At 63.1% G+C, this 56404-nt stretch carries 52 protein-coding genes and 1 pseudogene (1 of these 53 cut by a window edge); 31 read left to right on the forward strand and 22 right to left on the reverse strand.

What is annotated here, in order from left to right; all coding sequences use genetic code 11:
* From H6X51_RS20055 to H6X51_RS08555, 4 genes and pseudogenes are all read right to left on the reverse strand, one after another.
* A pseudogene (locus H6X51_RS20055) lies at positions 1–113 on the reverse strand (hypothetical protein); the annotation flags it as partial.
* Between the two features lie 253 nt (positions 114–366).
* Entirely contained in the window at positions 367–1554 is a 1188-nt protein-coding gene (locus tag H6X51_RS08545; RefSeq protein WP_185267128.1) for an osmoprotectant NAGGN system M42 family peptidase, read from the reverse strand.
* 20 nt (positions 1555–1574) lie between these two features.
* Positions 1575–3323, reverse strand: coding sequence for an N-acetylglutaminylglutamine synthetase (ngg, locus tag H6X51_RS08550; RefSeq protein WP_185267129.1), 1749 nt, complete (start codon positions 3321–3323; stop codon positions 1575–1577).
* Between the two features lie 21 nt (positions 3324–3344).
* Positions 3345–5117 (reverse strand): N-acetylglutaminylglutamine amidotransferase, encoded by a 1773-nt coding sequence (locus H6X51_RS08555; RefSeq protein ID WP_185267130.1) that lies wholly within the window; start codon positions 5115–5117, stop codon positions 3345–3347.
* Positions 5118–5338: 221 nt separating this feature from the next.
* Here H6X51_RS08555 and H6X51_RS08560 point away from each other — a divergent pair, with 221 nt between their 5' ends.
* The 3 genes from H6X51_RS08560 to gabT all read left to right on the forward strand — a co-directional run bounded on the left by H6X51_RS08560 (position 5339) and on the right by gabT (position 8855).
* Complete coding sequence (locus tag H6X51_RS08560) at positions 5339–5800, forward strand: MarR family winged helix-turn-helix transcriptional regulator (protein ID WP_185267131.1); 462 nt, start codon at positions 5339–5341, stop codon at positions 5798–5800.
* A gap of 295 nt (positions 5801–6095) precedes the next feature.
* Positions 6096–7556 carry an NADP-dependent succinate-semialdehyde dehydrogenase gene (gene gabD, locus H6X51_RS08565; protein WP_185267132.1) on the forward strand — a complete coding sequence of 487 codons (1461 nt, stop codon included), beginning with the start codon at positions 6096–6098 and terminating at the stop codon, positions 7554–7556.
* A 24-nt stretch (positions 7557–7580) separates the two neighbouring features.
* On the forward strand, positions 7581–8855 hold the full coding sequence (gene gabT / locus H6X51_RS08570) for a 4-aminobutyrate--2-oxoglutarate transaminase (protein WP_185267133.1): 1275 nt from the start codon (positions 7581–7583) through the stop codon (positions 8853–8855).
* Positions 8856–8921: 66 nt separating this feature from the next.
* Here the strand turns inward: gabT and H6X51_RS08575 are convergent, their stop codons facing one another.
* Positions 8922–10382 carry a phospholipase D family protein gene (locus H6X51_RS08575; protein ID WP_185267134.1) on the reverse strand — a complete coding sequence of 487 codons (1461 nt, stop codon included), beginning with the start codon at positions 10380–10382 and terminating at the stop codon, positions 8922–8924.
* Positions 10383–10457: 75 nt separating this feature from the next.
* Here H6X51_RS08575 and H6X51_RS08580 point away from each other — a divergent pair, with 75 nt between their 5' ends.
* Genes H6X51_RS08580 through H6X51_RS08590 form a run of 3 tightly spaced genes read left to right on the forward strand, consistent with a single transcriptional unit; the run spans position 10458 to position 13313 of the window.
* Positions 10458–12755, forward strand: coding sequence for an intermembrane phospholipid transport protein YdbH family protein (locus tag H6X51_RS08580; RefSeq protein WP_185267135.1), 2298 nt, complete (start codon positions 10458–10460; stop codon positions 12753–12755).
* Positions 12756–12767: 12 nt separating this feature from the next.
* A complete protein-coding gene (locus H6X51_RS08585) occupies positions 12768–12956 on the forward strand; it encodes a YnbE family lipoprotein (RefSeq protein WP_185267136.1) in 189 nt (62 codons plus the stop codon).
* Between the two features lie 12 nt (positions 12957–12968).
* Entirely contained in the window at positions 12969–13313 is a 345-nt protein-coding gene (locus H6X51_RS08590) for a YdbL family protein (RefSeq protein ID WP_185267137.1), read from the forward strand.
* A 3-nt stretch (positions 13314–13316) separates the two neighbouring features.
* Here H6X51_RS08590 and H6X51_RS08595 read toward each other — a convergent pair whose 3' ends face one another.
* Positions 13317–14321 carry a lipase secretion chaperone gene (locus H6X51_RS08595; protein ID WP_185267138.1) on the reverse strand — a complete coding sequence of 335 codons (1005 nt, stop codon included), beginning with the start codon at positions 14319–14321 and terminating at the stop codon, positions 13317–13319.
* A gap of 66 nt (positions 14322–14387) precedes the next feature.
* On the reverse strand, positions 14388–15305 hold the full coding sequence (locus H6X51_RS08600; RefSeq protein WP_407925958.1) for a triacylglycerol lipase: 918 nt from the start codon (positions 15303–15305) through the stop codon (positions 14388–14390).
* Positions 15306–15857: 552 nt separating this feature from the next.
* On the opposite strand from H6X51_RS08600, the gene H6X51_RS08605 reads away from it, so the two are divergent.
* From H6X51_RS08605 to H6X51_RS08680, 17 genes are all read left to right on the forward strand, one after another.
* Complete coding sequence (locus H6X51_RS08605) at positions 15858–17159, forward strand: ABC transporter substrate-binding protein (protein ID WP_235991278.1); 1302 nt, start codon at positions 15858–15860, stop codon at positions 17157–17159.
* A 180-nt stretch (positions 17160–17339) separates the two neighbouring features.
* Positions 17340–18116 carry an ABC transporter permease gene (locus tag H6X51_RS08610; RefSeq protein WP_185267248.1) on the forward strand — a complete coding sequence of 259 codons (777 nt, stop codon included), beginning with the start codon at positions 17340–17342 and terminating at the stop codon, positions 18114–18116.
* The gene (locus tag H6X51_RS08615; protein WP_185267141.1) at positions 18113–18991 is read left to right on the forward strand and encodes an ABC transporter ATP-binding protein; all 879 of its coding nucleotides are present in this window, start codon (positions 18113–18115) and stop codon (positions 18989–18991) included. Before H6X51_RS08610 ends, H6X51_RS08615 begins: the two co-directional genes overlap by 4 nt.
* Positions 18992–19060: 69 nt before the next feature.
* Positions 19061–19804 (forward strand): GntR family transcriptional regulator, encoded by a 744-nt coding sequence (locus tag H6X51_RS08620; RefSeq protein WP_185267142.1) that lies wholly within the window; start codon positions 19061–19063, stop codon positions 19802–19804.
* Between the two features lie 10 nt (positions 19805–19814).
* Complete coding sequence (locus H6X51_RS08625; RefSeq protein WP_185267143.1) at positions 19815–21554, forward strand: fumarate reductase/succinate dehydrogenase flavoprotein subunit; 1740 nt, start codon at positions 19815–19817, stop codon at positions 21552–21554.
* A 74-nt stretch (positions 21555–21628) separates the two neighbouring features.
* On the forward strand, positions 21629–21862 hold the full coding sequence (locus H6X51_RS08630; protein ID WP_105646972.1) for a 4Fe-4S dicluster domain-containing protein: 234 nt from the start codon (positions 21629–21631) through the stop codon (positions 21860–21862).
* Between the two features lie 11 nt (positions 21863–21873).
* Positions 21874–22833 carry a HEAT repeat domain-containing protein gene (locus H6X51_RS08635; RefSeq protein WP_185267144.1) on the forward strand — a complete coding sequence of 320 codons (960 nt, stop codon included), beginning with the start codon at positions 21874–21876 and terminating at the stop codon, positions 22831–22833.
* Positions 22834–22914: 81 nt separating this feature from the next.
* On the forward strand, positions 22915–23238 hold the full coding sequence (fdxA, locus tag H6X51_RS08640) for a ferredoxin FdxA (protein ID WP_185267145.1): 324 nt from the start codon (positions 22915–22917) through the stop codon (positions 23236–23238).
* Between the two features lie 30 nt (positions 23239–23268).
* Positions 23269–23409, forward strand: a complete 141-nt coding sequence (locus H6X51_RS08645) for a hypothetical protein (protein WP_185267254.1) — start codon at positions 23269–23271, stop codon at positions 23407–23409.
* A gap of 12 nt (positions 23410–23421) precedes the next feature.
* Positions 23422–23754, forward strand: coding sequence for a DUF971 domain-containing protein (locus H6X51_RS08650; protein WP_185267146.1), 333 nt, complete (start codon positions 23422–23424; stop codon positions 23752–23754).
* Entirely contained in the window at positions 23751–24758 is a 1008-nt protein-coding gene (locus tag H6X51_RS08655; RefSeq protein ID WP_185267147.1) for a YeiH family protein, read from the forward strand. The genes H6X51_RS08650 and H6X51_RS08655 overlap by 4 nt, the downstream gene beginning before the upstream one ends.
* A 28-nt stretch (positions 24759–24786) precedes the next feature.
* Entirely contained in the window at positions 24787–25563 is a 777-nt protein-coding gene (locus tag H6X51_RS08660) for a ferredoxin--NADP reductase (RefSeq protein ID WP_185267148.1), read from the forward strand.
* 39 nt (positions 25564–25602) lie between these two features.
* On the forward strand, positions 25603–26469 hold the full coding sequence (apbC, locus tag H6X51_RS08665; RefSeq protein ID WP_185267149.1) for an iron-sulfur cluster carrier protein ApbC: 867 nt from the start codon (positions 25603–25605) through the stop codon (positions 26467–26469).
* A gap of 124 nt (positions 26470–26593) precedes the next feature.
* On the forward strand, positions 26594–27064 hold the full coding sequence (locus tag H6X51_RS08670) for an NfeD family protein (RefSeq protein WP_185267150.1): 471 nt from the start codon (positions 26594–26596) through the stop codon (positions 27062–27064).
* 36 nt (positions 27065–27100) lie between these two features.
* Positions 27101–28021: an SPFH domain-containing protein gene (locus tag H6X51_RS08675; RefSeq protein WP_105646964.1), complete on the forward strand. Its 921-nt coding sequence runs from the start codon at positions 27101–27103 to the stop codon at positions 28019–28021.
* Positions 28022–28177: 156 nt separating this feature from the next.
* The gene (locus tag H6X51_RS20230; protein ID WP_268898600.1) at positions 28178–28303 is read left to right on the forward strand and encodes a hypothetical protein; all 126 of its coding nucleotides are present in this window, start codon (positions 28178–28180) and stop codon (positions 28301–28303) included.
* Between the two features lie 254 nt (positions 28304–28557).
* A complete protein-coding gene (locus tag H6X51_RS08680) occupies positions 28558–29652 on the forward strand; it encodes a 3-deoxy-7-phosphoheptulonate synthase (protein WP_185267151.1) in 1095 nt (364 codons plus the stop codon).
* A 354-nt stretch (positions 29653–30006) separates the two neighbouring features.
* Here the strand turns inward: H6X51_RS08680 and H6X51_RS08685 are convergent, their stop codons facing one another.
* Together H6X51_RS08685 and H6X51_RS08690 are read right to left on the reverse strand one after the other, a co-directional pair.
* Positions 30007–31863, reverse strand: coding sequence for an Lnb N-terminal periplasmic domain-containing protein (locus H6X51_RS08685; protein WP_185267152.1), 1857 nt, complete (start codon positions 31861–31863; stop codon positions 30007–30009).
* 91 nt (positions 31864–31954) lie between these two features.
* Entirely contained in the window at positions 31955–32443 is a 489-nt protein-coding gene (locus H6X51_RS08690) for a DUF3015 domain-containing protein (RefSeq protein WP_105647267.1), read from the reverse strand.
* A 284-nt stretch (positions 32444–32727) separates the two neighbouring features.
* Between H6X51_RS08690 and H6X51_RS08695 the strand changes: the two genes are divergently transcribed.
* Together H6X51_RS08695 and H6X51_RS08700 are read left to right on the forward strand one after the other, a co-directional pair.
* A complete protein-coding gene (locus H6X51_RS08695) occupies positions 32728–34413 on the forward strand; it encodes a long-chain-fatty-acid--CoA ligase (RefSeq protein WP_185267153.1) in 1686 nt (561 codons plus the stop codon).
* Positions 34414–34508: 95 nt separating this feature from the next.
* The gene (locus tag H6X51_RS08700) at positions 34509–35291 is read left to right on the forward strand and encodes a fumarylacetoacetate hydrolase family protein (protein ID WP_185267154.1); all 783 of its coding nucleotides are present in this window, start codon (positions 34509–34511) and stop codon (positions 35289–35291) included.
* 31 nt (positions 35292–35322) lie between these two features.
* Here H6X51_RS08700 and H6X51_RS08705 read toward each other — a convergent pair whose 3' ends face one another.
* Positions 35323–36939, reverse strand: a complete 1617-nt coding sequence (locus H6X51_RS08705) for a methyl-accepting chemotaxis protein (protein WP_185267155.1) — start codon at positions 36937–36939, stop codon at positions 35323–35325.
* A 187-nt stretch (positions 36940–37126) separates the two neighbouring features.
* Here H6X51_RS08705 and H6X51_RS08710 point away from each other — a divergent pair, with 187 nt between their 5' ends.
* The 5 genes from H6X51_RS08710 (at position 37127) to H6X51_RS08730 (ending at position 43308) form a co-directional block, all read left to right on the forward strand.
* A complete protein-coding gene (locus H6X51_RS08710; RefSeq protein ID WP_185267156.1) occupies positions 37127–37837 on the forward strand; it encodes a VC0807 family protein in 711 nt (236 codons plus the stop codon).
* Positions 37838–38158: 321 nt separating this feature from the next.
* Positions 38159–40258: a type VI secretion system Vgr family protein gene (locus H6X51_RS08715; RefSeq protein WP_185267157.1), complete on the forward strand. Its 2100-nt coding sequence runs from the start codon at positions 38159–38161 to the stop codon at positions 40256–40258.
* 2 nt (positions 40259–40260) lie between these two features.
* On the forward strand, positions 40261–41070 hold the full coding sequence (locus tag H6X51_RS08720; RefSeq protein ID WP_185267158.1) for a DUF4123 domain-containing protein: 810 nt from the start codon (positions 40261–40263) through the stop codon (positions 41068–41070).
* A complete protein-coding gene (locus H6X51_RS08725; protein WP_235991280.1) occupies positions 41063–41527 on the forward strand; it encodes a DUF3304 domain-containing protein in 465 nt (154 codons plus the stop codon). The genes H6X51_RS08720 and H6X51_RS08725 overlap by 8 nt, the downstream gene beginning before the upstream one ends.
* Positions 41524–43308 (forward strand): DUF2235 domain-containing protein, encoded by a 1785-nt coding sequence (locus H6X51_RS08730; protein ID WP_185267159.1) that lies wholly within the window; start codon positions 41524–41526, stop codon positions 43306–43308. The genes H6X51_RS08725 and H6X51_RS08730 overlap by 4 nt, the downstream gene beginning before the upstream one ends.
* Before the next feature lie 20 nt (positions 43309–43328).
* Here H6X51_RS08730 and H6X51_RS08735 read toward each other — a convergent pair whose 3' ends face one another.
* The 11 genes from H6X51_RS08735 to H6X51_RS08785 form a co-directional block, all read right to left on the reverse strand.
* Positions 43329–44453, reverse strand: a complete 1125-nt coding sequence (locus H6X51_RS08735) for an aminotransferase class V-fold PLP-dependent enzyme (RefSeq protein WP_185267160.1) — start codon at positions 44451–44453, stop codon at positions 43329–43331.
* 89 nt (positions 44454–44542) lie between these two features.
* A complete protein-coding gene (locus H6X51_RS08740; protein WP_185267161.1) occupies positions 44543–45043 on the reverse strand; it encodes a DUF4334 domain-containing protein in 501 nt (166 codons plus the stop codon).
* Positions 45044–45085: 42 nt separating this feature from the next.
* A complete protein-coding gene (locus H6X51_RS08745) occupies positions 45086–45712 on the reverse strand; it encodes a TetR/AcrR family transcriptional regulator (RefSeq protein ID WP_185267162.1) in 627 nt (208 codons plus the stop codon).
* Positions 45713–45750: 38 nt separating this feature from the next.
* Positions 45751–46524 (reverse strand): hypothetical protein, encoded by a 774-nt coding sequence (locus H6X51_RS08750; protein ID WP_185267163.1) that lies wholly within the window; start codon positions 46522–46524, stop codon positions 45751–45753.
* 140 nt (positions 46525–46664) lie between these two features.
* Complete coding sequence (locus tag H6X51_RS08755; protein ID WP_185267164.1) at positions 46665–47540, reverse strand: ABC transporter permease subunit; 876 nt, start codon at positions 47538–47540, stop codon at positions 46665–46667.
* Positions 47537–48436 (reverse strand): ABC transporter permease subunit, encoded by a 900-nt coding sequence (locus H6X51_RS08760; RefSeq protein ID WP_185267165.1) that lies wholly within the window; start codon positions 48434–48436, stop codon positions 47537–47539. The genes H6X51_RS08755 and H6X51_RS08760 overlap by 4 nt, the downstream gene beginning before the upstream one ends.
* The gene (locus H6X51_RS08765; RefSeq protein WP_185267166.1) at positions 48433–49569 is read right to left on the reverse strand and encodes an ABC transporter ATP-binding protein; all 1137 of its coding nucleotides are present in this window, start codon (positions 49567–49569) and stop codon (positions 48433–48435) included. The genes H6X51_RS08760 and H6X51_RS08765 overlap by 4 nt, the downstream gene beginning before the upstream one ends.
* A 49-nt stretch (positions 49570–49618) precedes the next feature.
* Positions 49619–50716, reverse strand: a complete 1098-nt coding sequence (locus tag H6X51_RS08770; RefSeq protein WP_185267167.1) for a polyamine ABC transporter substrate-binding protein — start codon at positions 50714–50716, stop codon at positions 49619–49621.
* A 224-nt stretch (positions 50717–50940) separates the two neighbouring features.
* Positions 50941–52311, reverse strand: a complete 1371-nt coding sequence (locus tag H6X51_RS08775; protein ID WP_185267168.1) for an aspartate aminotransferase family protein — start codon at positions 52309–52311, stop codon at positions 50941–50943.
* Positions 52312–52350: 39 nt separating this feature from the next.
* Positions 52351–53697: a glutamine synthetase family protein gene (locus tag H6X51_RS08780; RefSeq protein ID WP_185267169.1), complete on the reverse strand. Its 1347-nt coding sequence runs from the start codon at positions 53695–53697 to the stop codon at positions 52351–52353.
* Complete coding sequence (locus H6X51_RS08785; protein ID WP_235991282.1) at positions 53694–54494, reverse strand: gamma-glutamyl-gamma-aminobutyrate hydrolase family protein; 801 nt, start codon at positions 54492–54494, stop codon at positions 53694–53696. Before H6X51_RS08785 ends, H6X51_RS08780 begins: the two co-directional genes overlap by 4 nt.
* A gap of 239 nt (positions 54495–54733) precedes the next feature.
* Between H6X51_RS08785 and H6X51_RS08790 the strand changes: the two genes are divergently transcribed.
* The gene (locus H6X51_RS08790) at positions 54734–56179 is read left to right on the forward strand and encodes a glutamine synthetase family protein (protein WP_185267170.1); all 1446 of its coding nucleotides are present in this window, start codon (positions 54734–54736) and stop codon (positions 56177–56179) included.
* A gap of 116 nt (positions 56180–56295) precedes the next feature.
* On the opposite strand, the gene yddG is transcribed toward H6X51_RS08790, so the two are convergent.
* A protein-coding gene (yddG, locus tag H6X51_RS08795; protein ID WP_185267171.1) for an aromatic amino acid DMT transporter YddG crosses the window boundary here: on the reverse strand, positions 56296–56404 show its end. 806 nt of this gene lie beyond the right edge of the window; only the last 109 of its 915 coding nucleotides appear in the window; its start codon lies off the right edge, out of view — the gene reads right to left on this strand; its stop codon occupies positions 56296–56298.

The following is a 56404-nucleotide window of genomic DNA, read 5'->3' on the forward strand; positions in this document are numbered from 1 at the left end:
GCGCGGGCGCCGAAGCCGCGCGAGGAGATCTGCAGGTCCTGGGCGTAGTTCTGCCGGTTCAGCGCCACCAGGCCGGGCACCCGCTGCAGGGATTCCGAGAGGTTGGCGCCGAGGTTGGGGGCGGTCAGCTGTTCCGCGTTCAGGGTATGCCGGGCCAGCGGCAGTTGCAGGTCCTGGCCGTCATCGCCGCCGCCGAGGATGATCTGTGCCGGCAGGCTGAGCGGTTGGTTGGCGGCGTGGATGGAACAGGCGAGCAAACTGCTGGAAGCGGCAAGAACAAGGGGCAACAGCCTGGGCATGGCACTCTCTCATGGCGGGAAGGTCACGACCCAGCTTAGCAGAGATGGGTGACCGCCCAGGCCTGGTTCATTTCTCGTCCTGGCTGCAGGCGAATATCTGCTCCAGCGGTGGCAACGGGGTTTCGCTGGACAGCGGCATGTCGGCATCGGTCTGCAGCTGGAAGTGCTCCAGCGGTGCGTTGTCCCGGTTGTCATGCTCGAACACCGGCGGGCTGAACACATAGGCCACCAGCAATCGGGTCAGTGCTTCCAGGCTGTCGCGATGGGTGCGTTCGTAGCCGTGGGTGGCATCGGTGCCGAAGGCGATCAGCGCCACTCGGGTATCGTTGCCGGCGCGGATCGCCGATTCCGCGTCGCTGTGGTAGTAGCGGAACAGGTCGCGCTGCACCGGAATCCGGTCGCGCTCGCACAGGCCCAGCAGGTGACGGGTCAGATGGTAGTCATAGGGGCCACTGGAGTCCTGCATGCACAGGGTCACGGCATGCTCGCTGGAGGCCTGGCCGGGCGCCACCGGGGCGATGTCCACGCCGACGAACTCGCTGACATCCCAGGGCAGTGCGCCGGCGGCGCCGGAGCCGGTTTCCTCGGTGATGGTGAACAGCGGGTGACAGTCCATGGGCAGCGGCTGCCCACTGTCGACCACCTGCTTGATGGCGGTGAGCAGCGCCGCTGCGCCGGCCTTGTTGTCCAGATGCCGGGCGCTGATGAAGCCGTTCTCGGTGAATTCCTGCAGCGGGTCGAAGGCGACGAAGTCACCCACGCCAATGCCATGGGCCTGGGTTTCGGCCCGACTGTGGCTGAGGATGTCCAGGCGCAGTTCGATGGTGTCCCAGTTCACCGGCAGGGTGTCGACCTCGGTATTGAAGGCATGCCCGGAGGCCATCAGCGGCAGCACGCTGCCGCGAAAGCAGCCCTGTTCGGTGAACACGCTGACCCGGCTGCCCTCGGCGAAGCGGCTGGACCAGCAGCCGATCGGCGCCAGTTTCAGGCGGCCGCTGTCCTTGATCTCGCTGACCATGGCGCCGACGGTGTCCAGGTGGCTGGCAATGGCGCGGTCGGGGCTGCGCTGGCGGCCCTTGAGCGTGGCGCGGATGGTGCCGCGCCGGGTCAGTTCATAGGGGACGCCCATGGCGTCCAGGTGTTCGGCGACGTAGCGCACTATGCCATCGGTGAAGCCGGTGGGGCAGGGGATGGCCAGCATTTCCAGCAGTACCTGGCGCAGGTACTGCATGTCGGGTCCATGGTCGGTGTGCATGGGGCCTCCTTGGGTCGGGCTCAGCCGGGTTGGCTGAGCGGGAACAACAGGTCGATGAAGCATTCGGCGGTGGGCTGGGGTTCATGGTTGGCCAGCCCTGGCCGCTCGTTGGCCTCGATGATCACGTAGTCGGATTGGTCAGCCGCAGGTACCAGCAGGTCGACACCGACCACCGGGATCTCCAGCGCCCGCGCGGCGGCGATGGCGGCATCGCGCAGGGTCGGATGCAACTGCGCGGTGACATCCTCCAGGGTGCCGCCGGTGTGCAGGTTGGCTGTACGCCGCACCTGCAGTTGCTGGCTGGCCGGCAGCACGCTGTGCATGTCGAAGCCGGCGGCCTGCACTGTGCGGCGGGTTTCCTCGTCCAGCGGTATGCGGCTTTCACCATCGGTGCTGGCCTGGCGTCGGCGGCTCTGCTTGTCGATCAGCTCGGCGACGGTCATGCGGCCATCGCCGCAGATCTGGGCTGGCTGGCGGATGGCGGCTGCCACTACCTGGTAGTTGATCACCAGCACGCGCAGGTCCGCGCCGGCGTGGTAGCTCTCCAGCAGTACCTGGCTGTCGAAGCGACGGGCCTCGGCGATGGCCTGTTCCAGGGTCTCGGTATCGCGGATATTCACCGCCACGCCATTGCCCTGCTCGCCATTGTCGGGCTTGACCACCAGCGCGTCGTGTTTGGCGAGAAACGCCGCGTTGTCCTGCGCCTCACCCGCCAGCTGCCAGCGTGGTGTGCGCAGGCCGTGGCGTTGCAGGGTGCGGTGGGTCAACTGTTTCTGCTGGCACAGGGTCATGCTCACCGCGCTGGTCAGGTCGCTCAGCGACTCGCGACAGCGGATGCTGCGTCCGCCCTGGGTCAGGGTGAACAGCCCGGCAGCGGCATCGTTGATGGTCACTTCTATACCGCTGCGCCGCGCGGCCTGGGTGATGATGCGGGCATAGGGATTGAGTTCGCGGTCCAGTTGCGGACCGAGGAACAGTGCCTGGTTGATGCTGTTCTTGCGCTTGATGGTGAAGGTGCGCAGCTGGCGGAAGCCAAGCTTGCGGTACAGCGTCTTGGCCTGGCGGTTGTCATGCAGCACCGATAGGTCCAGATAGCTGCTGCCGCGGCTCATGAAATATTCAACCAGGTGGCGCACCAGCATCTCGCCGACACCGAAACGCTGGGTATGGCTATCGGCGGCCAGGCACCAGAGGCTGGCGCCCCGGTCCGGGTCATCGTAGGCGCGGGCGTGGTTAAGGCCCATCACGGTGCCGATGACCTGGTGGCTGTCGGTATCCTCGGCCAGCCAGAAGTCTGGCCCACCGGCCTCCCTGGGCGTGAGTCGTTGAGGATTGACCTGAACCATGCCGTTGGCCAGGTACAGCTTGTTGATCGCCTGCCAGTCCGCTGCGCATTGCGGACGGCGAATATGGAAGCCGCGCATCGCACTGTGCGCCGGGCGGTAGTTGCTGAACCACAGGCGGAGGGTGTCGGACGGGTCGAGAAACAGTTGTTGCGGGGCGAAGGACAGCACCACGTGCGGATCGGCGACATACAGTGCGATGTCCCGTTCGCCCGGGGTTTCCTGCAGCAGGCTGTCGGCCAGGCGCTGCGGGTCGCTGAAGGTATGGCCGACCAGCAGCCGGCCCCAGCCGCAGTCCAGGGTGACGTCGGTGAGCCCGTCGCCGGGTTGCTGGCCCTGCTGCGCATGGCCGGCCTTGAGTCGCTCCCAGGTGGGTGTCTGGCCGCGGCGCAGACGCTGTTGTTCAGGAGGTTGCGAACGGGTCATCGGCTATGCACCTTTGCTTGGTCAGAGTCCCTGCGCATCCAGCCACAGCTCCAGTACCGCCAGTTGCCACAGCCGGGAGCCGCGCAGCGGGGTGATATGGTCCATGGGATTCTGCAGCAGGGTATCGATGTAACGGGGGTTGAACAGCCCGCGGGCCTGGGCGCGGCTGCCGGTAAGACTGTCGCGTACCCATTCCAGGGTGCTGCCCTGCAGGTATTTCAGGCCGGGGACCGGGAAGTAGCCTTTCGGTCGATCGATCACCGCGGCGGGCAGTAGTTGCCGTGCGGCTTCCTTGAGCACGTACTTGCCGTCCCCGGGCAACTTGAAGCGCCCCGGGATGCGTGCCGCCAGTTCGACCAACTGGTAATCCAGGAAGGGCACCCGGGCTTCCAGGCCCCAGGCCATGGTCATGTTGTCGACCCGCTTGACCGGGTCATCGACCAGCATCACCGTGGTGTCCAGGCGCAGCGCCTGGTCCAGCCCCGCTGCGGCGCCGGGCCGGGCGAAATGCTCGCGGATGAACTCGCCGGCATGATCCTGCTGCACCCAGGCTGGCTGTACCATGTCGCGATAGCCGGCGAAGTCCTGATCCATGAACGCCTGCTGGTAGCTTGCCAGCGGGTCGGCGGCCTCGGCGACGGTCGGGTACCAATGGTAGCCGGCGAAGATTTCATCGGCGCCCTGGCCACTCTGTACCACCTTGCAATGCCGGGATACCTCCCGCGACAGCAGGTAGAAAGCGATGCAGTCATGGCTGACCATCGGCTCGCTCATGGCCGCCAGCGCGTCGGGTAGATGGTCGAGGATCTCCTGTTCGGGAATCATCAGCTGGTGGTGGGTGGTGCCGTAGTGCTCGGCGATCAGGTCGGAATACCTGAACTCATTGCCCGCCTCGCCGTTGACGTCGGCAAAGCCGATGGAAAAGGTCTGCAGATGGCGTGCCCCGGCCTCATCCAGCAGGGCCACCAGCAGGCTGGAATCCACCCCACCCGAGAGCAGTACGCCGACATCCACCGCCGCCAGGTTGCGGCGCTTGACCGCGGCGCGCAGGCTGTCGAGCACCTGTTGTTGCCAGTCCTCGAAGCGCAGGTCGCGCTCATCGGCATGCGCGCCATAGTGCAGGGTCCACCAGCAATGCTGCTCGCGCCGGCCCTGGGCGTCGATACGCAGCCAATGGCCGGGCGGCAGTTTCTTCACGCCATTGAGCAGGGTCAGCGGGGCCGGCACCACCGAATGGAAGGACAGGTAATGGTTCAGCGCCACCGGGTTGATCGAGGTGTCCACCTCGCCACCGCGCAGCAGCGCCGGCAGGCTGGAGGCAAACCGTAACCGCTGCGGCGTGTCGGACAGGTACAGCGGCTTGATACCGAGGCGATCGCGGGCCAGGAACAGGCGTTGGCTGTCGCGCTCCCAGATGGCCAGGGCGAACATGCCATTGAAACGCTCGAGCATCTGCTCTCCCCAGGCATGGTAGGCCTTGAGCACCACCTCGGTATCGCCCTCGGAGAAGAACCGGTAACCCAGGCCCTCCAGTTCTCCGCGCAGCGCCGGGTAGTTATAGATGGCACCGTTGAAGACCAGGCTCAGGCCCAGTTCGGGATCGACCATTGGCTGGCCGGAGGCCTCGGCCAGGTCCATGATCTTCAGCCGCCGGTGGCCCAGGGCGACCGGGCCGCTGGCCCAGATACCGGCGGCATCGGGGCCGCGGTTGATCATCTGGCCGGTGATCCGGGCCAGGTCGGCCAATGCGGGTAGTTGTCCGTCGAAGCGCAGTTCTCCTGCCAATCCACACATCTGTTGCTCCCGGTTGCAGACCTGTTTCCCTGGGGAAACGGTTCCAGTTCAAAGTTTGCCGGCCCGATTTCCAACCCGGGCCATTGCATTGGAAAGCGCTGGCGTGGTTTTGTTTGACGTTTTTTCCAGATAGGCGGATTTCGTCATGCTTATTACTGGAATGTTTCGGGTTTGTGGCAGAATGCCCACCCAACGAGCTGATTTGCCGGGAGCAACACCACATGATGCACGATCTGTATCTGGCCCTGCGGCGACTGCAGCGCGCCACCGAGATCCATGCCAAGCGCCTGGGTCGGCACAGTGGCCTGACCCCCATTCAATTGCTGATCCTGCACAGTATCCAGGCCACCGGCGAAGGCACGCTGGGCACGCTGGCGAAGCAGGTCAGCGTATCCCAGGCGACCCTGAGCACCATCATCGACCGCCTGGAGAACCGCGAGCTGCTCAAGCGGGTGCGCAGCCAGAGCGACAAGCGCAAGGTGCACCTGACCCTGACCGAGAAGGGCGAGGCGGTGATCCAGGCCGAACCGGCGCTGCTGCCCAGTGCCTTTCTCGAACGCTTCGGTCAGCTTGCCGACTGGGAGCAACTGATGCTGCTGGCCAGTCTGCAGCGGGTGGCCGGGTTGTTCGAGGAGGGCCAGCAACCCTCCCATGTGTTGATGGATGACGAGCCGCTGGTCTGAGCTGACGGGTCAGTCCGCTATCGCGGCGAGGCGCCGCTCCTACAGGTCTACACTGAACACCAATCCGGCTTTTATGAGCGGTAGGCGAGGGCCGCCTTGCCGTGGACAGCTTGCGAGAGCAGGGCCTTCCGGGATCGGCACATACCTGCAGGAGTGCGCATTCCGGTGGGAGCGGCGCCTCGCCGCGATAGCGGGCTCCCACCTTGTCCACAGCGCATTTCCGCCGTAGCATGTTTGAAATATCAAACGCTGATGTGGCAAATGCGTGACGCCACCCCCCGGACAGGAGAACTCCATGGAATTGCACGCCCCCGAGCTGTTTCGCCAGCAGGCTTTCATCAATGGTAACTGGTGCGAAGCCGAGCGCGGCCAGCGTACCGAGATCTTCAATCCGGCCACCGGTGAACGCCTGGGCAGCGTGCCGGACATGGGCGTGGAGGACACGGGGCGGGCCATCGATGCGGCGCATGCGGCGCAGCCGGCCTGGCGCCGGCGTACCGCCAAGGAGCGTGCGGTTATCCTGCGCCGCTGGTACGAGCTGATCATGCAGCATCAGGAGGACCTGGCGCGGATCATGACCGCCGAGCAGGGCAAGCCGCTGGCCGAAGCCCGGGGCGAGATCGCCTACGCCGCCTCCTTTATCGAATGGTTCGCCGAGGAGGCCAAGCGCGTCTACGGTGACCTGATCCCGGCGCACCAGGGCGACAAGCGTATCCTGGTGCAGAAGGAGCCGGTCGGTGTCACGGCGGCCATCACCCCATGGAACTTCCCGGCGGCGATGATCACCCGCAAGGCCGGTCCGGCGCTGGCCGCCGGTTGCGCCATGGTACTCAAGCCGGCACCGCAGACACCGTTCTCGGCGCTGGCGCTGGTGCACCTGGCCGAGCAGGCCGGGCTGCCTGCTGGCCTGTTGAGCGTGGTCACCGCCGGCGTGGACAACTCGCGGCAGGTGGGCGCTGAGCTGTGCGCCAGTCCGGTGGTGCGCAAGCTGTCCTTTACCGGCTCCACCGCGGTCGGTATCCAGTTGATGCAGCAGTGCGCGCCGAGCCTGAAGAAACTGTCCCTGGAGCTGGGCGGTAACGCGCCCTTCATCGTGTTCGACGATGCTGACCTGGATGAGGCGGTGGAAGGCGCGATGATTTCCAAATACCGCAATGCCGGGCAGACCTGCGTCTGCGCCAACCGCCTGTATGTGCAGGCTGGGGTATACGATGCCTTCGCCGAGAAACTGGCCGCCGCTGTACGTCGGCTGGAGGTCGGTGATGGCATGCGTGAAGGGGTGACTACCGGGCCGCTGATCAATGCCGAGGCGGTACAGAAGGTCCAGCTGCACGTGAAGGACGCGGTGGAGAGCGGTGCCACCCTGCTGGCTGGTGGCAAGCCGCATGCGCTGGGTGGGCTGTTCTTCGAACCGACCATCCTCACCGAGGTGACCAGCGACATGCTGATCGCCCGCGAAGAGACCTTCGGGCCGGTAGCGCCGCTGTTCCGCTTCGATGATGAGGCCGATGTGATTCGCCTGGCCAACGACACCGAGTACGGCCTGGCCGCCTACTTCTATGCCCGCGACCTGAGCCGGGTATTCCGCGTCGCCGAGGCGCTGGAGTACGGTATGGTCGGTATCAATACCGGGCTGATTTCCACCGAAGTGGCGCCATTCGGCGGCATGAAGGCCTCCGGCCTGGGCCGCGAAGGTTCCAAGTACGGCATCGATGAGTATCTGGAAATCAAATACCTGTGCCTGGGCGGGATCTGACCCGCCGGCCAAAGGAGGAGCGTCATGACTGATAGCAACGAATCCCTCATGCTGCGGCGTGAGCAGGCGGTGGCCCGGGGCGTCGGCCAGATCCATCCACTGTTCATCGAGCGGGCGGAAAATGCCACCATCTGGGATGTGCAAGGCCGCCAGTATATCGACTTCGCCGGCGGCATCGCCGTGCTCAACACCGGCCACTGCCATCCAAAGGTGATCGATGCGGTCAAGCGCCAGTTGGAGCTGTATACCCACACCTGCTTCCAGGTGGTGGCCTATGAGCCCTATGTAGCGTTGTGCGAAAAAATCAACGCGCTGGTACCGGGTGACTTCGCCAAGAAGACCCTGCTGGTCACCACCGGCGCCGAGGCGCTGGAAAATGCGGTCAAGATCGCCCGTGCCGCCACCGGTCGCGCCGGGGTGATCGCCTTTGCCGGTGGTTACCATGGTCGCACCATGATGACCCTGGCAATGACCGGCAAGGTCATGCCCTACGCCTCGGGCATGGGGCTGATGCCCGGCGGCGTGTTCCGTGCCCGCTTCCCCGATGCGCTGCACGGCGTCAGCGAAGATGACGCCATCGACAGCATCGAGCAGATATTCAAGAACGACGCCGAGCCGCGCGACATTGCCGCGCTGGTGGTCGAGCCGGTGCAGGGCGAAGGCGGCTTCCGTGTCGCCTCGGCGCCATTCATGCAGCGTCTGCGCGCGTTGTGCGACCTGCACGGCATAGTGCTGATCGCCGATGAGGTACAGACCGGCGCCGGGCGCACCGGCAGCTTCTTCGCCATGCAGCAGATGGGCGTCACCGCCGACCTGACCACCTTCGCCAAGTCAGTGGCCGGCGGCTTCCCGCTGGCCGGTGTGTGCGGCCGCGCCGAGCTGATGGACGCCATCGCCCCGGGTGGCCTCGGCGGCACCTACGCCGGCAACCCAGTGGCCTGCGCCGCCGCGCTGGCGGTGCTGGAGGTATTCGAGGAAGAGAACCTGCTGGCCCGCGCCCGTACCCTGGGCGACATGCTGACCCACCGTCTGCAACAACTGGCCGCAGGCGATAAACGTATTGCTGAGGTGCGCGGGCTGGGCGCGATGGTCGCCTGCGAGCTGATGACCGGGGATGGCCACCCCGACCCGGAACTGGCCAGTAGCCTGGTGATCAAGGCCCGCGAGAAGGGGTTGATCCTGTTGTCCTGTGGGCAGTACGCCAACGTGATCCGTCTCCTGGTGCCGCTGACCGCGACCGATGTGGAAGTGGAGGCGGGGATGGATATTATCGAGGCTTGTCTGGCGGAGTTGGGCTGAGGTCTGGCCTGGGAGGTAGGGTTGGAGCCCTGACCTCCCAAGAACGCCACGTTCCGGGAGAGCGGCTCAAAAGGTCGACAACCCCGTCGCCTCCATCACCCGATAGATCAGATACCGGCCAACGTTGTGATCAGCGAAGTCCTCGTAGGGCAGGCTGTAGGTGATGCTATCGGCATTGCTCCACAGTCGCTCGAAGGCGGAGCGTGCATCGGCCATCGCTGGATGATCGCGGTTGGCAGCCAGCTGCACATCGGTTTCCAGATTCAGGTCGTCCAGGTTGCGCCGGGTGAAATTGGCCGAGCCGCTGATCAGTTCGCTACTGCCATCGGCGCGGTCCAGGCGCAGCCATTTACGGTGACATTGCTCGCCACTGGTGGCGCACCAGCGCAGTGGGATGCCGGCGCGGTGCAGGTCCCAGGCGACCTGGCGGTTGGGGATGCCGTTCTTTTCCCGGCCAAAGGCATCACGATTCGGGTCCAGCAGGGCGCGTATCGTCACGCCGCGTTGCCGGGCACTGATCAGCGCTTCGACCAGCGGGCGATGGGACAGATAGAAGACTTCCATGTCCAGCCGGTCGCCGGGCTGAGCACTGTCGATCAACTGCAGCAGGGCGTCACGCACCTCGCCTTCGGTGAGTACGCGCAACCGGGGTCCGGTTGCAGGCGGCTGGCTGACGGCTGGCTGCGGCCAGTGGCGGGTATCGAGCCCTGCCAGGCGCGCTACCGCCTGTTCGGTCTGCAGCAGGTCCAGGGCGGCGCTGCCGTCGAAACGCAGCGCCTGGTTGCTATGCCGGCTGCTGGCATCGTGCGGATTGCCCGAGGTGACCAGGGCGGTCCAGCTGTCGCCCGCATCGGCCACCAGGGTCTTGCGGTGGTTGGCGCGGAAGTTGGCCAGGTGCAGATAGCTGCGTAGGGTAACCTTGCCCTGGCCCACCGGATTGGGCAGCCAGCCACCTTCGCTGCTGTTGCCGACGAACCGGCAGCAGAGGCTCCACAGGCCGGTCCACAGCGGGTTGGAGGCGCGCAGCTGCTGCAGGGGCGTCATCACCACCTGCACCCCGGCCTGTTGCAGGGCACGCAGCTGAGGGTTGTCCACACCGCCATACAGGGTATTGAACGGATCGGTGATCAGTATCACCTCCATCCCCGGATGTCGGCTGCGGGCGCTGATCAATGCCTGTGACAGTTCGCTGGACAGCGAGCGGAAGCTGTTCTGGCCGGCGAACTCGTTGAACAGGAACATGTCGAGCACCACCAGGTGGCGGGCCTGGCCGATGATCTCCAGCACCTGGTCGAAGATCTGCTGGCGGCTGTGGCGCTGGCCGTCCGCCGTTTGCCAGGTCTGGTCCAGCAGCAGCTGAACATTGTCCGCCGGGCGCCAGGGTTGCTCGACCGACAGGCCCTCCGGCAGCGGGCGCAGAGCCTGGAACAGGCCCATGCCCAGCCACAGTGCCAGCAACAGCAGGATCAGCCAGCGCAACGGGCGGGGCCGACGTTTGCGGCGATTGATCCGGCGGAGAATATCCATATCGCAGCCTTCATCAATTGGATTGGTGCTGCATGCTAACCTTGATAGCTGATGTTTGTCTTGGGGGAGCGGTCGATGCGCAAAGCGGCGATCAGCGCTGTGGTGGTATTGCTGTTTGTGCTGCTGGCGGCCTTGCTGGCCGGGCAGTGGCTGCAGCGCAGCCTGACCGCGGCCGGGGTCGAGCAACTGGACTGGCAGCAGCTGCGCTGGGGGGATGGCGCGCTGCACTTGCAGCAGCTCAGCGGCGCCTATGTTGCCGAGCAGGGCCGGCTGGGTTTTCGTCTGCACGGGGTCCGGCTGCAGCCGGCCTGGCGCGGCGGGCCGCGTATTGCGCAACTGCAGGTGGAGCAGATGCAACTGGTCTGGCAGCCGGCGCAGAACCTGCCGCGACGTGAGCCGGCAGACGATGACTGGAGCTTACCGGCACTGGCCGATCTGGCCGGGCCGCTGTCCTGGTTGCCTGATGAGTTGAGTGTCGACAGCCTGCAATTACAGCTGCCCTGCGAAGGCGCGTTCTGCACTCTGCAGGGCGACCTGCAACTGAGCAGCCGCCAGCAACCGATGATGCTGGATGCCCGACTCGATCTGCAGGCCGGCACGCAACGCCTGGATGGCTGGCTGCGCCTACAGCAGCAGGCCGACCGCTATCTGGTGCAGGCTGGTCTGGACGTGCCGCAACCCTTGCCGCTGGCTGGGCTGGGGCAGCTGCGTGGTAGTGCTGCGGTCGATCTGGAGAATCGCGGTAGCGAATGGCTGCTGCGCGAAGGGCAGGCGGACTGGCAGTTGACCGAGCTGGAGCTGGCCGCGCTGGCCGATGTACCGGTGCAACTGCGCCCAAGCGCTCTGGCGCTGCAGGTAAAGCCACTGCCGGGCAGTCTGGCGGGTTGGCGACAGAGCATTGCGCTGGCGGTGCAGTTGCGGATCGAAGGGGCGGTGAACGGTGAGCTGAAAACAGCGCTGGAACTGACCAGCCAGCCGCAGTGGCAAGCCCGGTTGGCGGATGCCCGGCTGCAGCTGGCGGCGCAGCGCCTGGCGCTATCGGGTATCGAACTGCAGGGGTTGCGCCTGGATTGGCCGTTGCAGGCGCAGGTGGATAGCGAGCAGCTGACCGTGGCCCTGGGCAGCCCCGCACTGCTGACGGCGAGCAGCCTGGACCTGGCCGAGACCGGTCTGCAACTGAGCGGTCTGCGCGCGGACCTGGCCGAGGCGACGCTGCAACTGCCGCTGGCCACGCCTGCGCAAATGAGCCTGCAGGCCCCGCTGCAGCTCGGCGTCAGCCGACTCAACCATACCGCACTCAAACCCCAGGGCTGGAACCTGCAGGGCAACCTGCAGCATACGGCCGCCGGCCTGACCCTGGATGCCAGCCTGGCAGCACTCAGCGGACTGAACAGCGACCTGCGGCTGACGTGGCCGACCGATCAGCCCTGGCGGTTGGATCTGACACTACGCGAGATCTTCCTGCGCGCCGCTGATCCGCTGGCGGCGACTTTCAGCGACTGGCCGGCGCTGCTCAGCTTCTCCAGCGGCCGGATCAGCGGTCAGTTGCAGGCCACCGGGCGCACCGGGCTGGACCAGCTCGGCGGCCGGTTGACGCTGAGCGGCGGCCAGGGCATCTACGATCGGGCCAGCTTCAGTGGCTTGTCCTTGCCGCTGGATGTGTCGCTGCAGGGCGAGCGGCTGCGGCTGTCCAGTGAGGCGCTGACGCTGAGCAGCCTGGACCCGGGCCTGCCGCTGGGTCCATTGAGCGCCAGTGGCAGCTACAGTGCTGCCCTGGACCAGCCGGCGGCTGGTGTGCTCGACCTGCGCAGCGCCAGCATCGGCGTGCTGGATGGGCGCGTGCAACTGGAGCCGGCGAAGGTGGACCTGGGCCAGGCGCGGCAGACCCTGGTGGCGGTGGTGCAGGGCGTCGAACTGGCGCGGCTTTTCGAGGTCTATCCCGCCGAAGGATTGAGCGGCCAGGGCACGCTGGACGGGCGCTTCCCGGTGAGCCTGGTGGATGGCAAGTTGCTGGTCGAGGATGGTCGGCTGCAGGCGCGCCAGCCCGGTGGCGTGCTGCGTTACCAGGCGCAGCAACTACGCGACCTGGCGGCCAGCAACCCCAACCTGGAACAGCTGGCGGCGGCGCTGGACAACTTCCATTATCAGGTGCTGGCCAGCGATGTATCCTATGATGAGCAGGGCGTACTGGTGCTCGGGCTGCGGCTCGAAGGCAGCAACCCGGCCTTCCAGCAGGGTCGGCCGGTGCACTTGAACATCCGCCTGGAAGAAGATATTCCGGCCCTGCTGACCAGCCTGCAGCTCAGTGGGCAGGTAAGCGAGATCATCAGGAACCGGGTTCAGCAGCACTACCTGCAGCGGCGTAACCCATGACAGGAGAGGTATATGCATTGGCGTCTGATGATAGTGGCGATGGCTGTCGGGGTCCTGACCGCCTGTACGCCGACGGTACAGCTGGCGGCACCCAGCGATCCGATCAACATCAATCTGAATGTGAAGATCCAGCATGAGATCTACATCAAGGTCGACAAGGAACTGGATGATCTGTTCAGTGAATCCAGCGGACTGTTCTAGAAGGAGAATGGCATGCGTATGAGTATCCGTATGGGCGGTCTGCTGCTGGCGCTGCTGCTGAGCGCACCCGCTTTGGCGTTGAGCCTGAACGAGGCGATGTCGGCCCTGCCCGCGGCCAAGGCGGCCGGGCAACTGGGTGAGCAGCCCGATGGTTATCTGGGGGTGGTGGCCGCTGGTGGCAATGCGGCGGAAATCGCCCGCCAGATCAACCAGGCGCGGCGGGATGAATATCAGCGCCTGGCCAAGGAGAACAACATCCAGCTGCGCGACGTCGAGTCCATGGCCGGCAAGAAGGCGCTGGAGCGTACTCCCGCCGGGCAGTACATCATGCTCAATGGGGTGTGGATGAAGAAGTAGCGGTCAGAGTCCATCCAGCAGGCTGCTTACCCGCAGCCGTTCATTCGGCTCGAACTGCTCCTGCAGCAGACTGTCGATGGCCTGCTGCTTGTCGTCGTCGGCCAGGCCGGGGTGTTGCAGAATCGCCTCGCGCTCATGGTTGAACTGCTCCAGCCGCTGTTGCCATTGCTGGCGTTGCCGGTCGAGCGCCTCTAGCCGACCGGTAGCCTCCGGCCCCACCAGGCTCAGGCGCAGCTGCTGGATCTGTTCGGGGCTGGCGCCTTCTTCCTGCAGGCTGCGGGTCTGCTGGCTCAATTGCTGATGAATCTGCGGTACCAGCAGGTCTTGCATGGCGCCGGGCAGGTCGTTGCGCAGTGCCTCTACCCGCTCGGCCTTGTCCTCGGCGCTCAGGCCATCATCCTGCAGAATCGCCAGGCGCTCCAAGGTGAAATTGTTGTAGACCTCCTCCGAGGCGAAGAACGCGGCGTGGGCCTCGGCACTGAACAAACCGGCGCGCAGGCGCTGTACGGCATCCTCCCGCGCTCTCAGGTCATCGAGATCGGCGACCACCGGAAAACGCTCCTCCAGCGCCACCAGTTCCTCCTTGTATTCGATATAACGCTCCAGCAGGTCCAGCGCCTGGCCCTGTGCCGGTTCTGGTAACTGGCTGGCGAGATAATCCCGGATGCGGGCAATGGCGCTGTCGACACTTTCCTCGCCCACGGTGGTGAGGAAATAGTCGAACAGATGGCGGATCTGGTCGGTGATCAGCAGGTTACCCTGGTGGTCGACCTCCAGCATGCCGTCGACTGCGGTGTCGCGCAGCGACGCGGGCGCCGGGCCGGGTGCGGTGGCCGGCTGGTGTATGGCGTTGCTGATCATGGGCAGGTCTGCCTGGTCGGCTTGCTGCGGGTTGGCGGGGCGCTCTACCCGTGGCGCCGGTACTGTCGGCTCGTCAGCGGGGCCGAGAAAGTGCCAGCCAAGCAGTGCGGCGCTGATCAACAGGGGGGCGTAGATGACGGCTTTCATGGATCGGGTCCGAATGACTGCGGGGATAGGTCATGTTGGCCGGCCCCGCCGGGGCCGGCCAGCGGCTCACAGACCGGCGTTCTTCAGCCGGTTGGCATGCTGGCGATAGACCGACGCCGGGTTGGTTTCGAAGATGCTGGTCAGGCCGAAGACCTGGTTCACCTCGTCCAGGTGGTTCATCCGATAGTTATCGCGGATCACCATGCCCAGGCGTGAACTGCAACGTCCGACCAGACCGTCGTTGGCCTCACCCGCGAAGGTCAGGGACGAGGCGCCGAGCATCAGGTCGGAGATATCGAGCACATTGGTCAGCGGGCTGGTGCCGCTCCAGGAGTAATAGCGCACGCCATTGACCGTGTAGTCACCCTCGCCGCAGGCGCTGGTCGGTACGCCCTGCGGGTAGCGCGCGTTGAACCGTGCGGCGCCTTCGGAGTTGAGTGATTCGAGGGAGCCGAGGGCGTTCTGCGGCGTGGTCGAGCTGCTGCCGGAGAGGAAGTTGATCAGCGCGCCCAGGCCGTTGACGATGCCGGCGAGGATGGTCTCACCGGCGGAACCCGGTGGCACGTTGCGAATGAAGTCGGCGGTTTTCGAACCCTTGTGCGGTGCGCCGACACTGGTGACCGAGGCGACCAGGTCGGGTCGTATCGCGGCGACATAGCGAATGGTCGGGCCACCGTGACTATGACCTATCAGGTTGACCTTGGGCTTACCGCTGATGGCAATGATGTCCTCGACCTGGGCCAGCAGCTGCTCACCACGGGCCTCGGAAGTATCCAGCTGGCTGACCTCGGTAATGTAGACGGTGGCACCGTCCTTGCGCAGGGTCGAGGGGATGCCATACCAGTAGTCCACGCCGAGGATGCTGTCGAAGCCGAGCATGCCATGGGTCAGGACGATGGGGTACTTGGTCTTGGTGTAATCGGAGGAGCTGAACCAGAACGCCTGGGCCTGGCTGGAAACGCCCAGCATGGCGGTCAGCGCCATGGCGCCAACGAGATGCTTGCGATACATGCGGAGTATCCTTCATTGATTGTTGTATTTATTCGGCCCTGACTGCGCAACAGGGGCACTGAGAGGATAACCGGCCCGGTGGGGTCTGTCGGGTCCGGGGCCAGGGTGACTTTCAGGCCGGCGGTTGACTGATAGGTCACCCGCTCTGTGGCGATATCATTCATATGGTGAATCCGACAGGCGGTACGCGCGATGGCCCCCTGCCAGCTACTTGCATCACTTGTCTTAAGCCTTCTCCATGCGTTTGCCTCCAAGCGATCCACCGCCATTGCGGTCGCACCAATGCCGGGCGATTTCCTGTTCTCTGCAAGATACGTCCGACACTCCCTGTTTTCTGCTTTTGTCCTTTTAAATCAAAAGCGTAAGAACTTATTTCGGAACCTTGGCACGCCCGGTGCAGCAGTAATAGCAGGCGTTATGACCTGTTAATACAAGTTGACCAACCGCAAGGTGAAGACGATGACGAACCGAAAAGGCCTGATTGCTCTTGCACTAAGCAGTACGTTTCTGTTCAGCGGAATAACGATGGCGAAGACCATCGAAATCGGCATCGGTCATCAGAGCATGGTGACCAATACCGTTTCCGGTGGCGTGATTCTGGACAAGCTCAAACTCATTGAAAAATATCTGCCAACCACCGGGCAGTACGAAGACGCCAAGTACAAGATCGTATTTCGTGACTACGACTCGGGCCCGCCGATCACCAATCAGATGCTTGCCGGCAAGCTCGACTTTGGCGTGATGGGTGACTACCCGCTGATTGTCAATGGCGCCAAGTTTCAGGAAACCAAATCCCAGCAGACCCGATTCATCGGTGTTACCGGCTACAACCTCAAGGGCACCGGTAACGGCATCGTGGTGCCCTACGACTCCCCTGTACAGTCGCTGGCCGATCTTGCCGGCAAGAGTCTGTCCGTTCCGGTGGGCAGCGCCGCCTGGGGGATGACGCTCAAATCACTGCGTGACGCCGGGTTGTTCGGCAAGGTGCAGATCGTCAATCAGGCACCACCGGTGGGTGCTGCCAATATCGCCGCCAGACGCATCGACGCCCATGCCGACTTCTGCCCGTGGTCGGAAATCATGGAATTTCGTGGCACGGCGCGCAAGATCTTCGATGGCAGCGAGGCGGGTATACCCACCTTCCACGGCATCGTGGTGCGCGAGGCTTTTGCCCGGCGGCATCCGCAGATCGTCGAGGCTGTGCTGGCTGCCACCCTGGAGGCTCAGCAATGGATTCAGTCCGATCCGGTGATGGCTGCCACCCAGGTATCCGAATGGACCGGTGTGGAGAAGGAAGTGCTGTACCTGTATTTCAGCCAGGGCGGTATTTCCACCATGGAAGCCAGCATCAAACCGCAGTGGGTCGAGGCACTGAAGTACGACCACGCATTGTTGCAGAAGGAAATGGATATTCCGGATCTGGACTTCGACGCCTGGATCGATGACAGCTACCTGAAACGCGTCTATGCCCGCGCTGGCCTCGACTACGACGCCATGGTGCAGACCGTGGTCAGTACCCAGCCGGGTAACCCGGACTTGCCCGCCGCCGAGATGTGGCTCGAAGGCCAGGGCGTCCAGGGCTTCCCCTCCATCGCCGAGATGCTTGTTGCCGTTGAGGAGGCCAACGCCGCCGGCCACAAGATCAAAGCTACCTATGTGTACGACAACCTCACCGGGCTGAAGCTGTTCGGTAAGGCGGCCTATCTGGTACGCGGCGAGGCGGGCGAGGTGGTCGCCTTCATGAAGAAGTCCGACTCCGACCAATACCTCGTCGAGCACGGCGGTACCGCGCTGCTCAAGGGCGACACCGTGGCAATGCTGCCCTGACGCAGAAGGAATTCCGATATGAATATGAAAGTGAGCGCAGTGGTTGCCGATCCAGTATCCACTGAAGTAACCGAACCCTGTCAGTCTGGCGACACTCCGACCGTCAGCGCCCCGCTGGCGCCGGCGGCGCAGCATGCCGAGCAGGACGCCCATGCACGGATAGCTGCACGGCACGCCTTGATGGAGAAGAGCAGGCGCTATCTGGTGCGTGTCGCCGCGCTGATCATGGCGGTGGCGCTATGGCACCTTGCATCAACCTACGATTTCAATCTGTTCGTCAACTTCGAACATGTACCGGAGCCTGCGCTGGTGGGCCAGGCACTCATGGCCGAGTTGTCAGGCAGCGAGTTCTACCTGCATATCGCCCATAGTCTGCAGCGCATTGCCATCGCCTACGGTCTGGCAGTCGTGCTCGGGGTAACACTGGGCGTGCTGATGGGCCGCTCGAAGTGGGCCGAAGACATCATCCTGCCGTATATCGAGCTGCTGCGCCCGATACCGGCGGTGGCCTGGATTCCGCTGGCCATCCTGATGCTGCCCAGTGAGCAATCGAGCATCGTGTTCATCACCTTCCTCGGAGCGCTGTTTCCGGTGGTGCTCAACACCGTGCACGGCGTGGAACAGACCAGCGGCGTGCTGGTGCGTGCCGCCCGCTGTCTGGGTGCCAACAATCGCTCGATCCTCTGGCACGTGATCATCCCGGGTGCCATGCCGAGCATCGTTACCGGTCTGGCGGTGGGCATGGGCGTGGCGTGGTTCTCCTTGCTTGCTGGGGAAATCATCAGCGGCCAGTACGGTATCGGCTACTTCACCTGGACCTCCTACACGCTGATCCAGTATCCGCAAATCATCATTGGCATGCTCACCATCGGCCTGCTCGGCACGCTGAGCACCTTGCTGGTACGCAAGGTCTGCAGTCCGCTGCTGCGCTGGCAGCCCACAGGAGGTCGTGTATGAACAGCACCCTGGTTAACGACAGCCGTCTCGCTGTACTCGATCACAGCCGGCTCAAGTCCAAGTCCATCAGGGACGTAGAGGGGCGTGGCAGGATTCTGGTCAGCGGGGTCGATATCGAGTTTGGCCATAAGGGAGCCAGGACCGTGGCGGTGGGGCAGGCCAACCTGGAGATCCACTCTGGCGAGTTCGTCTGTCTGCTCGGGCCATCCGGGTGTGGCAAATCGACCCTGCTCAATGCCATCGCCGGCTTCGTCACTCCCACCCGGGGGCAACTCAGCGTGGATGGCAAGGCGGTGACCGAGCCGGGGCCGGATCGCGGCATGGTGTTCCAGCAGCATTCGCTGTTCCCCTGGAAAAGCGTGCACGACAACGTCGCTTTCGGTCCGCTGATGGCGGGCGCCAGTCGCCCCGAGGCCGGCAGCGTAGCGCGCACCTTCCTGTCGCTGGTCGGCCTGGCAGCGTTCGCCGATGCCTATCCCACCACGCTGTCCGGGGGCATGCAGCAGCGTGTGGGGATTGCCCGGGCGCTGGCCAACTACCCAAGTGTTCTGCTGATGGACGAGCCCTTCGGCGCGCTGGATGCACAGACCCGGATCATGATGCAGGAGAATCTGCTGGAGATCTGGCGCGAGTTCCGCAACACCGTGGTGTTCGTTACCCACGATATCGACGAGGCCGTGTTCCTCTCCGACCGCATCGTGGTGATGAGCGCCAGCCCCGGGCGGATCATCGCTGACATCAAGGTGGATCTGCCGCGCCCACGCGACCAGAGCCTGCTCACCAGTCCCGAATTCATGATGCTCAAGCGCCAGTGTCTGGAATTGATCCGTGAGCAGACCTTGGCGGCCTTCAAGCAACAGAACCAGGCGGGCTGAACATGGGCAATCCGATGTTTCTCCCATCTGTGCTCGACATTACATGTCATGACAACCGGAGTGACCGCCATGAACGGAACTGAGCAATTCGCGCCGGGCCAGTCGCCACTGCCGCTGTATGTGCAGATCCGCGACAACCTGCGGCGCAGGATTCTGGAGGGTAGTTATGCCATCCATGAGCGCCTGCCGTCGGAAAACGAAATGATGCACGCCTTCGGTGTCAGCCGCATCACCATCCGCCAGGCTCTGCGTGACCTGCATAACGAAGGCCTGGTGTTCAGCGCCCAGGGCAAGGGTACCTATGTCAGCAAGCCCAAGGCTGTGCAGAACGTGCAACGGCTGCAGGGCTTTGGTGAAGCGATGGCCGCCCAGGGCTATGAAGCCACAGGCAGGCTGCTGGGTATCCGCCAGGGCAAACCGTCCAAGCCGGTGATCGCCGCGCTTGGTCTGCCACTCCACGAGGAGGTGGTGGAGGTCAAGCGCGTGCGCTACCTCAACCGCGAGCCGGTGTGTCTGGAGAGCAGTTACTTCCCGCTGGATATCGGCCGTCGGCTGTTTTCCAGGGACCTGTCCGGCGACATTTTTCCCATGCTTGAAAACTTCTTCGGCATCCCCCTCGGCAGCGCGGAGATCGGCCTTGAGGCGGTCCTTGCCGATGACGAAACCCAGGACCTGCTCGGCCTCAAAGCCGGTGAGGCGATCCTGCGGGTGGAGCGCCTCACCCATGACCGCAACGGTCGCCCCATCGACTTCGAATACCTCTGTTACCGCGGTGATTCATTCAAATACCAGTTCCGTGTAGAGCGGAAATAGGAGATCAGCCATGACTACAACCATCAATGACATACCCGTAATCGATACCGACGTGCTGGTGATCGGTGGCGGCACCGCTGGCCCGATGGCCGCGGTAACGGTGAAGGAGCAGGACCCTTCGCTGAAGGTGATGCTGCTGGAAAAGGCCAACGTCAAACGCTCGGGTGCCATCTCCATGGGCATGGACGGGCTCAACAATGCGGTGGTGCCCGGCCATGCCACCCCCGAGCAGTACGTCAAGGAAATCACCATCGCCAATGACGGCATCGTCCACCAGCCGGCCCTGATGGCCTACGCCACGCGTTCCTTTCCGATGATCGAGAAGCTCGACTCCTGGGGTGTGCATTTCCAGAAGGATGAAACCGGCGACTACGACATGAAGAAGGTGCATCACCTGGGCACCTATGTTCTGCCGATGCCCGAAGGGCACAACGTGAAGAAGATCCTCTACCGCCGCCTGCGCCGTGTGCGGGTGGAGATCGAGAACCGCTTCCAGGCCACCCGCCTGCTCAAGGACCCGGACGGCAACATCGCCGGCATGATCGGGGTGAACACCCGTACCGCCGAGCCGATCATCATCCGCGCCAAGGCGGTGATCATGGCCACCGGTGCCGCCGGCCGCATAGGCCTGCCCAACTCCGGCTACCTGTTCGGCACCTATGAGAACCCCGCCAACTGCGGTGATGGTCACGCCATGGCCTATCACGCCGGTGCCGATCTGGTGAACCTGGAGTGCTTCCAGGTCAACCCGCTGCTCAAGGACTACAACGGCCCGGCCTGCGCCTACGTTACCGGTCCCCTGGGCGGTTTCACCGCCAATGCCTATGGCGAGCGCTTCATCGAATGCGATTACTGGTCCGGGCAGATGATGCTGGAGTTCTTCAAGGAGCTGGAATCCGGCACCGGCCCGGTGTTTCTCAAGCTCGATCACCTGGCCGAGGAAACCATCCAGGAGATCGAGACCGTGTTGCACACCAATGAGCGACCGACCCGCGGCCGCTTCCATGATGGGCGCCAGGTCGACTACCGCCAGCGCATGGTCGAGATGCATATCTCCGAGATCGGCTTCTGTTCCGGCCACTCCGCCTCGGGCGTATGGACCGACGAAACCGGCGCAACCACGGTACCCGGCCTGTATGGCGCCGGGGATATGGCCTCGGTCGCGCACAACTACATGCTCGGTGCCTTCGTCTTCGGCCAGATCTGCGGCGAAAGCGCTGCGCAGTTCGTCAAGGATCGCGCCACGCCCGTACTCGACGAGGGTTTCATTGCCGCGGAGCTGGCGCGTATCCAGGCTCCGTTGCAGGTCAAGGACGGTATCCCCCCCGAGCAGATGGAATACAAGGTGCGCCGGCTGGTGAACGATTACCTGCAACCGCCCAAGGTCACCAAAAAAATGGAGATCGGCCTGGAGCGCATTCTTGCCGTGCGCGAGGACCTGCCCCTGCTCTCGGCGGCCGACCCACACCAATTGCTGCGCGCGCTGGAGCTGCAGTCAATTATCGACTGCGCCGAGATGGCCGCCCGCGCCTCGTTGTACCGCACTGAATCGCGCTGGGGGCTGTACCACTACCGCGTCGATTATCCCGAGCAGGACAACGGCGAATGGTTCTACCACACCCGCCTGTTCAAGGATGCCAACGGCAACATGGCCAGCGGCAAGCGGCCGGTCGCCGAGTACATCGTACCGCTGGGTGAGGAGAAGGACGCCTACAGCAAGATGCGTGTCAAGAAAGCGGCCAATGCCTGAACGGACAGTATGTGCTGCGGCCCGAATGGCCGCGGCGCTCCAGACCTGACTATAGCCTTGATGAGGATACAACCATGCCCATAGCCAACCATTACGCCAGCGTCCCGGTCGTTGTGGACGAAGAGAAATGCATCGCCGACAAGGGCTGTCGCGTATGCATCGATGTCTGCCCGCTCGACGTTCTGTGGATCAACGAAGACACCGGCAAGGCACACATGAAGTACGACGAATGCTGGTACTGCATGCCCTGCGAGACCGACTGCCCCACCGATGCGGTGAAGGTCAACATCCCTTACCTCCTGCGCTGAAGGACGACACCATGAAGACTTATGACGATCCAGACCTGCAGGATATTGCCCTGAAACTCGCTTCCACCGACCCGGGTATCCGCCGCGTTGCGGTACTCGACCTGGTGGACAGCGGTGAGCCGGAAGCCGTCGAACTGCTGATCCAGGCTCTCAACGACCCGGACCCCTCGGTGCGTCAGGAAGCAGCCAAGGTGGTGGACGAATTCGATGCGGTGGATATTGCCGATGCACTGATCGCTGCCCTGGGCGATAGCAACGAAGTGGTGCGCAACGCCGCAGCCCATGCCCTGGCCGACCTGAAGGACCCGGCTGCTGCCTACCCGCTGCTCGAGGCACTGGCGGGCAGCCAGGACAGCTTCGTCGTGGCGGGCATCCTGCGTGCGCTCAAGCCGCTGCGCAATCCCGCTGCCCAGGGTCCCGCCCTGGCGCGTCTGAGCGATCCCGATGCGCTGGTACGCCGCGAGGCCGTGGGCGTCATCGGCTGGCTGAAACAACCGGAAAACCTGCCGGCGCTGATGGAGCGTGCGCAACAGGATGACGATCCGGATGTGCGCCGTGCCGCCACTGGTGCACTGGTCTATGCCGACGCGGCGCAGGTCGGGCCGACGCTGGTCAGCCTCCTGGGCGATCAGCACTGGCAGGTACGGATCGAGGCGGCGGTGAGCATCGGCAAGCTGGATTACCAGCAGGCCATGCCGGAGCTGATCAAGTCCACGCGTGACAGCTTCTGGCAGGTTCGCGAGAAAGCTGTCGATGCCCTGGGCAAGCTGGGGGCGGTCGGCGCGATTCCGGTGCTGGGTGAGTGCGCGCGCGACCCCATGAGCAACCTGCGCAAGGCGGCCATCGGCGCGCTGGGCAGCATCGGCCACGACGATGGCCGGCCCTTCATCTCGGTCGCCATGGATGATCCGGACCCGGATGTACGCAAGCTTGCGCGCTGGGCCATGTCGAAGCTGGGCGCAGCCGCCTGAACCAGGCGGCTGACCTGGCCAGCCGTGTAACGGGCTGGCCAGGTCAGCAGGTTGAAAAGCATATGTAATGAGGATTTCGCCATGACCTTTGTCGTTACCGAAAACTGTATCCGCTGCAAGTACACCGACTGCGTGGAAGTCTGTCCGGCGGACTGCTTCCATGAAGGCCCGAACTTTCTGGTGATCAATCCGCAGACCTGCATCGATTGCAGTCTGTGCGTCCCGGAATGTCCCGCTGACGCGATATTCGCCGACAAGGAAATACCCCCAGCGCAGGCGCACTTCATCGAGTTGAACGCCGAGCTGTCCGAGCTCTGGCCGGTCATCAGCCAGACCAGCGAGCCCATGTACGGCGCAGATGACTGGGTCGATCAGGGCGGCAAGCTGCAGTTCCTCGAGCGCTGAACCATGCGCCAACTTGTCATGACGAGTGGCTTGAAACAGATGCTGGTCGCCCTGTTGATTGTCGGCGCAGCCAGCGACAGCGCTCGTCCTGTGCTGCTGGAAGACCGGTTTATCAGGCTCGCCGAGGCGCCAGTGCTGCTGATCCCGGCTCGTACCGGCCCGAATAGTTGAGGAGTAGAAACCATGTCCATTCAGATCGTTGTCGAGGCACCCCGGGAAGTACGCCTGAGAAAGGCGCAAAAGAAACTGGAAATACTCTGGTCGGACGGCGAGCTCAGCAGCTTCAGCTGTCTGGCCCTGCGCAAGTCCTGCGCCTGCGCATCCTGCATCCGGGACCGGCAGGTTGGCACGCTGACGCTGATCGACGCCGAGGTCGCGATCGACCGGCTTGAGGTTCCCGGTGTCAGCGGGTTGCAGTTTCACTTTTCCGATGGTCATTACCGCGGGCTCTACCCCTGGGCCTACCTGCGCGAACTGGCCGGTCTGACCACCAGCCCCGGCGAGCAAGCAGCATGAGCGAGCGCGCCCAACCCCGGGAGTGGCTGTCGTGGATGGCGGTGCGGCGCCTGTATCCCGGCGTCGCACTCTGCGTAGTGCTGGCTCTGGCAGGCAGCTTCCTGGCGGAGCATTACCTGACCCCGGCCCTGTTGCTGGTGCTGCTGCTCGGGTTCGGTTTCGCCAGCCAGGCGGGTGATGAGCGCGTCCAGCCGGGGATCAACTTCTGCAGCCGCCAGGTTCTACGCATCGGCGTGGCATTGCTGGGCGCACGCATGGGCGTTGAGCAGTTGCTGGTGGTGGGGAGCCTGCCGTTGTTGGTGGTACTGACCTGCGTACCCCTGACCATCGGCGTTGCCCTGGGACTGGGCCGTTGGTTGGGGCTGCCCACCATGCAAAGCCTGGTGGCCGGCGTCGCCGTTGCCATTTGCGGCGTATCTGCGGCTATCGCGGTAGCGGCGGTGCTCCCGGCTGGCCGGCTGGAAGAGCGCCGGTTGTTGGCCGTGGTGGTCGGCGTGACGGTGCTGGGAACCCTGTCCATGCTGGTCTACCCGCCGCTGCTCTCCGCCCTGGGGTATACCGAGGTGCAGGCGGGGCTGCTGCTTGGTACGGCCATTCATGATGTGGCTCAGGCGGCGGGCGCTGGCTATCTGATCTCCGATTCCGCAGGTGACGTTGCCACCCTGACCAAGCTGCTGCGCGTGGCACTGCTGGCGCCACTGGTGCTCCTGCTCGGCTTGCTGTTGCGCAGGGGCAGGACCGGCGAAACGGAATTCCCCTGGTTTCTGCTGGGCTTTCTGGCGCTGTTCTGCCTGAACAGTCTCGGCTGGCTGCCTTCCCCGCTGCAAAACATTCTGGTGTCGATTTCCACCGCCTGCCTGCTGGTCACCATGGCTGCGCTGGGCATGCGCACCAGTCTGGGCGCATTGCTGGCACAGGGCTGGCAACCAATAGCCCTGTTACTGATTACGAGCCTGCTGCTGATGGTGTCCGCCATCGGTTCGCTGGCGCTATTTACGAGTTGATTTTCTGCAATCGTTGGAGGATGCCCCTATGGCAGCAATAGGTACGGAAAGTGTTCTGAGTGTCCATCACTGGAACGATACGCTGTTCAGCTTCAGGACCACGCGCGATCAGAGCCTGCGTTTCGAGAACGGGCATTTCGTCATGATCGGTCTGCCAATTGATGGCAAGCCGCTGATGCGCGCCTACAGCATCGTCAGCGCTAACCATGACGAGTATCTGGAGTTTCTCAGCATCAAGGTTCCGGACGGGCCGCTGACGTCGCGACTGCAGCATCTGAAGGCGGGCGACTCGCTGATGATCAGCCGCAAGCCAGTAGGCACCCTGGTGATTCACGATCTGCGCCCCGGCAAGCACCTGTTCCTGTTCGGCACCGGTACCGGGCTGGCCCCGTTCATGAGCATCATCCGTGATCCGGAGGTCTACGAGCGGTTCGAGAAGGTGGTACTGGTGCACGGCGTGCGTCAGGTCAGCGAACTGGCCTATCACGACTATCTGACCCGGGAGCTGCCGGAGCACGAGTTCCTCGGCGAAGAGGTGCGTGAGAAGCTCATCTACTATCCCACCGTCACCCGCGAGCCGTTTCGCAACCAGGGCCGCATCACCACATTGCTGGAGACCGGCAAATTGACCAGCGATCTGGGCTTGCCCGCAATCAACAGTACCACTGACCGGGTGATGATGTGCGGTAGTCCGGCCATGCTGGAGGAGCTGACCAGGATGCTCGATGGCATGGGTTTCTGCGCCTCGGCGCAGCAGGGGGAGCCGGGTGACTATGTGATCGAACGGGCTTTCGTTGAGAAATGACAACCGCCTGGCGATGAACGTCGAACCAAGGAGTACAGCATGTCGCAAGCACAACCAGCAATAGCAACGATCCCATCGAGCCCGGCGGTCGAGCGGGTTCCCCAGTCGATACCCGGTGTGAAACATCTTATTGCTGTGGCCTCGGGCAAGGGCGGCGTCGGCAAATCGACCACGACCACCAATTTGGCCCTGGCTTTTGCCGCAGAGGGCGCCAGGGTCGGCATTCTTGATGCTGATCTGTACGGCCCCAGCCAGCCAAGAATGCTGGGGTTGACCGGCTTGCCGCAGGTGGTTGAAGGTCGCATGCAACCGCTGGTGGGATACGGTATACAAACCATGTCCATCGGTTTTCTGATCGATGATGAATCCCCGGTTATCTGGCGCGGCCCGATGATCACCCAGGCGCTGGCACGCTTGCTGAACGAGACGGACTGGCAGCAACTGGATTACCTGATCATCGATATGCCACCGGGAACCGGCGATATCCACCTGACCATGGCGCAGCGCATGCCGGTTTCCGGCGCGGTTATTGTCACCACCCCACAGGACATTGCGCTGCTCGATGCCCGCAAGGGCTTGAAGATGTTCCAGAAGGTCAACATTCCGGTGTTGGGCATCATCGAGAACATGAGCACCCATCTATGCAGCCAGTGCGGTCATGAAGAACACATCTTCGGGGCAGGGGGCGCGCTGCGTATGGCCGAGCAGTACGGCAGTGAAATGCTTGGTGAGTTGCCCCTGGATATCCGCATCCGCATCGGTGCCGATGACGGCCGTCCCATTCTCGTGGCCGATCCGCAGGGCGCTCTGGCCCAGACCTATCGGGACATCGCGCGCAAGATCGCCGCGAGATTGTCCACCACTGTCCAGACCACGCAGCCGATACCGACCATCACCATTGCCTAGGACCGAAAACAGGCTCCGGGTCGTTGCCGGGTTCACACATTCAGGTCATTTTTCCAACAGCTGAGCGGCCAATCTGCTAGTCTGGCCGCGTGGCCCCGGGCGGGGCGTCTAGGGACGAACTCTCATGTTGTTTGGCAGTTTTCTCAATGGATATGCCTTCTGGCTGCTGCTGGGGGTGGCATTGCTGATATCGGAATTCTTCATTCCGGGGTTGGTGGCGGTGTTCTTTGGCATTGGCGCACTGGCCGTCGGATTGCTCACCCTGTTCGGTGTCATCGACAGCCTGGCGGTGCAGTTGCTGAGTTTTGGCGTGATCAGCCTGGTGGCCCTGTTCGGCCTGCGCCGGCATTGCACCCGCTGGCTCAAGGGCGCGGTGGCCGGGCGCGCTGTCGAGGACCTGGATGACGCCGGTGTGATCGGCCAGCGGGTGATGGTGCTGACCGACTTCCATGACGGTATCGGTGATGTCCAGCTCAATGGTGCCAAATGGGATGCCGAATCCAGTGACCCGCTGCGCGCCGGCGACACGGCCTGGGTGATCGGCTTCAGCGGCATCGTATTGAAGGTGGCTGCGCGTACCGGTAGCGCTTCCTGAACCTGAATCAATAACCAATCGAACAGAGAGGCACGTATGGAAACCGCAACAATCATCGCCCTGGCACTGCTGGTGCTGATCGTCATTACCGTGGCCAAGACCGCACAGATAGTGCCGCAGCGTTCTGCCTACGTGGTCGAGCGGCTGGGTAAATACGCCAAGACCCTGGAGGCCGGCTTTCACCTGCTGATTCCTTTCGTCGATCGCATTGCCTATCGCCACACCATGAAGGAAGAGGCCATCGATGTGGATCGCCAGGCCTGCGTGACCAAGGACAATATCCAGGTGGTGGTCAATGGCGTCATCTACCTGCAGGTGGTGGACCCCAAGGCCGCCAGCTACGGTATTTCCAACTACCGCTATGCCGCCACCCAGCTGGCGCAGACCACCCTACGCTCGGTGATCGGTAAGATCGACCTGGACAAGACCTTCGAGGAGCGCGATGCGATCAACGTCCAGGTGGTGGATGCGCTGGACGAAGCGGCGCGGCCCTGGGGTGTCAAGGTGATGCGCTACGAGATCGCCGATATCGAACTGCCGGCGACCATCCTCGATGCGCTGGAAAAGCAGATGCGCGCCGAGCGGGAACGCCGCGCGGTGGTGGCCCAGTCCGAGGGTGAGCGGCAGGCCAAGATCAACGTCTCCGAGGGTATCAAGCAGGAAACCATCAACCTGTCCGAAGCCGACAAGCTGCGCCAGATCAACGAGGCCGAGGGTAAGGCACGGCAGATCGAACTGGTGGCCCAGGCTACCGCCGAAGGCCTGCGCCTGGTGGCCGAAGCGATCAACACCCAAGGCGGCAAGGATGCGGTGGCGCTGCGGGTGGCCGAGCAGTACGTCACCGAGTTCGGCAAGTTGGCCAAGACCAACAACACCATGATCCTGCCGGCGGAGCTGAGCAATATCGGCGGGGCGGTGGCGGCGATCACCAAGACTCTGGATACGGTGAAGCAGTAATCGGCCCCGGAACAGGCAGTGACACCGCCTCCAGCGCCATCCGGAAACCGGCAGTGTCACCCAATCGTCATGCGCAACTGGCATCCTCTGCAGTATTCGGAGTTGAACAGTGCCAGTGAATGCAGTAAGTTAACGGCAACTCAACGGAGAACACCCATGGCAGTCAGCACATCCATTTTGCAGCATCACACCCCGGCCGTAGCCGTGGCAGCTGCCTGTGCGCTGGTTGCCAGTGTTGCCGTGTATTTCTATGGGTATTGGTTTAGCTACGGGCTGGCCTGATACCAGGCGGCCCACTCCAGACGGGCCGCCCAACGCAACACTCAGAAACCCCCGGTCGGCCCTCCGACCGGGGGTTTTGTTTTTTTCGGCCAATCACGGCCATGACATTGAGGATGACACCATGAGCAACTACTTCAGCTATTCCTACCGTTACTGCAGCTGGCGATTTACCGGTCGTACCGACCATCACAGACCACTACGAACAACACGATAGAACGCCGCGCGGACCTTACCGCGCGGCCAAGGACAATATGATGACTTCTTCCGTATCCGCCCTGCAGCTTTCCCTGGTCTCCAGCAACGATCTGGTTACCGATAGCGTTTCTCCCAGCCCGCGCCGCACACGGCCGCTGCCGACCCCGGCGGTGCTGCGTCAGCGTCTGCCGCTCAATGCCGCGCAGCGTGAACAGGTTCAGGCCCAGCGTCAGGCCATCCGCAATATCCTCCATGGTCATGACCGACGCCTGCTGGTGGTGGTCGGCCCCTGCTCCATCCATGACGCCGATGCAGCGCTGGATTACGCCCAGCGGCTGGCCGAACTGGCCCCCCGGGTGGCCGATCAGATGTTGCTGGTGATGCGCGCCTACATTGAAAAGCCCCGCACCACCATCGGCTGGAAGGGGCTGGTCTACGACCCGCAACTGGATGGCAGTGGTGACATGGCCGCCGGGCTGGAACTGTCGCGCCGGCTGATGCTGCGCATGATCGACTTGGGCCTGCCATTGGCCAGTGAGCTGCTGCAGCCGCTGGTGGCCGGTTATGTCGATGACTTGCTGGGCTGGGCAGCCATCGGCGCACGGACCAGCGAGTCGCAGATTCACCGAGAGCTGGTCAGCGGCCTGGACATGGCGGTGGGCTTCAAGAACGGCACCGACGGCAGCATGGGTATCGCCATCGACGCCATGCGCTCGGCGGAGCACCCGCATCAGCATTTCGGCATGGACGAGCTGGGCCGCCCGGCACTGGTGGAAACCGAGGGCAATCCGGATAGCCATCTGGTGCTGCGCGGCGGCAACCAGGGGCCCAACTTCGATGCGGTCAGTGTGGCAGCGGCCAGAGCGGCGCTGGACAAGGCCGGCATCACGCCCAGCATCATGGTCGATTGCAGCCACGCCAACAGTGGCAAGGACCCGCTGCGTCAGCCCGAGGTACTGCAGGCTGTGATCGACCAGCGGCTGGCCGGCGATCACAGCCTGCGTGCGGTGATGCTGGAAAGTCACCTGTTCGACGGCAACCAGCCGTTATCGGACGAGCTGCAGTACGGCGTGTCGGTTACCGACGGCTGTCTGGGCTGGGCCGGCACCGAGCAGCTGCTGCACGATGCTGCAGAGCGTCTGCGCCAGGGGTAGTTTCCGGGTTGTCGCGCGCCCGCGCGACGACACTGTGGCGCTGCTGCGGACCTGCCGGCGTAGCGCGGGCGCGCTACACCCCGTAGCTCGGTAGTGGTATCAGCTTTGCTGCAGCAGCTCTTCATCGCGGTTGGTTTCGGGTTGTCGCGCGCCTGCGCGACGACACTGCTGGCGCCGCTGAGGGCCTGCCGGCGTAGCGCGGGCGCGCTACACCCCGTAGCTCGGTAATGGTATCAGCCTTGCTGCAGCACCTCTTCATCGCGGTTAGTTTCGGGTTGTCGCGCGCCCGCGCGACGACACTGTGGCGCTGCTGAGGACCTGCCGGCGTAGCGCGGGCGCGCTACACCTTGCAGCTCAGTAGTGATACCAGCGCAGCTGCAGCATCAGCTCATTCTGCGGCGCGCCCCACTGGCTGAATTCACGCTGGGCGGTCAGTCGCACGCCGAGGTTGCGGCCCAGCTCCAGCTGCTGGGTCAGCCCCAGGCTGCGACGTACCTCGCCATTGTGGAAATAGTCTGCCTGGGCCTCCAGCAGCAGATTACCGGCGCGATTACGCCACAGCAGACCGCTGTCAAAACCGGCTGCCGGACTCAGGGTGGTGGCGAAGTCTCGATGGTGCTCGACGCGCAGGGTGGCCAGCGCATAACCCAGTACGTGCTCGCTGAGCTGCCAGGTAAAGCCGGCGCCGCCATTCAGATGACCCACCAGCCGCCGCTTGCCATCTTTGCCTGCGACCCGTTCCAGCCCGATTTCTACCTGCCAGGACCAGGGCTTGAGCAACTGGCTGCGTGGCGTCAGCGAGCGGATGCTGACCAGCCCCAGTTCCTCCAGTTGCCAGTGATTGCCTTCATATTGACGCACGCGCAGCTTGCCCAGCTCGATCTGCGCACCCAGCGGGAAGCCCGCCAGGTTGTCGTTCAGGTCGTGGTAGGCCATGCGCAGGCCATACTCGGCAAAGGTACGGTGATCCTGGCTGCCGAGCGCCAGCTGCCAGGTGCGGGATTCATGGCCGTCCTCGGGCTGGGTCGGGGTGGCGATGTCCAGGCGCGGCGGTGGGTTCTGGTTGATCGCCTGCAGCATGCGGAAACTGCGTTCGGCGTTGCCCGCATCGCGCTCCTGGCCGGCGGCCTGGTAGCGTAGCAGGCGGTAGGCGGTTTCCTGGATCAGCGCCTGGCGCTCATCCGGCAGGGCGCGGAAGTCGCTACTATCGAGCAGCGCGGTATCCGCCGCCAGCGCCTGGGCCCAGCTGACCTCCTCGGGTCGCAGCGGCGCGGCGCGGGCCAGCAGTTCTTTCTCCCGGGAGGGCCGGTAGTTGACGTCCTGCACCAGGCCGGCGTCCTTTACCGCCCGCACGGTGTCGGCGGGGATCGCGGTCAGTGGAAACTGCTCGATCAGCCGCAGTCCGGGGCGGGCGATCTCCAGCAGCTCGAGCAGGCGGTAGGAGCAGTTCTCATCGAAGAAGAAGTAGTCGAAGCGGATCTGGCGCAGCTCCCAGACATGTTCGATCATGCGCCCGGTTTCCTCGGGCGTCAGATCCAGCTGGTATTCCCACAGGTCGCGGTTTTCCAGGCTGCTGTATTCGCTGATCTTCTCGCGGTAGGGCAGCAGTGCGAACTGCCCCGGATAACCCCCCGCCAGTCCCTTCCAGGCATACAGGATGCTGTTATCCATGCCTTCGATCATGGCGCCGAAGTTCAGGGCATAGCTGAGCAGCGCCGTGCCGCTGCCTTCGGTGGCGGCCGAGTCGATGCGCAGCAGGGTGTGCCCGAACATCGAGGAGGGGCTGTTCAGATAGGCATCGGGGAACACCAGAACCGTGGTATGCGGATCGATGTCGGCATACCAGGTATCGAATTCCGCGCATTGCACCGCCGGCAGGTCGTCCAGTAGCAATTGCTGACGCAACCAGCGGGTGCGCGATGGAAAGCGGCACTGCGGATGCGCATCGGCCAGCTCCGGGTCGGCATGCAGGCCTTCGAGCGTGGCCGCGAGCTCTGCCAGCGGAGAGCGTTCGCCATCGGTGGCCAGGAAGAAGTCGGCATCATCCACATAGCTGCGCCAGCCGCCGAAGGTCTGCCGCTCGTAATGACCCAGCGAGATCCAGTAGGGATCCTCGGCCAGTCTCTGCAGCGTGGCTACATCGGGTTGCGGGGCCGCCTGGGCGGTAATGCCGAGCAGGCTCAGCAGCAGGGGAAGCAAACGTCTGGACATGCGGGGCCGGGGTGGAAAGCGGAGGTGTCAGCCGACACCGGGGAGTGCCCGTAGCCAGCGCGAACGCTGGCCCGGAACGGTAGAGCGGGGATCAGGCCTGATCGGCGTACTTGGCCAGAACCGCGTCCTGCTTCATCACTGCCAGGGTAGCGGCGTGAACCTGCTCGGCGGTGACATCGGCGGAGCTGAAGATGTCGTTGAAGTGCTGGCTGGTCACCGCGGCGAAATGTGCGCGATCCTCTGCCGGTACGCCCAGTACCACGGCATAGGTGGTCAGGGCTTCGCCCTCGCCACGGGCCATGTCTTCGGACAGCTCGTTCATGATGCTGCTCAACACGATCATCGACTTGCCATGGTAGGCCAGTGCGCCACTGGTGTCGCAACCGTTGGTGCCCGAAGTCATGCCGAAGGTGGCGTTACCGGAGGTGCCATTGGTGATGGAGGCAACCAGGTGGGACGGCAGGCCGCGCTGGCCTTCGAACAGCATGTTGCCCCAGCCACAGCCCGGGCCGCCCGGAGCGGTGGCGAAGGCATTGAGGGAAGCGGCGGCAAGCAGGGAACCGAGCAGGATCCGTTTCATGGTGGTTTTTCCGTTCGTGTATGAAGAAGCCCAAGAATCTACCAACCCGCTTCGTTTATTGCAATTTGATTGCCGAACTATGTAGCACCGGTGACGCCGTGTCGGCTTGGTAAAGCGTCAGACTGTGAGGGACATCACAACTGCCACGGTGCGCATTCGGTGAGGCGGTCGCCATGTGGGCATCTATAGAGGTGTATATATGTGCTGGATTTGCCTTTGCACACGGAGCGCGTAGCGCTAGGGTCTGGGGATCAATAATTACAATCAGGCCGAGGAGGCATGTCATGAACGCGAGTGCGCAATTACGCTGGCTGGGCTCCTACCCCCAGAGCATGCGCTGGGATGCCGAGCTGCCGACCGGTCCAGCCTGGGGCTTGCTGGACCAGGCGGTTACGACGTTTCCCGAGCATCCGGCGATCGACTTCCTCGGTCACAAGCTGACCTATCGCCAGCTGGATGAGTTGGTCAGGCGCACCGCCTGTGGTCTGCAGCGCCTGGGTGTCGGTCCGGGGGTGCACGTGGGCTTGTATCTGCCCAATTGCCCGCACTATTTCATCGCCTTCTTCGCCGTGTTGCGTGCCGGTGGCACCGTGGTCAACTATTCGCCGCTGGATGCTGACCGGACCCTGGCACACAAGATAGAGGACAGCCAGACCGATATCATGCTGACCCTGGACTTGGCCAGCCTGTACCCGAAGATGGCTGGCCTGGTCGCTGACAGTCGGCTCAAGGGGCTGGTGGTCGGCCAACTGACGGAATTCTGCGGGCCGGTCAGCGAGGCGCAGGCCGGTCAGCTGGGGCCGTCGGTAGACGTCGAGTGGAACAGCCATACCCACTCCTTCGCCAGTCTGCTGGACAACCCCGGCGACTTCACCGCCCACCCGCTGGATGATCCGGCCGCGACCCTGGCCGTGTTGCAGTACACCGGCGGCACCACCGGCGCGCCCAAGGGGGCGATGCTTACCCATGCCAACCTCACCGCCAGCTGCTCCCAGCTGCAGGCGATCCTGGACGAGTCGCTGCAGGCGGGCCAGGAGCGGGTGCTGGCGGTACTGCCGCCGTTCCATATCTATGCGCTGATGATCAACATGCTGTTCAGCGTGCGCATGGCCGCGGAAGTCTATCTGCACCCGCGTTTCGACGCCGAGACGGTGTTGCGGGAAATTCACCATAACCGCATCACCACCTTCCCCGGCGTACCGACCATGTTCATCGGCCTGCTGGCCCACCCGCTGACTGCGCAGCTGGACCTGACCTCGCTGAAGCTGTGCAACTCCGGCGGGGCGCCGCTGCCGCTGGAAGTGCAGCAGCGCTATTCGGAGATGGCCGGCTGCGCCCTGCGCGAGGGCTGGGGCATGACCGAGACCACCACTACCGGCACCTTCACCCCCCGGGATGCCGAGCCGCGCCCCGGCTCCTGCGGCATGCCGGTGCCGGGGGCGACCATCCGCATCGCGCCGCTGGACGGTTCCCCCGGCAGTTTGCCCGCCGGTGAGCGTGGCGAGGTCTGCATTGCCGGGCCGAACGTCACCGCCGGCTACTGGAAGCGCGCCGACGCCACCGCCGAGGCGATGACCGAGGATGGCTTCCTGCGTACCGGGGATGTCGGCTACATGGACGAGCAGGGCTGGCTGTATATCGTCGATCGCACCAAGGACATGATCCTGTGCAGCGGCTACAACGTCTATCCAAGGGTGATCGAGGAGGCCATCTACGAGCATCCGGCGGTGGAGGAGGTGTCGGTGATCGGTATCGATGATGCCTATCGGGGCCAGGCGCCCAAGGCCTTCATCAAGCTCAAGAGCGGGGCCGAGGCGTTCGATTTCGCCGAGTTGCAGGCCTTTCTCGAGCCGCGCCTGGGCAAGCACGAGCGCCTGGCAGCGATGGAGATCCGCGCAGCGCTGCCGCGTACCCCGGTGGGCAAGCTATCGAAGAAGGAACTGGTGGACGAGGAGCGGGCCAGGGCCTGATCCCACCGGATCCGTGGTCATTCATGAATGCTGAAAGGGAGCCGGGCGAATGCCCGGCAATCCTGTGTAGCCAATAATCAATTGGAGTTTCTGTAATGAATCAGTCGCTGATCGATGAGCTGGGTGACGAACTGTACCTTGCCTTGGCCTCCTCCAGTGCGGTTGACCCGCTGACCAGCCGCGTTACCGATATGAGCCTTGAGGACGCCTACCGGGTGCAGCAGCGTCTGCTGGCGCGGCGGCTGGAGCAGGGCGAGCGCGCTGTCGGCTGGAAGATCGGCGCCACCAGCCGCAGGGCGATGGAGCTGATGAAGGTCGACCAACCGAACTTCGGCGTGCTCACCGATCGCATGCTGGTGAAGTCGGGGGACTGCATCGACCGGACAACGCTGGTCATGCCCATGGCCGAAGGCGAGATCGCCTTCCTGCTGCAGGATGACCTTGCCGGCCCCGGCGTGACGGCGGCTGACGTGCTGCGTGCGACCAAGGGCGTGATGGCCTGTTTTGAGATCATCGATTCGCGCGTGCGCAACTGGCAGATCAGAATTCAGGACAGTGTGGCGGACAACTCCTCCAGCGGTCTGTTCGTGCTGGGGGAGCAATGGGTCGATCCGCAGCAGGTGGACCTGGTGAACTGTGCCATGACCCTGGAGAAGAATGGTGCGGTGGTCGGTACCGGGGTTGGCGGCAACTGCCTGGACTCGCCGGCCAACGCCGTGGCCTGGCTGGCCAACGCGCTGGGGCAGGAGGGCACGGGGCTCAAGGCCGGCGAGGTGATCCTGTCCGGGGCGCTGTCGGGCGTGGTGCCGGTGGCCGCCGGTGACGAGCTGAGCGTGAGCATCGAAGGTCTGGGCAACTGCCGCGTACGCTTTGCCTGAGCCGATAAGGCGGCAGCTGCCGGACGACAGCTCAGGCATGTAGCCGGGCGGCCAGCTCATTGAGCTCTGCGGACAACTCCTGCAGGGCTTCACTGGCCCGGGAGGTATGCTCGACTTCCTGCTGGTTGGCGGCGGCGATCTGGGTGATCTCGGTGATGTTGCGCGAGATATCCTCGGACACGCTGGTCTGCTCCTCGGCGGCGGTGGCGATCTGGCGGTTCATGTCGCGGATCGACTCCACCGCCATGGCGATCTGCTGCAGACTGTCCCCGGCCAGGGTCACGTGCTGCATGCTCAGGTCACTGCTGCTTTTACCGGCGTCGATCGCCTTGCCGGCTTCCTGGGCGCCTTGCTGCACACTATTGATGATGCTCTGGATTTCCGCGGTCGACTCGCTGGTGCGCTGGGCCAGGGTGCGCACCTCATCGGCGACCACGGCGAAACCACGTCCGGCCTCGCCGGCGCGGGCGGCTTCGATGGCGGCATTGAGTGCCAGCAGGTTGGTCTGCTCGGCGATACTCTGGATGACTTCCAGCACCTTGCCGATGCGGTGGCTGTCGTCTTCCAGGCGGTGGATGACGTCGGCGGTATGCTGGATTTCCTGCAGCAGCGCCTGCATGGCATCGATGGTCTCGGTCATGGTCTGGCGACCACTGCGCGCATTCTGGTCCGCGGCATCGGCAGCGCCGGCGGCTTCGGCGGCATAGCGCGCCACCTCGGCGGCGGTGGCGGACATTTCCTGCATCGCCGTGGCGACCTGATCGGTGCGTGAAAACTGTTCGCGACTACCCTGGGCCATGCGCGTGGCGACGGTGTTCAAGCCACCGCTGGCGCTATCCAGTTCGCCTGTGCTGTGGCGCAGCCCGACGGCGGTTTCGGCGAGGAATCCACGTAACTGGTTGGCCGTGCGGGCCAGCACGCCGAGTTCATCCTGGCGGGAGCTGGTGATCTCCCGATCGAAGCGGCCCTGGCCCAGCTGCTGCATCTGTTCGACCAGGAGAGCAATCGGATCGATCAGCCGGCGACCGATCAGCCAACTGGCCAATATGGCGATCAGTACCGCGCTGCCGGCCAGCGCCAGTACGGTGACCCAGACGGTGCGCAGGGTGGCCTGGCGAATGCGCTGCACTTCGCTGGCGGCGTGGCCGTTGAGCTCGCTGACCAGTTGCTCCAGTTGTTCGCTGGTGGCCCGGTCTATCCCGCGTACCAGCGTGTCGCCAGCCACCGGGTCGCGGCCGGCGTCGATAAAGCGTTGCAGACCGTCACGGTAATCCCCGCCCAGGCGCTGGTGTTCGTTTTTCAACGAGGCGACCTGGCGCAGGAAAGTGTCCGACATGTTCAGCCCACCGATCTGCTCCAGCAGAGTCTGGACGCGCTGTTCATTATCCTGGAATTGTCGCCAGTAGCGGTCCAGGCTGGGCTGATCGGCGCCGCGCAGCAGCACGTTCTTCCACTCCTGCACCTGGATCTTGAAGCTCAGGTTGGACTCGTTGATCAGGTTGGCGGCCGCCTCCGGGCCCTCCATCAGCAGGCGGTAGTTGCGCAACTCCATGGCCAACGCCAGAACGCTCACCAGGGACACGACCAGCATCAGCGTCATGCTGCCGATCAGTACGGTCAGGCTTTGCACTCGCAGGGAAGACTTCATGGGTATGGGAATCTCTATGTGGGAAGAATGAACGACAACGGACCCGCCGCTGGTCGGCCAGCAGGCAGGCGTGGATGATTTTTTATGGGAATGCCGGGCTTATCGGCTGGTAGCCGAAAAAACTTTAACCCATACTGGGCGGCCTTGTTGATTCCATGGTCAACGCAACCGAGATTACCCGTACATCATGAACGACGCTTTACCGACTACCCCGCAACACAAACCCCGTCCGCTGGTCGACCTGCTGGTCAGTATCGTGATCCCCTCGGTGATCCTGATGAAGTTCAGCGGTGATGCCCATCTCGGCCCACACCAGGCGCTGCTCGTGGCGCTGGCCTTCCCGCTGGGCTGGGGGTTGTTCGAACTGGTGCGCTATCGCAAATACAATTTCATCGCCGTGCTGGGTGTCATCAGCGTGTTCCTCACCGGCGGCATCGGCCTGCTGGAGCTGGACCCGCAGTGGCTGGCGATCAAGGAAGCGGCGGTGCCAGGGGTGATCGGGCTGGCGGTGCTGTTCTCCACCCGTACCCGCTACCCGCTGATCCGCACCCTGCTGTACAACGAAAAGGTGCTGAATGTGCAGCGCGTGGACGAGCGCCTGCGCGAGCGCGGGTTGCGGGAGGTGTTCGAGCAGCGGCTGCTCAGGGCGACCTACTTCCTGGCGGGCACCTTCTTCTTTTCCTCGTTCATGAACTACGTGATTGCCAAGTGGATCGTGGTCAGTCCGGCGGGTACCGAGGCGTTCAATGCCGAACTGGGGCGCATGACCCTGGTCAGTTACCCGATGATCGCCATACCCTCGATGATCATGATGCTGGCGATCCTGTTCTACCTGTGGCGGACCATCCATGGCCTGACCGGCTTGAAGATGGAAGACATAGTCGCGCAGCAGAAGTAGGTTTCTGGACTCATTGCTATCCCGTAGGAGCGCCGCCTCGGCGCGAAGCGGCCTGGCAGCGAGCATTACCTTGCCTGTTATCCTGATCGGCACGTGCCGATCGCCGCGAGGCGCGGCTCCCACCATCGGTGCGGCGTTTCTCGGCTCGCCCACCTCTCTCCTTCGGAATATGTCGCAGATATCCCATGCTGCGAACTGGCGCACACCCGTCTGCGCGTAATTTTGTGACAATGCGTCGCCATCGGCCGGGCAAGCGGTCGGGGGTGTTGCTGTTTCAGCATCAGCAGCGGTCATACGATTACGGTAGAAAGAGGACAGCGGATGTTTGCCCCGGCCAATGAAGCCCACTTCACCCTGCACCTGCCCGGCCTCGAACACGACTTCAAGGTGCTCGAATTCCGCGCCCGCGAAGCCCTCAACCAGTGCTACCGCATCGAGCTGCAACTGGTCAGCGAACAGCCCGACCTGGACCTCGAAACCCTGCTGCAACGCAGCGCCTGGCTGGACCTGGGCAACGGCAGCGGCCTGCATGGCCTGGTGCACCACGCCGCCATCGGCGAAGCCGGCCAGCGCCTGACCCGCTACCGCCTGGAACTGGTACCACAGCTGCACTACCTGGCCCTGCGTCACAATCAGCGCATCTTCCAGCACCTCAGCGTGCCGCAGATCATCGCCCGCCTGCTCGAAGAGCACGGCATCCAGTCCGATGCCTACCTGTTTCAGCTCGGCAGCGACTACCCTGAGCGCGACTATTGCACCCAATACGACGAGACCGATCTGCACTTCCTCCAGCGCCTGTGCGAGGAAGAGGGCATTCACTACCACTTCCGCCACAGCCAGGACGGCCACCTGCTGGTATTCGGCGACGACCAGACCGCCTTTCCACGTCTCGAACCGACCGGCTTCGAGCAAGGCAACGGCCTGGTCGCCGATGAACCGGTGGTCAAGCGCTTCGGCGTCCGCCTGGAAACCCGCAGCAGCCGCGTCACCCGCCGCGACTACGACCACAACAAGGCCCGCCTGCTACTGGAAGGCGAAGCCCGCAGCGAGCAACTGCCAGACCTGGAGGACTACCACTACCCCGGCCAGTTCACCGACCGCACCTACGCTAAACACCTGGCCCGCCGCACCCTGGAACGCCACCGCAGCGACTACCACCAGGCCAGCGGCCACAGCGACCAACCGACCCTGCGCAGCGGCCACTTCCTCGAACTACAAGACCACCCCCGCACCAGTTGGAACGACCTCTGGCTACTCACCGACATCCACCACCACGGCAAACAACCACAAGTGCTGGAAGAGTCCATCACAGAGACATCAGGACAACACCGTTTTACCCCCTCTCCCCTCGCGGGAGAGGGCCGGGGAGAGGGGGATAAAAAGCCCAAAGAAGCCTTCTACCAAGGCTACCGCAACCACTTCATCGCCACCCCCTGGGCCACCCCCCACCGCCCAGCCCTGCACCACCACAAACCCAACATCCTGGGCACCCAAACCGCCACCGTCACCGGCCCCGACAACGAAGAAATCCACTGCGACCCCCAAGGCCGGATCAAGGTCCAGTTCCACTGGGACCGCGAAGGCCAGGCCGACGCCCACACCAGCTGCTGGCTGCGGGTGGCCAGCAGCTGGGCCGGCAACCAGTGGGGCAGCATCACTATCCCGCGCATCGGCATGGAAGTGCTGGTCAGCTTCCTCGAAGGTGACCCGGACCAACCACTGGTCTCGGGCTGCCTGTACAACAGCGCTCACCCCGTGCCCTACGCGTTGCCGGAACACAAGACCCGCAGCCTGTTCAAGAGCCAGAGCAGCCCCGGCGGTGAGGGCTTCAACGAACTGCGCATCGAGGACAAGGCCGGCGAGGAGCAGATCTTCATCCACGCCCAGCGGGACTGGGACCAGCGCATCCAGCACGACCAGCGCATCCACGTCGGCCATGAACGGCATGAGCGCATTGCAGCCAACCGCTATACCGAGAATCTCGCCGAGGAGCACCACCGCACCCACGGTGACAGGAAAACCGAGATCAAGTCAGACGATCACCTGACCATCGCGGGCAACCAGCATATCAAGACAGGGACTGCACAGCTGACCAAGGCAGGCCGTGAGATACACCTCAAGGCCGGGCAGAAAATGGTCATCGAAGCCGGCAGCGAGCTGACGCTCACCGCCGGCGGCAGTTTTATCCGGATTACTCCGGCCGGTGTAACAGCGGTCGGGCCGAGCATTCGACAGAACGCCGGGGGCAGTCCCGGGCGAGGGGCAGCGGCCGCACCCAGGCTGCCCGGGGAAACTCTCGATACGGATACAAGCATGGCCGGAGCAGCGCTGGAGCCCGGTCTGCCCGCCCCGGAGAATATCTGTCTTGAATGCTGGCGCAAGGCACTGAATACCAACCAGTCCATTCTCTGGGGAGACTGAGCGTGGCCGAAGCCTATTTCGTTATCGTGGAACAATGTGCTCCCTCGCCATCGAGCGAGGCCTTCTGGGCCAGCAACGTACTCCCCAGATTGTCATTGATGCGCTGCAGGGCGCTGTCGCATCTGGCCAAGGAGGGCCCCTGGCTGGTCGCTGTTGAAGGTGATGTGCTCTCGGTAGTGAACGAACTCGGGGAGCAGTTGGGTGAACAGGCAGTCATGGGGTGGTTGTCGAGCTACTTGTCCCACGTCAGTCTGGCCGAACATTTGAGCAGGGCTCTGGTGGCGCAGAATGCGGAGGGCCGTAGCGTCCTGCTGAGGAGCTATACACCGCAGGTGATGCCGGTCCTGCATGCCCGGATCGATTGCCCCTGGCGTGATTATCTGTTTGCTCCGATCAACAACTGGTGGATCAACAACGGAGCCGAAGTACAGCAATATGCAGGTGCGGGCCTCGCCGCCGTACCGGATGAGTTCCAGCCGATCACTCTGGACGATGATCTGCTCGCCATGCTGGGCTCGGACCAGCAAGCCCTGGCGTTACTCAAAGAGCTTGAAAAAGCCGCCCCCCAGATCTTCAAATCCGACTGCCATGGCCAGCGCCTAGGCCAGGTGGATCAGGCGCTGGCCCTTGGGCGCAACTCAGGTCTGAGCCATGCGGAGGATCAGCTGTTGTTCGCAACGCTCACATTGCTGGAGGGGCAACCGCCAGACCAACAGGAATATTGGCCGCAGGTGCTGCAAATGGTCAGTGAACAGCCGATTACACTCGGCCACGCGCTCGAGCAGGTATTGGAGCAAACCTTTCATGACTAGCCTTTACCAGAAGTGGTTATCCACACCCAAGGCCATCCGCTGGCCAATTATCATCCTCTTCTACCTGATGCTGATCGTCGGCTACCTGCTTTGGCAATCCCAGCGCCCTGGTGGTGCCTTTCTGTATGGACACAACCATACGGACAGACCGATTTTCAGTTATTGGGTAAATGACAAATGGGGCGGGAATGGCGGGGTAACCTGTTGCTGGCGTATTCGGGGCGACACCTTGAAAGTGGTCTGGATTCTGGATGTAACCCAGAAGCAGTTTGATGAAGGTCTGGGTGAAGAGCGTTATGAGTTGGAAGTTCCAAACCCACCCAGACAACGTCCTGATGACACCTTGCATGTCCATTTTCTGCCGGGCAATCAGGTACGCCTGGCCTGGAACCACAGTGCTGCTAGTCCACTGGAAGAGGAGTTGGCGGATTATTACTACCAGGGGGATACCAGATGACGACCCAGAACACCCTGGAATTCGGCCAGGCTGTCAGCGTTCGTAGCCATACACCAGCACCGCCGCTGGCCTGTGGCCGAACCCTGCATTTCGGTTTCTTCTTCGATGGTTTTGGCAGGAACCTGGAAGAAGATTTGAAAGAAAACCGGGTCAGTAATATCGGCAAGCTTTTTCTTGCTCACGAACTTGATACTCCAAACGCGCCATCCGATGAGTTTAATGCGTACCGTAAGAGCTATCTGAGTGGGCTGGGGGCGAACTTCGATGTGTCGCTCGGCGTCCAGGCTGGCGGAGCCCTGAATCGAGCGGTTTCGGAAGTTGCTGATATTCCTGGTGATATCGCTGGTGAGCAGGTACTCAAGGGAGCCAGGGATGGTCTGGCTGGGCGCAGTTGGTGGCAGCGCATGCAGCGCGAGGTGGGCAGCCTGGCGGATAAACCCTGGAGAGCGCTCAAGACCCTCCGGGACACGCTGCTCAATACTGCTGCAGAAGCGCTGGAGCCGATTCGCGACTCCCGCTGGTCAGCTCATTGGCTCAAGACGGGTGTGGATACCCGGCTGGAGGGCGCCCTTGCTGCCCTTAACCGGGAAATCACCAATTTGAATTCAGGGCAGATGCCCCTGCGCACTATCAAGATTTCGGTATTCGGCTTCGATTTCGGTGCCACGCTGGCCAGGGCCTTTGTGCATATGCTTCTGGAGCGCAGCCAGCAGCGGGACGGTTATGCTGTCTATCGCAATGCCCGTCTGGAGATCATTTTTGCCGGGTTGTTCGATGCGGTGGACCGCACTGCGGCCAGCGTGCCACCGCTGGAGTTCTTTCTTCCCACCACCAATGTGGTTGAGGATGGTGGACTGGTGCCTGCGCAGGTCAGGTCGGTGCTGCATCTGGTTGCGGCCCATGAGAGAAGATTCTATCGGCGTGTTCGGCTGCTCGGCGATGCCCGACGGGGTTGGCGGGAGGTGTTGATGCCGGGCGTCAGTGAGGATATTGGCGGCGGCATTGCGCCAGGTGAGCAGAAGCCAAGTAACGAATTGGCGCTGGTCAGTCTGCATCAGATGTACCGGGCAGCATCCAGTGCTGGGGCATCCTTGGTCCCAATGGAGATGTTACCGGCAAAGGGGCGCGTGCTTGCCTCGTTGTTCACCTACAACGATCGCACCCCGAGTCGGTACAACGCCCTCGGATTGGCACGTCGCTACCAGGACTGGGTAGGACGCCATGAACCCGGCCATGATGCCTTTCTGCATCACATGAGGTACTACATCCGCTGGCTGGCCCACGTCTGGCATGCCTACCACGCGGAGTTGGCGGAACTCGGGGAGCGGGAGGAGCAGCTCTACCAAAGCCAGTTCGTCGAGTCATCCACGCTGGCCAGAATGTTTCGGGTGAGCGGTGAGAGCGCCGCCCAGCGCCAGCAGCGTGTGGAGCAGACTCGGGAGGTTCAGCAGCGCCGTCGTCAGTTGCAGGCAGAGTTTCGCTGGTTGCAGGGTGTCGACAAGGAAGCCAGGGATATGCGCAGGCGCGGGTTACCCGCTTATGATCCGCAAAGGAGTGAGGTCTGGTTGGTGCTGCTGAACGAATGGTTTCAGCCTCAGCCGCTGCAGCCGGAAATAGCCGAGCTGTTTGGCTACTTCGTGCATGACCTGCTGGTACCTTCTCCGCTTCAGCGCGTTGGCTCGGACTGGTTCGGCGGCGAGGACTTCTTTGCCATACGCGGGTTTGATCGGCCACGAGGGACGCAGCCAGTAGATCAGCAGGCACCGCTGGCCGCCTGCTGATCCGCTTCTCGATTTGCTGTCTACACGGCCTCGAGTGCCTGACGCAGCCGTGCCACCGCACCCTCCACATCCTGCAGCTTGTCCAGCCCGAACAGGCCGACGCGGAAGGTCTTGAAGCCGGCAGGCTCGTCACACATCAGTGGTACCCCGCTGGCGGTCTGCAGGCCCTGTGCAGCGAAGGCCCTGCCGCTGTGGATGCCGTCGTCGCTGGTATAGCTGACCACCACCCCGGGGGCCTGGAAGCCCGGCGCGGCGACGCTGGCGAAGTCGTGGCCTTCCAGCAGCGCACGTACTCCCTTGCCCAGTTCCCATTGCTGCTGCTTGAGTTGCTCGAAGCCAAGTTTGCGGGTTTCCAGCATGGTATCGCGCAGGCGCTTCAAGGCATCGGTAGGCAGGGTGGCGTGGTAGGCGTGGCCGCCATTCTCGTAGGCGCGCATGATCTGCAGCCACTTTTTCAGGTCGCAGGCAAAGCTGTTGCTGGTGGTGTGCTCGATACGCTCCAGCGCACGCTCACCGAGCATCACCAGTGCGCAGGAGGGGGAGGCGCTCCAGCCCTTCTGCGGCGCGCTGATGAGAACGTCCACCCGGCAATCGCGCATATCCACCCACAGGGTGCCGGAAGCCACGCAGTCGAGCACGAACAACCCGCCGACAGCCTGGACTGCCTCGCCGACCGCGCGCAGGTAGTCATCCGGCAAGAGAATGCCTGAGGCGGTTTCGACATGGGGAGCGAATACCACATCGGGTTTCTGCGCGTGGATAGCTGCCACCACTTCGTCGATCGGTGCCGGAGCGAAGGAGGCCTGCTCGCTATCGGAGGTCGGCCTGGCCTTGAGTACGATTTCCTCGGCGGGCAGCTCAGTAGCGGCGAATATCTGCGACCAGCGATAGCTGAACCAGCCGTTGCGCAGCACCATGCAGCGTTGGTCGCGGGCGAACTGGCGGGCCACCGCTTCCATGCCGTAGGTGCCTCCGCCCGGCACCAGCGCCACGCCATCGGCGCCGTACACCTGACGCAGGGTAGCGGATAGGTCGCGCATGACCTGCTGGAATTCGGCGGACATGTGATTCAGCGAGCGGTCGGTGAATACCACGGAATATTCGAACAGGCCGTCGGGGTCTACAGCGGGAACCAGGCTGGACACGGGCAATCTCCTTGCAGGGCAGGGTGGCCGGTGCTGATACCGGCCCGTTCTGAAACCCTATCCCAATACCGGGCGATTGCAAGTACGGCTTATTGCCGCGTCAGGTGGAAGAAGAAGTCGGTGGGCTTGCCCTTGATATCACCCAGGCCGATGACCACGTCCTCGTTGACCTTGCGGAAGTAGTCCATGATCGGCTGGCTGTCGTAGATCAGTGCGGCCGAGACCTTGCCATCGAACTCCAGCAGGCGCATCTGTGCTGCGCCGAGCCGGTCATAGGTGACCACCTCGCCGTCGGTGTTGGTGACCAGCAGAGGCTCGACGTCGCTGGTCGAAGTGAAGCGCTTGCCGTACCAGTTGATCGGGTCGGGCTCCGCGCCGCCGTCGAACTTGCCTCCCTTCCAGGTGCCGACCATGAAGTCGGTATCCACCGGCGGCAGTTGCCTGAACAGCGGCAGCAGGGTGTCCGCCGAATAGGCCTGGCCGCTGGCGATCATTTCCAGCCATTGCTGTTCCGCGTCCGCGGCCAGGCTGGGGCCGGTAAGCAGGGTGGTCAGGCCAAGGGCGGCCAGTGTTGCAGTCATCGTTCGCATGTCGTTCATCCTCGTCGGGTATACGGCATACGGACAGTTGGATCAACCGGTGCACAGGCTCCAGCAGGCATCCCTGGCGGCATCGATGTCGGCGTCGCTCAGGCTGATGTGGCCATCGCGTTCGGCCTTGATCAGGTTGACGAAGGCGCCCCACACCAGCGTCATCAGTACCTCGGCACGCAGGTCGCTGCGGAATACGCCGCGTTTCTGCAATGCCCGGTATTGCGCCAGGATGGGTGCCAGCGCTTCATGCTCGAGTTGTCGGCTGGCCTCATCGAGGTAGGGCCGGTGGTCCTGCAACTCCATGAAGCGGTAGGCATGCGGTGCTTCGCGGGTGAAGGCTACCATGCGCCGCCAGACCTCATCGAACAGCTCACGGGCCGGGCGCTGTAGGTCGAGATCGCCATACAGTCGCTGGTTGATGGCCAGTTTCTGTTCGCGGAACAACTCGTTGACCAGCAGCTCCTTGCTCTCGAAGTAGCGGTAGATGGTGCCCGTGCCGACGTTGGCCTGCTGGGCCACCACCGGCATGGGTACACCGTTCACTCCACCTTCGGCGAACACCCGGAGGGCGGCCTGGAGAATGGCGCTGCGCTTGTCCTTGATCCTCGGTCGAACAGCCCTGACCGGGGCCTGTGCCTTGTTGGCGGTCTTGGAATGATTGTTCATCGTTGCATTCTAACCGCTTCCAACTATCCGTACAGTGCTCAGGTGTAAAAAGTCTGGTACGGCTGGAAAATGCAGATGTTGGTGCCACCCATGCTGTTGCCGTCGGTCAGCTCGGTGAAGTAGGTGAAGGCGGTGTCGGGCTTGAGTTCGGCCTTGACCACCAGGTGGTTGCGATTCTTGCCAGCGTCCGGGTTGCTGAAGCGCTCAAGGAAGATATTGTCCCACCAGTACAGGTTCTGCGGGTCGAACTCCTTGCTGTTGGCCGCCTCGCAGATACGGAACACGTACCAGGCATCCTCGCCGGTGAGTTGCTTGAACGAGGCACAATCGATCGCCAGGTTCGTCAGCGCGGTGCCTGCTGGCAGTGTCTGCCCCTGGCCTGGTGTGTAGCTGGCCTTGAGTGTGTCGCGGTGCCGCAGGTAGGCGGCCATCAGCCGCTCGGAGGGTTCGTTGTCCTGGGTGCGGGTAATGCTCTTGACCGAGCCGTCCTTGCACTTGACTTCGATGCGGTACTCGCCCGGTGCCATGAAGCCGGTAGCCAGGTTGACCATATACCAATGCGAATTGGTGGTGCGGTCGAAAATGTGGCCATTGAGGTTGGTGATGGTGAACGGCTGGTTGGCCACTTCCACCACATAGCCATCCGGACCATGGGCGGTGATGCTGTCGATCAGCTCATGCACCGGTGCGCCGCCGCTCGGATGGAAGGCGATGAGGAACTTGTGCTGCTCCCTGGGCAGGCCGGTATCCTCGAAATCCATGTAGACGTTACAGGCCATCAGATCGTAGATCTCCACTTTACCCTGACTCATGTCGCTGTCCTCTGTTGTTGTTCTGATTAAGAATGAATGTTCATTCATGTTTTCAGCATAACGACATGATGCAGGATTGCCAAGCGGAAAATGAGAAGGGAGGGAAACGCCGGGGCCGGGCTGGCCGACCCTGGTGCGGGTCAATGGGATGGGTCGATGGCCGGGACTTTACCGCGCGGCTGCTCTTCCTCCGGCGGCGGCATGCGGCTGCGCCGCTCGGCCCGGCGGAAGATGAACCATACCAGCAGGGTGAACAGCGACACGGCCAGCAGGATGATACTGGCGATGGCATTGATCTCCGGCTTGACCCCCAGGCGCACGGCGGAAAAGATCTCCATCGGCAGGGTGGTCGAGCCGGGGCCGGAGACGAAGCTGGCCAGCACCAGATCGTCCAGCGACAGGGTGAAGGCCAGCAGCCAGCCGGCAATGATCGAGGGTGCGATCATCGGCACGGTAATCTGCAGGAAGGTCTTCCATGGCGGGGAGCCCAGGTCCAGGGCCGCTTCCTCGATGGACTGGTCCAACTCGCCCAGGCGGCTGCTGACAACGATGGCGACATAGGCCACCGAGAAGGTGGTATGGGCGATCCAGATGGTCAGCATGCCGCGGTCGAATATCACCCCCAGCAGCGATTCCAGTATCTGTGCCAGCGCCACGAACAGCAGCAACAGGGACAGGCCGGTAATCACCTCGGGCATCACCAGCGGCGCGGTGACCATGCCGGAGAACAGCGTGCGCCCGCGAAAGCGGCTGATGCGGGTCATGGCGAAGGCGGCCAGGGTACCCAGCGCCACCGCGGCGGTGGCCGTGTAGAAGGCGATCTGCAGGCTGCGCCTGACTGCGCTCATCAACTGGCTGTTGTCCAGCAGGCCGACATACCAGTGCACCGACCAGCCGCCCCACACGGTGACCAGTCGCGAGGCATTGAACGAATAGATCACCAGGATGACCATCGGCAGGTAGATGAACAACAGCCCCAGCCAAAGTACCACGCTGGAGAAATCCGGACGCTTCATGCCTTCTTCTCCATTTCCCGGGCCTGGTTGTAGTGGAACAGCGTGATCGGGATCAGCAGCAGTACCAGCATCACGATTGCCAGCGCCGAGGCCACCGGCCAGTCACGGTTGTTGAAGAACTCCTGCCACAGCACCTTGCCGATCATCAGCGTTTCCGGTCCACCCAGCAGTTCCGGGATGACGAACTCACCGACCACCGGGATGAACACCAGCATGGAGCCGGCGATGATGCCGGAGCGCGACAGCGGTACGGTCACCTTCCAGAACGCCTGGATGCGCCCGGCGCCGAGGTCCAGCGCCGCTTCCAGCAGGGTCGCGTCGTGCTTGACCAGGTTGGCGTACAGCGGTAGTACCATGAACGGCAGGTAGGCATAGACCACGCCGATATACACGGCGGTGTTGGTATTGAGAATCTGCAGTGGCGCATCGATCAGGCCCAGCGACAGCAGCGTCGAGTTGAGCAGGCCGTTGCTGCTGAGAATGCCCATCCAGGCGTAGACGCGGATCAGGATCGCGGTCCAGGTCGGCATCATGATCAGCAGCAGGTAAATCAGCTGGCGTTCGCGTGGTGCCCGGGCGATGGCATAGGCCATCGGGTAGCCGAGCGCCAGGCACACCAGGGTGGAGATCAGGGCGATCTTCAGCGAGCCGAGATAGGCCGAGACATACAGGCTGTCCTGGGTCAGGAAGATATAGTTGCCCATGTTCAGGACAACCGTCAGCGCCTGCTCGGCATACTGGAAGATCGGCTCGTAGGGCGGGATGGCGATCGCCGCCTGGGAGAAGCTGATCTTCAGCACGATGGCAAACGGCAACAGGAAGAACAGCAGCATCCACAGGTAGGGGATGCTGATCACCAGCGCTTTGCCGCTGGGCAGGTGCAGGCGTTTTCTCATGTCGGCAGTACCACGCCGCCATCGTCATCCCAGCTGACGTAGACCTTGTCCTCCCAGGTCGGGCGCGGCAGCCGGCGTTCGGAGTTGGCGAAGAACGCCTGCACCATCTTGCCGCTGTCGAGCTTGATGTAGTATACCGAGTGGCCACCGAGGTAGGCGATGTCATGCACCACGCCGTGGGCCCAGTTGTAGGGCTGCTCGGGTTGCTCGGTGGTGACGAAGACCTTTTCCGGACGCAGCGCGTAGATCGCGCTCTTGTCCTGGGCGCGGGTGGTGACGCCGTGGCCGACGTAGATCTGCCGGTCCAACTGCGGGCACTGGATCATCGCGTGGTCTTCCATGTCGGCGACGATCTCGCCCTCGAAGATGTTCACGCTGCCGACGAACTCGGCGACATGCCGGCTGACCGGGCTTTCGTAGATATCCACCGGGGTGCCGACCTGCACTATCCAGCCCTGGTCCATGATGGCGATGCGCTGGGCCATGGTCATGGCCTCTTCCTGGTCATGGGTGACCACGATGCAGGTCACGCCGACCCGCTCGATGATCTCGACCAGTTCCAGCTGCATCTGCGAACGCAGCTTCTTGTCCAGCGCGCCCATGGGCTCGTCCAGCAGCAACAGCTTGGGACGCTTGGCCAGGGAGCGGGCCAGGGCCACGCGCTGGCGCTGGCCGCCGGACAACTGGTGCGGTTTGCGCTTGGCGTACTTGCTCATCTGCACCAGCTTGAGCATTTCCGCCACCCGCTCGGTGATCTCCGTCTTGCTCAGCTTGTCCTGCTTGAGACCGAAGGCGATGTTCTGTTCCACGGTCATGTGCGGGAACAGGGCGTAGGACTGGAACATCATGTTGATCGGCCGCTTGTGCGGCGGCAGATCGGTAATATTCTGGCCGTCGAGCAATACGCGGCCTTCGCTGGGCTTCTCGAAGCCGGCCAGGATCCGCAGCAGGGTGGATTTACCCGAGCCAGAGCCGCCCAGCAGGGCGAAGATCTCGCCCCGGTTGATGGTGAGGGTCACATCGTCTACTGCCAAGGCGTCATCGAATTGCTTGCTGACGCGCTCGATCTTGACGAACTCGACCGGTTCGTTCTTGGCCATGGCCTGTTTCATGGCCCCTGCTGCGCCCACCATATGTTACTCCCCCAACAAGTGAGGGGCCGCAGGGCGGCCCCGACAAGGTTCAGCGTCCCGATTTGATCCTGTTCCAGGCGCGGGTGATGATCCGTTGAGATGCCAGCGGGCGCGGTTTGGCCACAAACAGTTTGGCCATGACTTCCTCTGTGGGATAGATCGCCGGATCGTTCAGCACCTCCGGGTCAACGAACTCGTTGGCTGCCAGGTTGGGGTTGGCGTAGGCCACATAGTCGGTGATCGGCGCGACTACCTCAGGGCGCAGGATGTAGTTGATGAAGGCGTGCGCGTTATCCGGGTTGGGTGCACCTTTGGGAATGGCCATCATGTCGAACCACAGCTGGGTCCCTTCGCTGGGAATGCTGTAGCCGATATTCACCCCGTTCTCCGCTTCCTCAGCCCGGTCGGCGGCCTGGAACACGTCACCGGAAAAGCCCACAGCGACGCAGATCTCGCCGTTGGCCAGGTCGGAGATATAGCGTGAGGAGTGGAAGTAGGTCACATGCCCACGCACGCTCATCAGCAGTTCCTCGGCCTTCTTCAGGTCGTCGGCACTGTTGCTGTTGGGGTCCAGGCCCAGGTATTGCAGGGCCGAGGTCAGCATGTCGTCACCGGAATCGAGCATGGAAATACCGCAACTGGCCAGTTTGGCGGCAACCTCGGGCTTGAATACCAGGTCCCAGGAGTCCAGCGGGGCGTCATCACCGAGGATGGCCTGCACCTTGTCGATGTTGTAGCCGACACCGTTGGTGCCCCACATGTAGGGAATCGAGTACTGGCTGCCCGGATCGATGCTTTCCATCTCATCCATCAGATCGGGGTTGAGGTTCTTCATGTTCGGCAGCTTGCTGTGGTCCAGCTTCTGGTAGACGCCCGCCTCGATCTGCTTGGTCAGGAAGTGGTTGGACGGTACGACTATGTCGAAGCCGGAGCGGCCGGTGAGCAGCTTGGCATCCAGTACCTCGTTGGAGTCGTATACGTCATAGGTCACCTTGATGCCGGTTTCCTTCTCGAAATTGGCGATGGTGTCCTCGGCGATATAGTCCGACCAGTTGTAGATCTTCAATTGACCGGCGGCCTGTGCGGCACCTGCGAACAACCCGGTCACTGCCAAAGCCAGCAACGTCTTGTGCATTGTCGGTTTCATGCTTTCTCCTGTTACAGACGCCGTCCTGGGGCCGGGCCGGTCTGTGCTGTGATTGGCCGGAGGGCCGGCCGTCATCGGTTGATCGATCAATACCCGGAAACACGCCGGGTTCCACTTTGCTACGAACGCTCCATGTCGGCAGGCAGTTCGGCCAGCCGGGATAGTGTATGCAAGGTCTCTTCGCGCGGATAGAGCATCTTGCCATCAGGATGTCCTTGCCAGGTTCAGGTCAATTCCCGCGCCGCCATGTTCAGGCTGCGCCAGGCCTTGTCGAACAACTCATCTATCTCCTCCGGTTGGATGATCAGTGGCGGTGACATGATCATGCTGTCACCGACCGCGCGCATGACCAGGCCGTTGCTGATGCACAGGTCGCGGCACAGGGTGCCGGCGGCACCCTTGCCGGGGAAGCGTTCGCGGCTGGCCTTGTCACGCACCAGCTCGAAGGCACCGAGCATGCCGGCGCCCCGGACCTGGCCGACCAGCGGGTGCTCGGCCAGCGCGGCGATCTTCTCCTGCAGGTAGGGCGCTGCTTCGTTACGAGCATAGTCGACGATGTGTTCGTCGCGCAGGATACGCAGGTTCTCCAGGCCGACCGCCGCTGCCACCGGGTGGCCGGAATAGGTATAGCCATGGAAGAATTCACCGCCGCTGTCGATCAGGCAGGAGGCCACGCGCTCGCCGACGATCACCCCGCCCATCGGCAGGTAGCCGGAGGTCATGCCCTTGGCGATCGGCATCAGGTCCGGTTGCAGATCGTAGTACTGGCTGCCGAACCATTCGCCGGTGCGGCCAAAGCCGCAGATCACCTCGTCGACCACCAGCAGGATGCCGTACTTGTCGACGATGCGCTTGATCTCCGGCCAGTAGGTCGGCGGCGGCACTATCACCCCGCCAGCGCCCTGGATCGGTTCGGCGATGAAGGCCGCGGCCTTGTCGGTGCCGACCTGCAGGATCTTCTCTTCCAGCTGGCGCGCCGCCCACAGGCCGAACTCGTTCTCGCTCATATCGCCGCCTTCGCCATACCAGTAGGGCTGGGGGATATGAACTATGCCGGGAATCGGCAGGTCGCCCTGCTCGTGCATGGCGCTCATGCCGCCGAGACTCGCGCCGGCGACGGTCGAGCCGTGATAGCCATTGATGCGGCCGATCACCACTTTCTTCTGCGGCTGGCCCTGCAGGTCCCAGTAGCGGCGCACCATACGCAGTACGGTGTCATTGGCTTCGGAGCCGGAACCGGTGAAGAATACATGGTTCATGTGCGCCGGCGCCTGCTCGGCGATGGCGCTGGCCAGCTGCACCGCCGGCGGGTGGGTGCACTGGAAGAAGCTGTTGTAGTAGGGCAGCTCCAGCATCTGCCGGTAGGCGGCATCGGCCAGTTCGGTGCGGCCATAGCCGATATTGACGCACCACAGCCCGGCCATGCCGTCGAGCAGGCGATTACCGTCGCTGTCCCACAGATACACCCCCGAGGCGCGCTCGATGATGCGCGTGCCCCGGCTGCCCAGGTCCTTGTGGTCGGTGAACGGATGCAGGTAGTGGGCAGCGTCCAGTGCCTGCAGTTCAGCGGTGGTGGGTTTGCCTGCTCTGGTCATGCTCGGTACTCCTGTGATCCGTGTTGTTAGCGGCGGGCGCTATACGCTCAGCAATAGAAACTCCCGTTCCCAGGAACTGATGACGCGCTTGTAGTTCTCGTTTTCCACCCGCTTGACCGCGATATAGCCGCGGCAGAACTTCTCGCCGAGCACTTCCTCGACATCCCGGCATTGCTCCATGCGCTCCAGCGCCGACTCCAGCGAGAACGGCAGGCGCAGGTTGCGACGTTCATAGGCACGGCCCTCCACCGGCGCGCTGGGGGCGATGCGGTTGATCATGCCCAGGTAACCGCACAGCAAGCTGGCAGCGATGGCGATATAGGGGTTGGCATCGGCGCCGGGCAGGCGGTTTTCCAGGCGCATGTTCTCCGGCGAGGAGTCGGGCACGCGCAGGCCGGCGGTGCGGTTTTCCCGGCCCCACTCGACGTTCACCGGGGCCGAGGTGTCCGGCAGGAAGCGGCGGAACGAGTTGACGTTGGGTGCGAACAGCGGCAGCACTTCCGGGATGTAGCGCTGCAAACCGCCGATATGGTGCAGGAACAGCTCGCTCATGCTGCCGTCGGGGTTGGCAAAGATGTTCTTGCCGGTGTTCACATCGATGATGCTCTGGTGCAGGTGCATGGCGCTGCCCGGCTCATTGGTGATCGGCTTGGCCATGAAGGTGGCGGCCACGTCATGCTTGAGCGCCGCCTCGCGCATGGTGCGCTTGAACACCAGCACCTGGTCGGCCAGGTGCAGCGGATCACCATGACGGAAGTTGATTTCCATCTGCGCCGTGCCTTCCTCGTGGATCAGGGTATCCAGATCCAGGCCCTGGGCCTCGCACCAGTCGTACATGTCCTCGAACAGCGGGTCGAACTCGTTGGCTGCGTCGATCGAGAACGACTGGCGCCCGGTCTCCTGGCGTCCGGAACGGCCGATCGGCGGCTGCAGCGGCAGGTCGGGGTCGTCGTTGCGCTTGGTCAGGTAGAACTCCATTTCCGGTGCCACCAGCGGCTTCCAGCCTTTCTCCTGGTACAGGCGCAGCACCTTCTTCAGCAGGTTGCGCGGCGACATCTCGATCGGCTCGCCCTGCTTGGTGTAGCAGTCATGGATGATCACCGCGGTCGGCTCGATGGCCCAGGGCACCAGGTAGATGCCGTCATCGTCCGGTTTGCAGATCATGTCGATGTCCGCCGGATCGAGCAGGTCGTAATACACATCATCATCCACATAATCACCGGTAACCGATTGCAGCAGGATGCTCTCGGGCAGGCGCATGCCCTTTTCCGACATGAATTTCACCGTCGGTGCGATCTTGCCCCGGGCGATGCCGGTGAGGTCGCTGACCATGCATTCGACCTCGGTGATTCTGTGTTCCTTGAGAAAGGCTTCAATCTTGTTCATACAGTCCTCTTGGGCCGGGCCGCGTGGGCTCGGCAGGCGTCACCAAACGCCTTGAATATACGCAGGTAGAAGGGGTTTTCCATTACCTTCCACTCCGGGTGCCATTGCACGCCGAGGGCGAAGTTGCTCGCTGCGGTAACGGAAAAGGCCTCGATGAGTCCGTCAGGCGCCGTCGCTTCGGGCTGCAGGCCGGGGGCCAGACGGTCGACGCCCTGGGTATGCAGGGAGTTGACCTGTGCCGAGCTGCAGCCGGCGATGCGGTCGAGCAGCCCTCCCGGTTCGATGCGCACCTCATGCGCGGGCCCGTATTGCACCTCCACAGGTTGCGTGGTGTCCTCGCGGTGTTCAATAAAACCGGGCACTTCATGCAGTCGCTGGTGCAGGCTGCCGCCGAAGGCCACGTTCATTTCCTGGAAGCCACGGCACAGGCCCAGCAGCGGTACGCCGCGCTCGATCGCGGCGCGGATCAGCGGCAGGGTGGTGGCGTCGCGTTGGGGATCATGCCGGGTGCCAGGGGCGCTGTCGGGTCCGGCATAGTGATGGGGCTCGACGTTCGAGGGTGAACCGGTGAACAGCAGGCCGTCCAGGCTGTCCAGCAACGGCTCGAGTGGCAGCTGGGTACCCAGCGCCGGAATCAGCAACGGCAAGCCGTCGGCTCCCTGCAGCACGCCGAGAATGTACTTTTCACCAACCATATGGAACGGGTGCGGGCCGAAGGTGGTGGTACAGCAGGAGATGCCGATCAACGGCTTGCGGGTCTCGGACATGATGGTGTCTGCGCGGGTGGCGGCTTGCATAATGGATTGTTCAATTTTTCATACAATAGCAACAAAAAATAATAACCACAAAATGATGATGATCTCATGATGGTGAGGTGGGCAAACTACTGTTGCCGGAGCTTGATAATGATCATAGAGGGTGCGCTACGCCCCGTTTTGGGGCGGCTGGGGTTCTATTGACTCACCGGGGGCTTTCGGATTTACTCTCAGGCAAGAGAGTCATGATTGATATATTTTACAAATAACAGGTGACGAACATGCCCTCCCCAGCCGATGTCACGGGCGTCGGTAGCGAGCCCGCCAAGGTCATAACCATTGACGCTGCCGAGACTGTTACCCCTCCCGTTTCTGTACGGGAAGCCGAAGCCTTCCTTGCTGCCTATCCCGATGTCCACTTCATCGACCTGCTGATCGCTGACATGAACGGCATTGTCCGCGGCAAGCGCATTGACCGTTCGGCGCTGGTCAAGGCCTTCGAGCGCGGTATTGCCCTGCCGGCATCGGTATTCGCCCTGAATATCCAGGGCACCACCGTCGAGGAAACCGGGCTGGGCATGGAAATCGGCGATGCCGACCGTATCTGCCTGCCGATCCCCGGCACCCTGTGCATCGAGCCTTGGCAGAAGCGCCCGACCGGGCAGCTGCTGATGACCATGTACGAGCTGGATCGCCAGACCCCTTTCTTTGCCGATCCGCGTTATGTACTGCAGCGGGTGGTCGAACGTTTCAATGAGCTGGGTCTCAAGCCGGTATCGGCCTTCGAACTGGAGTTCTTCCTGATCGACCAGGAGAACATCACCGGGCGTCCGCAGCCGCCGCGCTCGCCGATCTCCGGCAAGCGCCCCAACTCGGTGCAGGTCTATTCCATGGACGACCTGGACGAATATGCTGAATTTCTCGAGGACGTCATCGAAGCTGCCCACGAGCAGGGCATCCCCGCTGACGCCATCGTCGCCGAATCGGCCCCCGGCCAGTTCGAAGTCAACCTCCATCACGTCGATGACCCGGTCAAGGCCTGCGACTACAGCGTGCTGCTCAAGCGGGTGATCAAGAGCGTGGCCTACGACCACGAGATGGATACCACCTTCATGGCCAAGCCCTACCACGACCAGGCGGGCAATGGCATGCATGTGCATATCAGCCTGGAGCGCGACGGGCAGAACACCTTCGCCCCGGATGCCGACGGCCAGCTGTCCGACAACCTGCGCTGGGCCATTGGCGGGCTGCTGCAGACCCTGCCGCAGTACATGGCCTTCCTGTGTCCCAACGTCAACTCCTACCGGCGCTTCAGTCCTGGCTTCTTCGTGCCCTGTGCGCCGACCTGGGGTATCGACAACCGTACCGTGGCGGTGCGTGTGCCCGGCGGCGAACCGGAGGCGATGCGCATCGAACACCGCCTCGGCGGCGCCGATGCCAACCCCTACCTGCTGATGGCGGCGCTGCTGTCAGCAATTCACTACGGCATCAGCAACCGTATCGAGCCGCCGGAGATGACCGAGGGCAACGCCTACGAACAGCACGAGCCGTCGCTGCCGACCAACCTGCGCGATGCGCTGCGTGAGCTGGAAGCCTCGGAGGTGATGAAGGAGTACATCGGCGAGGAGTATCTCGACGTCTTCGTGCTGTGCAAGGAGAGCGAGATGGAAGAGTTCGAGCGGACCATCTCGGATCTGGAGTACATGTGGTACCTGCATACCGTATAGATCGGGATCGGGGTGTAGCGCGCCTGCGCTACGCCTGCACGGCAGGGAGTCATCAGGCGTAGCGCCCGAACGCGAACCGGAGCACTACACCCCGGGTACACTGCTTCGAACAAGCCTCAGCTGGCGGTGGCTTCCTGCATATCACTGCGTTTACCGCGTGTGGCCAGCCAGCACAGGGTCGAGCCCAGGCAAACCATGGCCGCCCCCTGCCAGAAGGCCAGCGAT

Origin of the sequence: Halopseudomonas xiamenensis, assembly GCF_014219065.1 — a bacterium.
Classification (GTDB): domain Bacteria; phylum Pseudomonadota; class Gammaproteobacteria; order Pseudomonadales; family Pseudomonadaceae; genus Halopseudomonas; species Halopseudomonas xiamenensis.

What these genes read in the sequence shown, in the direction of transcription:
- H6X51_RS08670 (WP_185267150.1), top strand. Translation starts at nt 26,594, where the DNA reads ATGTTGTTTGGCAGTTTTCTCAATGGATATGCCTTCTGGCTGCTGCTG.
- H6X51_RS08775 (WP_185267168.1), bottom strand. Translation starts at nt 52,311, where the DNA reads ATGACCAGAGCAGGCAAACCCACCACCGCTGAACTGCAGGCACTGGAC.
- H6X51_RS08755 (WP_185267164.1), bottom strand. Translation starts at nt 47,540, where the DNA reads ATGAAGCGTCCGGATTTCTCCAGCGTGGTACTTTGGCTGGGGCTGTTG.
- H6X51_RS08765 (WP_185267166.1), bottom strand. Translation starts at nt 49,569, where the DNA reads ATGGTGGGCGCAGCAGGGGCCATGAAACAGGCCATGGCCAAGAACGAA.
- H6X51_RS08690 (WP_105647267.1), bottom strand. Translation starts at nt 32,443, where the DNA reads ATGAAACGGATCCTGCTCGGTTCCCTGCTTGCCGCCGCTTCCCTCAAT.
- H6X51_RS08610 (WP_185267248.1), top strand. Translation starts at nt 17,340, where the DNA reads ATGGAGAAGAGCAGGCGCTATCTGGTGCGTGTCGCCGCGCTGATCATG.
- H6X51_RS08575 (WP_185267134.1), bottom strand. Translation starts at nt 10,382, where the DNA reads ATGGATATTCTCCGCCGGATCAATCGCCGCAAACGTCGGCCCCGCCCG.
- H6X51_RS08625 (WP_185267143.1), top strand. Translation starts at nt 19,815, where the DNA reads ATGACTACAACCATCAATGACATACCCGTAATCGATACCGACGTGCTG.
- H6X51_RS08655 (WP_185267147.1), top strand. Translation starts at nt 23,751, where the DNA reads ATGAGCGAGCGCGCCCAACCCCGGGAGTGGCTGTCGTGGATGGCGGTG.
- H6X51_RS08635 (WP_185267144.1), top strand. Translation starts at nt 21,874, where the DNA reads ATGAAGACTTATGACGATCCAGACCTGCAGGATATTGCCCTGAAACTC.
- H6X51_RS08700 (WP_185267154.1), top strand. Translation starts at nt 34,509, where the DNA reads ATGAATCAGTCGCTGATCGATGAGCTGGGTGACGAACTGTACCTTGCC.
- H6X51_RS08740 (WP_185267161.1), bottom strand. Translation starts at nt 45,043, where the DNA reads ATGCGAACGATGACTGCAACACTGGCCGCCCTTGGCCTGACCACCCTG.
- gabD (WP_185267132.1), top strand. Translation starts at nt 6,096, where the DNA reads ATGGAATTGCACGCCCCCGAGCTGTTTCGCCAGCAGGCTTTCATCAAT.
- H6X51_RS08595 (WP_185267138.1), bottom strand. Translation starts at nt 14,321, where the DNA reads ATGAAAGCCGTCATCTACGCCCCCCTGTTGATCAGCGCCGCACTGCTT.
- H6X51_RS08785 (WP_235991282.1), bottom strand. Translation starts at nt 54,494, where the DNA reads ATGCAAGCCGCCACCCGCGCAGACACCATCATGTCCGAGACCCGCAAG.
- H6X51_RS20230 (WP_268898600.1), top strand. Translation starts at nt 28,178, where the DNA reads ATGGCAGTCAGCACATCCATTTTGCAGCATCACACCCCGGCCGTAGCC.
- H6X51_RS08650 (WP_185267146.1), top strand. Translation starts at nt 23,422, where the DNA reads ATGTCCATTCAGATCGTTGTCGAGGCACCCCGGGAAGTACGCCTGAGA.
- gabT (WP_185267133.1), top strand. Translation starts at nt 7,581, where the DNA reads ATGACTGATAGCAACGAATCCCTCATGCTGCGGCGTGAGCAGGCGGTG.
- fdxA (WP_185267145.1), top strand. Translation starts at nt 22,915, where the DNA reads ATGACCTTTGTCGTTACCGAAAACTGTATCCGCTGCAAGTACACCGAC.
- H6X51_RS08770 (WP_185267167.1), bottom strand. Translation starts at nt 50,716, where the DNA reads ATGAAACCGACAATGCACAAGACGTTGCTGGCTTTGGCAGTGACCGGG.
- H6X51_RS08580 (WP_185267135.1), top strand. Translation starts at nt 10,458, where the DNA reads ATGCGCAAAGCGGCGATCAGCGCTGTGGTGGTATTGCTGTTTGTGCTG.
- H6X51_RS08600 (WP_407925958.1), bottom strand. Translation starts at nt 15,305, where the DNA reads ATGGCGCTGACCGCCATGCTGGGCGTTTCCAGCCAGGCCCAGGCGTTC.
- H6X51_RS08555 (WP_185267130.1), bottom strand. Translation starts at nt 5,117, where the DNA reads ATGTGTGGATTGGCAGGAGAACTGCGCTTCGACGGACAACTACCCGCA.
- ngg (WP_185267129.1), bottom strand. Translation starts at nt 3,323, where the DNA reads ATGACCCGTTCGCAACCTCCTGAACAACAGCGTCTGCGCCGCGGCCAG.
- H6X51_RS08630 (WP_105646972.1), top strand. Translation starts at nt 21,629, where the DNA reads ATGCCCATAGCCAACCATTACGCCAGCGTCCCGGTCGTTGTGGACGAA.
- H6X51_RS08705 (WP_185267155.1), bottom strand. Translation starts at nt 36,939, where the DNA reads ATGAAGTCTTCCCTGCGAGTGCAAAGCCTGACCGTACTGATCGGCAGC.
- H6X51_RS08560 (WP_185267131.1), top strand. Translation starts at nt 5,339, where the DNA reads ATGATGCACGATCTGTATCTGGCCCTGCGGCGACTGCAGCGCGCCACC.
- H6X51_RS08545 (WP_185267128.1), bottom strand. Translation starts at nt 1,554, where the DNA reads ATGCACACCGACCATGGACCCGACATGCAGTACCTGCGCCAGGTACTG.
- H6X51_RS08745 (WP_185267162.1), bottom strand. Translation starts at nt 45,712, where the DNA reads ATGAACAATCATTCCAAGACCGCCAACAAGGCACAGGCCCCGGTCAGG.
- H6X51_RS08780 (WP_185267169.1), bottom strand. Translation starts at nt 53,697, where the DNA reads ATGAACAAGATTGAAGCCTTTCTCAAGGAACACAGAATCACCGAGGTC.
- apbC (WP_185267149.1), top strand. Translation starts at nt 25,603, where the DNA reads ATGTCGCAAGCACAACCAGCAATAGCAACGATCCCATCGAGCCCGGCG.
- H6X51_RS08695 (WP_185267153.1), top strand. Translation starts at nt 32,728, where the DNA reads ATGAACGCGAGTGCGCAATTACGCTGGCTGGGCTCCTACCCCCAGAGC.
- H6X51_RS08725 (WP_235991280.1), top strand. Translation starts at nt 41,063, where the DNA reads ATGACTAGCCTTTACCAGAAGTGGTTATCCACACCCAAGGCCATCCGC.
- H6X51_RS08585 (WP_185267136.1), top strand. Translation starts at nt 12,768, where the DNA reads ATGCATTGGCGTCTGATGATAGTGGCGATGGCTGTCGGGGTCCTGACC.
- H6X51_RS08710 (WP_185267156.1), top strand. Translation starts at nt 37,127, where the DNA reads ATGAACGACGCTTTACCGACTACCCCGCAACACAAACCCCGTCCGCTG.
- H6X51_RS08715 (WP_185267157.1), top strand. Translation starts at nt 38,159, where the DNA reads ATGTTTGCCCCGGCCAATGAAGCCCACTTCACCCTGCACCTGCCCGGC.
- H6X51_RS08675 (WP_105646964.1), top strand. Translation starts at nt 27,101, where the DNA reads ATGGAAACCGCAACAATCATCGCCCTGGCACTGCTGGTGCTGATCGTC.
- H6X51_RS08660 (WP_185267148.1), top strand. Translation starts at nt 24,787, where the DNA reads ATGGCAGCAATAGGTACGGAAAGTGTTCTGAGTGTCCATCACTGGAAC.
- H6X51_RS08590 (WP_185267137.1), top strand. Translation starts at nt 12,969, where the DNA reads ATGCGTATGAGTATCCGTATGGGCGGTCTGCTGCTGGCGCTGCTGCTG.
- H6X51_RS08620 (WP_185267142.1), top strand. Translation starts at nt 19,061, where the DNA reads ATGAACGGAACTGAGCAATTCGCGCCGGGCCAGTCGCCACTGCCGCTG.
- H6X51_RS08685 (WP_185267152.1), bottom strand. Translation starts at nt 31,863, where the DNA reads ATGTCCAGACGTTTGCTTCCCCTGCTGCTGAGCCTGCTCGGCATTACC.
- H6X51_RS08605 (WP_235991278.1), top strand. Translation starts at nt 15,858, where the DNA reads ATGGCGAAGACCATCGAAATCGGCATCGGTCATCAGAGCATGGTGACC.
- H6X51_RS08790 (WP_185267170.1), top strand. Translation starts at nt 54,734, where the DNA reads ATGCCCTCCCCAGCCGATGTCACGGGCGTCGGTAGCGAGCCCGCCAAG.
- H6X51_RS08760 (WP_185267165.1), bottom strand. Translation starts at nt 48,436, where the DNA reads ATGAGAAAACGCCTGCACCTGCCCAGCGGCAAAGCGCTGGTGATCAGC.
- H6X51_RS08750 (WP_185267163.1), bottom strand. Translation starts at nt 46,524, where the DNA reads ATGAGTCAGGGTAAAGTGGAGATCTACGATCTGATGGCCTGTAACGTC.
- H6X51_RS08615 (WP_185267141.1), top strand. Translation starts at nt 18,113, where the DNA reads ATGAACAGCACCCTGGTTAACGACAGCCGTCTCGCTGTACTCGATCAC.
- H6X51_RS08730 (WP_185267159.1), top strand. Translation starts at nt 41,524, where the DNA reads ATGACGACCCAGAACACCCTGGAATTCGGCCAGGCTGTCAGCGTTCGT.
- H6X51_RS08680 (WP_185267151.1), top strand. Translation starts at nt 28,558, where the DNA reads ATGACTTCTTCCGTATCCGCCCTGCAGCTTTCCCTGGTCTCCAGCAAC.